General features: G+C 56.7%; 35 protein-coding genes, 1 tRNA gene and 2 pseudogenes. 15 read left to right on the plus strand and 23 right to left on the minus strand.

Features of this window, described 5'->3' with window-relative positions; translation table 11 throughout:
• The first annotated feature begins 64 nt into the window (after positions 1 to 64).
• Positions 65 to 141 (plus strand) — tRNA-Met (locus GOB93_RS16510).
• A gap of 229 nt (positions 142 to 370) precedes the next feature.
• Here the strand turns inward: GOB93_RS16510 and GOB93_RS16515 are convergent.
• Complete coding sequence (locus GOB93_RS16515) at positions 371 to 925, minus strand: TetR/AcrR family transcriptional regulator (protein ID WP_173584598.1); 555 nt, start codon at positions 923 to 925, stop codon at positions 371 to 373.
• 131 nt (positions 926 to 1,056) lie between these two features.
• Between GOB93_RS16515 and GOB93_RS16520 the strand changes: the two genes are divergently transcribed.
• Positions 1,057 to 1,686 (plus strand): glutathione S-transferase family protein, encoded by a 630-nt coding sequence (locus GOB93_RS16520; protein ID WP_173584599.1) that lies wholly within the window; start codon positions 1,057 to 1,059, stop codon positions 1,684 to 1,686.
• 30 nt (positions 1,687 to 1,716) lie between these two features.
• Positions 1,717 to 2,598, plus strand: coding sequence for a LysR family transcriptional regulator (locus GOB93_RS16525; protein WP_173584600.1), 882 nt, complete (start codon positions 1,717 to 1,719; stop codon positions 2,596 to 2,598).
• A gap of 2 nt (positions 2,599 to 2,600) precedes the next feature.
• On the opposite strand, the gene GOB93_RS16530 is transcribed toward GOB93_RS16525, so the two are convergent.
• From GOB93_RS16530 to GOB93_RS16610, 17 genes are all read right to left on the minus strand, one after another.
• Positions 2,601 to 3,050 carry a CopG family transcriptional regulator gene (locus GOB93_RS16530; protein ID WP_173584601.1) on the minus strand — a complete coding sequence of 150 codons (450 nt, stop codon included), beginning with the start codon at positions 3,048 to 3,050 and terminating at the stop codon, positions 2,601 to 2,603.
• 115 nt (positions 3,051 to 3,165) lie between these two features.
• Positions 3,166 to 4,956, minus strand: a complete 1,791-nt coding sequence (locus GOB93_RS16535; RefSeq protein WP_194300103.1) for a relaxase/mobilization nuclease domain-containing protein — start codon at positions 4,954 to 4,956, stop codon at positions 3,166 to 3,168.
• A 244-nt stretch (positions 4,957 to 5,200) separates the two neighbouring features.
• Positions 5,201 to 5,890: a lytic transglycosylase domain-containing protein gene (locus tag GOB93_RS16540; RefSeq protein ID WP_173584603.1), complete on the minus strand. Its 690-nt coding sequence runs from the start codon at positions 5,888 to 5,890 to the stop codon at positions 5,201 to 5,203.
• Entirely contained in the window at positions 5,877 to 6,215 is a 339-nt protein-coding gene (locus GOB93_RS16545) for a DUF736 domain-containing protein (RefSeq protein ID WP_173584604.1), read from the minus strand. Before GOB93_RS16545 ends, GOB93_RS16540 begins: the two co-directional genes overlap by 14 nt.
• Entirely contained in the window at positions 6,212 to 6,751 is a 540-nt protein-coding gene (locus tag GOB93_RS16550) for a S26 family signal peptidase (RefSeq protein WP_173584605.1), read from the minus strand. The genes GOB93_RS16545 and GOB93_RS16550 overlap by 4 nt, the downstream gene beginning before the upstream one ends.
• Positions 6,748 to 7,233: a DUF2840 domain-containing protein gene (locus GOB93_RS16555; RefSeq protein WP_173584629.1), complete on the minus strand. Its 486-nt coding sequence runs from the start codon at positions 7,231 to 7,233 to the stop codon at positions 6,748 to 6,750. The genes GOB93_RS16550 and GOB93_RS16555 overlap by 4 nt, the downstream gene beginning before the upstream one ends.
• A gap of 5 nt (positions 7,234 to 7,238) precedes the next feature.
• On the minus strand, positions 7,239 to 7,565 hold the full coding sequence (locus tag GOB93_RS16560; RefSeq protein WP_173584606.1) for a helix-turn-helix domain-containing protein: 327 nt from the start codon (positions 7,563 to 7,565) through the stop codon (positions 7,239 to 7,241).
• Positions 7,566 to 8,048: 483 nt separating this feature from the next.
• Entirely contained in the window at positions 8,049 to 8,720 is a 672-nt protein-coding gene (locus tag GOB93_RS16565; protein WP_173584607.1) for a DNA methyltransferase, read from the minus strand.
• Positions 8,721 to 9,083: 363 nt separating this feature from the next.
• A complete protein-coding gene (locus GOB93_RS16570) occupies positions 9,084 to 11,042 on the minus strand; it encodes a DUF3732 domain-containing protein (protein ID WP_173584608.1) in 1,959 nt (652 codons plus the stop codon).
• Positions 11,042 to 11,551, minus strand: a complete 510-nt coding sequence (locus GOB93_RS16575) for a three component ABC system middle component (protein WP_173584609.1) — start codon at positions 11,549 to 11,551, stop codon at positions 11,042 to 11,044. Before GOB93_RS16575 ends, GOB93_RS16570 begins: the two co-directional genes overlap by 1 nt.
• A complete protein-coding gene (locus tag GOB93_RS16580) occupies positions 11,548 to 11,778 on the minus strand; it encodes an ABC-three component system protein (RefSeq protein WP_173584610.1) in 231 nt (76 codons plus the stop codon). The genes GOB93_RS16575 and GOB93_RS16580 overlap by 4 nt, the downstream gene beginning before the upstream one ends.
• Positions 11,779 to 11,832: 54 nt before the next feature.
• Complete coding sequence (locus GOB93_RS16585) at positions 11,833 to 12,717, minus strand: hypothetical protein (RefSeq protein ID WP_173584611.1); 885 nt, start codon at positions 12,715 to 12,717, stop codon at positions 11,833 to 11,835.
• A gap of 76 nt (positions 12,718 to 12,793) precedes the next feature.
• Positions 12,794 to 13,201, minus strand: coding sequence for a PIN domain-containing protein (locus tag GOB93_RS16590; protein WP_173584612.1), 408 nt, complete (start codon positions 13,199 to 13,201; stop codon positions 12,794 to 12,796).
• The gene (locus GOB93_RS16595) at positions 13,198 to 13,548 is read right to left on the minus strand and encodes a helix-turn-helix domain-containing protein (protein ID WP_173584613.1); all 351 of its coding nucleotides are present in this window, start codon (positions 13,546 to 13,548) and stop codon (positions 13,198 to 13,200) included. Before GOB93_RS16595 ends, GOB93_RS16590 begins: the two co-directional genes overlap by 4 nt.
• Positions 13,549 to 13,563: 15 nt before the next feature.
• Positions 13,564 to 14,787 (minus strand): site-specific integrase, encoded by a 1,224-nt coding sequence (locus GOB93_RS16600; RefSeq protein WP_242010859.1) that lies wholly within the window; start codon positions 14,785 to 14,787, stop codon positions 13,564 to 13,566.
• Between the two features lie 179 nt (positions 14,788 to 14,966).
• Positions 14,967 to 16,691: a recombinase family protein gene (locus GOB93_RS16605; RefSeq protein ID WP_173584614.1), complete on the minus strand. Its 1,725-nt coding sequence runs from the start codon at positions 16,689 to 16,691 to the stop codon at positions 14,967 to 14,969.
• Positions 16,692 to 16,703: 12 nt separating this feature from the next.
• Positions 16,704 to 16,898 (minus strand): hypothetical protein, encoded by a 195-nt coding sequence (locus GOB93_RS16610; RefSeq protein ID WP_007400124.1) that lies wholly within the window; start codon positions 16,896 to 16,898, stop codon positions 16,704 to 16,706.
• A 391-nt stretch (positions 16,899 to 17,289) separates the two neighbouring features.
• Here GOB93_RS16610 and GOB93_RS16615 point away from each other — a divergent pair, with 391 nt between their 5' ends.
• Positions 17,290 to 19,347 carry a ParB/RepB/Spo0J family partition protein gene (locus tag GOB93_RS16615; RefSeq protein WP_173584615.1) on the plus strand — a complete coding sequence of 686 codons (2,058 nt, stop codon included), beginning with the start codon at positions 17,290 to 17,292 and terminating at the stop codon, positions 19,345 to 19,347.
• 97 nt (positions 19,348 to 19,444) lie between these two features.
• Here GOB93_RS16615 and GOB93_RS16620 read toward each other — a convergent pair whose 3' ends face one another.
• From GOB93_RS16620 to GOB93_RS21205, 3 genes and pseudogenes are all read right to left on the minus strand, one after another.
• Positions 19,445 to 20,167 carry a hypothetical protein gene (locus tag GOB93_RS16620; RefSeq protein ID WP_029604276.1) on the minus strand — a complete coding sequence of 241 codons (723 nt, stop codon included), beginning with the start codon at positions 20,165 to 20,167 and terminating at the stop codon, positions 19,445 to 19,447.
• A gap of 209 nt (positions 20,168 to 20,376) precedes the next feature.
• The gene (locus GOB93_RS16625; protein WP_173584616.1) at positions 20,377 to 22,044 is read right to left on the minus strand and encodes a DUF262 domain-containing protein; all 1,668 of its coding nucleotides are present in this window, start codon (positions 22,042 to 22,044) and stop codon (positions 20,377 to 20,379) included.
• Positions 22,045 to 22,177: 133 nt separating this feature from the next.
• A pseudogene (locus GOB93_RS21205) lies at positions 22,178 to 22,784 on the minus strand (IS3 family transposase); the annotation flags it as partial.
• Positions 22,785 to 22,919: 135 nt separating this feature from the next.
• On the opposite strand from GOB93_RS21205, the gene GOB93_RS16635 reads away from it, so the two are divergent.
• The 10 genes from GOB93_RS16635 (at position 22,920) to GOB93_RS16680 (ending at position 39,006) form a co-directional block, all read left to right on the plus strand.
• Positions 22,920 to 27,785, plus strand: coding sequence for an ATP-binding protein (locus GOB93_RS16635; RefSeq protein WP_194300104.1), 4,866 nt, complete (start codon positions 22,920 to 22,922; stop codon positions 27,783 to 27,785).
• Entirely contained in the window at positions 27,782 to 29,185 is a 1,404-nt protein-coding gene (locus GOB93_RS16640; protein WP_173584618.1) for a hypothetical protein, read from the plus strand. Before GOB93_RS16635 ends, GOB93_RS16640 begins: the two co-directional genes overlap by 4 nt.
• A gap of 472 nt (positions 29,186 to 29,657) precedes the next feature.
• On the plus strand, positions 29,658 to 30,458 hold the full coding sequence (locus GOB93_RS16645; RefSeq protein WP_173584619.1) for a serine protease family protein: 801 nt from the start codon (positions 29,658 to 29,660) through the stop codon (positions 30,456 to 30,458).
• Between the two features lie 250 nt (positions 30,459 to 30,708).
• Entirely contained in the window at positions 30,709 to 31,347 is a 639-nt protein-coding gene (locus GOB93_RS16650) for a tyrosine-type recombinase/integrase (protein ID WP_173584620.1), read from the plus strand.
• Positions 31,348 to 31,396: 49 nt separating this feature from the next.
• A complete protein-coding gene (locus GOB93_RS16655) occupies positions 31,397 to 31,693 on the plus strand; it encodes a type II toxin-antitoxin system Phd/YefM family antitoxin (RefSeq protein WP_173584621.1) in 297 nt (98 codons plus the stop codon).
• A complete protein-coding gene (locus GOB93_RS16660; protein WP_173584622.1) occupies positions 31,690 to 32,073 on the plus strand; it encodes a PIN domain-containing protein in 384 nt (127 codons plus the stop codon). The genes GOB93_RS16655 and GOB93_RS16660 overlap by 4 nt, the downstream gene beginning before the upstream one ends.
• Before the next feature lie 119 nt (positions 32,074 to 32,192).
• Complete coding sequence (locus GOB93_RS16665; RefSeq protein ID WP_173584623.1) at positions 32,193 to 34,478, plus strand: tellurite resistance TerB family protein; 2,286 nt, start codon at positions 32,193 to 32,195, stop codon at positions 34,476 to 34,478.
• Between the two features lie 129 nt (positions 34,479 to 34,607).
• Positions 34,608 to 35,309 carry a tellurite resistance TerB C-terminal domain-containing protein gene (locus tag GOB93_RS22050; protein WP_173584624.1) on the plus strand — a complete coding sequence of 234 codons (702 nt, stop codon included), beginning with the start codon at positions 34,608 to 34,610 and terminating at the stop codon, positions 35,307 to 35,309.
• Positions 35,306 to 36,706: an ATP-binding protein gene (locus GOB93_RS16675; RefSeq protein ID WP_173584625.1), complete on the plus strand. Its 1,401-nt coding sequence runs from the start codon at positions 35,306 to 35,308 to the stop codon at positions 36,704 to 36,706. The genes GOB93_RS22050 and GOB93_RS16675 overlap by 4 nt, the downstream gene beginning before the upstream one ends.
• Entirely contained in the window at positions 36,703 to 39,006 is a 2,304-nt protein-coding gene (locus tag GOB93_RS16680; RefSeq protein ID WP_173584626.1) for a DEAD/DEAH box helicase, read from the plus strand. Before GOB93_RS16675 ends, GOB93_RS16680 begins: the two co-directional genes overlap by 4 nt.
• A 152-nt stretch (positions 39,007 to 39,158) precedes the next feature.
• On the opposite strand, the gene GOB93_RS16685 is transcribed toward GOB93_RS16680, so the two are convergent.
• Positions 39,159 to 40,586, minus strand: coding sequence for a hypothetical protein (locus tag GOB93_RS16685; protein WP_173584627.1), 1,428 nt, complete (start codon positions 40,584 to 40,586; stop codon positions 39,159 to 39,161).
• Between the two features lie 284 nt (positions 40,587 to 40,870).
• Between GOB93_RS16685 and GOB93_RS16690 the strand changes: the two genes are divergently transcribed.
• Positions 40,871 to 43,387 (plus strand): TIR domain-containing protein, encoded by a 2,517-nt coding sequence (locus GOB93_RS16690; RefSeq protein WP_173584628.1) that lies wholly within the window; start codon positions 40,871 to 40,873, stop codon positions 43,385 to 43,387.
• 23 nt (positions 43,388 to 43,410) lie between these two features.
• Here the strand turns inward: GOB93_RS16690 and GOB93_RS16695 are convergent.
• Positions 43,411 to 43,512 (minus strand): annotated as a pseudogene (locus GOB93_RS16695) (IS5-like element ISMex42 family transposase); the annotation flags it as partial.

Genomic DNA, 43,512 nt, shown 5'->3' on the forward strand with positions numbered 1-43,512 from the left:
CCACGGGAAAGTCGGTCGCCGCCAGGTCTTCCAGTCCACCCCTCACACATTACACCATCACCACCGCGGGGTGGAGCAGCCCGGTAGCTCGTCAGGCTCATAACCTGAAGGTCATAGGTTCAAATCCTATCCCCGCAACCATGAATCCCGTTTAAAAACAAACGCTTAGGCCGCCTCACGGGCGGCCTTTTGCGTTTCCACCACACCAACTGGAATCATATAGGAATCATCCGGGGGAGAATTCACGCGTAGCAGGCCGTCGCATGCAGCGCGGCGCTGGTGGGCCGGGAAGGGAAGGAATCGGGGTGACGTCCTTAAGGTCAGTCGTCTGAAATCGGTCTCAGAGCCCCAGTTCACCGTCTCTTTGCGGTCAGATGAAAGCTTCCACAAATTTACGGCACGACTTTAAGAGGTCACGTGAAAGCTCGTCATCGTTGAGTGCGCGAGCAACTGCTACCCCCCCGATCATGAGCGCGCTAATGGCTAGAGCGCTATCTGAATCTTTGATGGTGGGAAGTGCGCTGACTTTGTCGACGATATCTTTATAGACCTGCGTATAAGTTTCTCGTATCTCGCCTTCCTGTTTGGCAACGTCAGTGGCCAGAAATGCCAAAGGGCAAGGGGAACCTTCTTGCCTGACATGCGACATATCGAGATATTTTCTGATTAATTCAGTGAGCGCGGGCTGGTCAATTTTGTCAGAAAGAGTGGCGACAGGGCCATTACTAGCCGCATGTAATATCGCGTCTTTATATAAAGTTTGTTTCGATTTGAAATGTGCATAGAAAGCTCCTCGCGTGAGATCGGCGTCTTGCATAACCTGGTCCAACGTCACGGCGTCATAACCCTGCGCCGCGAAAAGTTTTACGGCACTGTCTAAAATACGACGTCGGCTATTTTCCTTATGAGCCTTTGAATATGGCATAAGCTCGCCCCCTCTAAATATGTCCTTGATCATATATTACGGCTGACTAGGACCGTCAAAGGAGACGGAAGTGCGGGCAAGGAATCGTTCTTTGATTTCCGTGCTCCATCTCGTTGTAGGAAAGGCCGACCATGACAAAATTATACTATTCTCCGGGCGCTTGCTCTTTGGCAGGGCATATTTTGCTCGAAGAGTTGGGAAGACCATATGAATTGAAACTGACCCCCGTTGGAGACGAAGGCACGGGAAGTGAAGAATTTCTAAAAATAAACCCGCGAGGAAGGGTGCCTGTTTTAATTGATGGTGGGGAAATAATTACAGAAAGTCCCGCAATATTATTTTATTTATCGAGTTCATTTTCAGACGGAAATTTCTGGCCAAAATCAGTTTTAGAGCAAGCTCGCTGCTGGGAGTGGTTTAACTGGTTATCGAGCAATGTACACGCGGTTGCCTATGGACAGGTATGGCGACCTGGACGGTTCATTGATGATGAACATCAATGGAAAAATGTTATTTCAAAAGGGAACAACAACCTTCAGGAATTTAGTGGTGTAATAGAAAATAATATTTCCGGGAGAACATGGTGTGTAGGTGAAGCGTATTCATGCGTTGATCCGTATTTGTTTGTTTTTTATTCTTGGGGCAAAGCCATCGGATTGGATATGGAATCCTCTTTTCCGGCGTGGTCGCGTCATGCAGCCCGAATGTTGGAGCGGTCAGCCGTTCAAAGCGCTTTACGGCAAGAAGGTTTGATCCCGTAAATAGCTGTGAGGTACGATGGGTGTCTTTAGATGGCACAAGAATACCCATTTAACCTTCGTGATCTGCGACGTGTCATCGCGGTTGCGGAGCATCGCAGTCTGCGTCGGGCGGCCCTGGCCTTGGAGGTGGACCAGGGGACGCTGACACGTTCTATCCAGGCATTGGAGCACGCGCTTCGTATTCCCCTGTTCGAGCGACTGCGGACGGGTGCGCGGCTCACGGTGGCGGGTGTGGCGTTCACCAGGATCGCCGCCTCCGTGCTGGACGGCATGGACGAGGCCATGCTGCATCTGCGGCTGCGGCATAATGGGATGGTGGGCAGGCTCAGCCTTGGTGTGCAGGTGTCCTTCGCTAGTGGCGTAGTCGCCAACCTGCTCGAACGGTATCAAGCCGAATATCCCGATGTGGACCTTCAAATCATGGATGGCCCGCGTGAGAGACTGCTGCGGGATGTGCTGGGCTCCCGCCTCGACGTCGCGATCGTCATAGCGGGCGAGGGCTGGCACGGCCAAGCCATCCCGTTGGGGAAGGAAAGAGTGCTGGCCGCTGTTGCGCGCGATCACCCGCTTGCGGTGCGTGCAGCGGTGACGTGGTCCGGCCTGTCAGATTGTCTCCTGACACTCCCGCGTCGTGGTGCAGGCATGGAGCTTCGCAAGCTCGCGTTGCGGCATGGCATGCTGCCTGAGCGCATCATGTTTCATGACGCTGCGATTGACCGGTTGCTGGCATTGGTCCGTCATGGGGATAAGATTCTGCTCGTCACGGAAGGCGCTACTGGCATCAGAATGGATGGTGTCGTCTTCCGGTCTATTTTGGATGAAGGCGGCCCGGTGACATTCGATCTTGCCCTGTGCTGGCGGGAGGGGGAATGCGATCCCGTTCTTGCCCGTTTCATCGAATTGGCGCGGTAAACTCATGAGGACGGCGCTTCTTTTTCTGGTGTCGGCGACGTCTGACGCATGGCGGGAATATCGAGCGGGATGTCGTCACGGAAGGATCGTCCCTGAGACAGACGCCGCCCCAGCGTGTCCAGAAACCGGCCGAAGCGTTCCTGCCCCAACGCGTTGGCGACGGCCTGCGCCTCGGCGGGCAGGGGCGGCATCTGGCCCAGCCAGAAGCGGATGAACAGGGCGTGTGTTTCCAGCGCGATCATCAGGTCGCGCTCCTGCCGCTGCATCTGGCGCGTCAGCCGGTCCAGACGCCGTGTGAGCGCGGCTTCCGTTTTCGTGGCGCTGTCGGGTGACAGGAGCGAGGCGACTGCTGCTTCTACCACGGCGGAGCGCGTCACCTTCCGGCGTGTCGCAAGATCGCCGATCTGCGAGATCATGGCGACGGGCAGGGAGACGTTCAGGCGATCACGCATGGAAATCCTCCATGAAAAGCCATGATGTGGCTGAAAGGGTTTTCCAGAAACAAGACTGAAACTGCGTCGAGTGTACCGAGGCGGGCGATAGCGCGAAAAGAACGGGCGGCATGGATCACATGCTGATCCCGAGATCGCGTTTCCGGTCGTGCCGCCAGTCGACTCCTCCATCGTTACGGGCGACGCCATCGACATAGCGGTCGTGCTGTTTTTCCAGAGACGGTGCCCAGGGCACAAGCTGGAAGCCCAGCCCGTTGTCGATCATGGCGAACCGGCCCGAGAACAGGCTGAGGCGTTTTACATACTGGCCGGTGACGAAGTTGCCCGGAACGCTGCGCTCATAGGTCAGCCCGCTTTCCTTCGCGAGTTTCGCGCCGATCTGATCGAGTTCCTGCTGGCGTAGTGTCGTCAGGAGATTGCGCTGATAGCGCGCCGATCCGTCCTGTTGGAACGACGCCAACCCGCGATCCGCGAGATGCCGGGTGCGCTCCTGCATGGCCTGCCGTACCTCGGTCCCGAAGCCGCTGCGGGCGAGGTCCATCGGTTGGCGTTCCACCAGCCGATGATCCAGCCACGTCGCGCCCGGTGCTTTGACCTGGGCGGCCAGGTCCAGATCGGAGCGGGTGGACAGCACCAGATAATCCTTCCCGCTCGTCCTGCCGGTCGCGGTGCGGATTTCCACGATGCCACCATCGGGCGGCGCGTCGCGGAACACCTCCACGCCGGGGAAGCTGACATGATGGACGCGCCCGTCCGTGGCATCGATCACGGCATAGGCTTCGCCGGTCAGTTCATTGTGCAACCCGCGCTCCACCAAGCGCCCGGTCAAGGCGATGGGCTGATCACGTCCGGAGATCACGTAATCGCCGGGAGACATCCCTTGATCCCGGCTTCGTTCCGTTATGGCGCGGTGCATGGTTTTGATGATGTCGCCCCGCGCGCCCATCACGCGCAGCGTGTCTTCCATGCCGGGCGTAAGTGACCATCTTCCCGGCCCATCGGGTTTTGCCAGCCCCATGCGTTCCAGCGTCTGTGCTCTGCCGGTTAGCAGCGCGCGATGCGTCGCGTCCTGGCCGAAGCCGGTAGTGGCGTCAGCCCGCAGGTCCACGATCCCCAGATCGTCGGCATGACGCCGCAACTCGGCATCAAGGCGTGTCCAGCGTTCCGCCGTGACATCCTGGCGCAGCGCCATTTCGATTTCATGTTCCGCGCGCGGTCCGAGTTCCAGTGACACCAGATCCTCCGCCCGTGAGCGCAGCCCGTGGCTGATATAGTCGCGGGCGATCACCAGATCAGCCCCGGCCTGGTCCACACCGCGCACGATCAGATGGACATGCGGATTGTCGGTGTTCCAGTGCGACACGGCAGTCCAGTCCAGCCGCGTGCCGAGATCGACTTCCATCTGCTGCACGAGGTCGCGGGTAAAGCCGTCGAGGTCCGCCATCTCCGGCGTGTCCTCGGGCGAGATGATGAAGCGGAAATGATGCCGGTCATCTTTGCAGCATGCGGCAAAATCCTGTGCATCCACCTCCTGACCATCCGGCCCGAACAGATGCGCTTTTTCACCATCGCGGGTGACGCCATCGCGGCGCAGATAGGCGAGATGATCGGCCAGCGATCCGGGACGCGCGCCGCGCCCAGTCTGTCGCACCACGCGGGCCTTGACGGTGACGCGGCGATGGGCGTCGAAGAGGCGACTTCTGCCAAACCGGGAATGCCCCCGCCCGAAGGTCGAAGGACCAGAGCGGGGACTGCTGCCTTTTCCCTTTCCGGGGTTGCCGCTACTGCCTCCGCCCGCGCGTCGGGAGGCATGAAGCACCTGCGCCAGAAAGCTCCGAGGCCGGGCGCTGCTTCCCTTGCTCCGGATGCGTCCCGGAAGGACGCGGAAATCCTCGTCGTGGGTCATCACAACCCTACTGTGCAGGAAAACCCCGCAGGAAAGCAGCACACAATCAAAAACCCTGCACACGACCGACCCGACATGCACACAAGAAGACGAAGCGCGACAGCGCTTTGTCGCCCGACGTGGCAGGCCGTTTTATCTTGCCCTCTTAATTCTTCACGTTTCCCGATCACCCCAACTTCCGACGCACACCCGAAGCGCTCCCGATAGGATGGCAGTTTTCCCCTCCCGTGACGTAAAACTCTCGTCATGGCGCGCTCCTTTGCGAAACGGAGACGAACAGGTCCTGAGGTGGGGCCACAAATCGCATCACGTGATCAGAAACAGGCATCACTTCCGGTGCATTCTGGACGACGGTTTGGGATGCAAACGGGCCGACGAAAAGCGGACTCCCGGATGGTGTATTATCGGGCAATCTGGAAACAGAATTCGTGCTTCTTCCCGTGTTGGGAATTACACTGCGGATTGACACTTCATGCAGCAGTCGGACGACTCTCGTGACGTATTTCCGCGTCTCGTCGGGCAGCACTTTTCCTGCTGTCAGAAGCTGTTCATAGCGTCCGGGACCGGCATTATAGGCAGCCAGAAAACCAGCATCGCCGTAGCGGTCATGCAGCCACCGGAGATAGGCCGCGCCCGCTGTGATGTTGTCGCGCGGATCGTAGGGATCGGCCCCCAGATTCAACGATGCGCGACGCTCCCGCCATGTGTCGGGCATGATCTGCATGAGGCCCATCGCCCCCTTGGGTGATGCTGCGTGGGCATCGCCCTGACTCTCGGCGCGCATCACCGCCGTGATCCACGCGGGCGGGATGTGTGCCCGCGTGGCCGCCTCGCTGACATAGGCATCGAACGGCGCGGCGCTGGCAGTCTGCACGGGGATGGCAAACCCGCCGCAGACCACCAGCAGACCGAGCGCTTTTTTAACGTGAGGCATGGCGTAGGTCGGGACGGTTCCAGACCAGCCGGAAACTGTCGGAACCGTCGCGGTCGGGCATCAGCCGGGCACGCAACGGAGAAGCAAACAGCGGGGCGTCGATCAGCACGGCAAGCCACAGACCGAAGCGCTCATTCTGTCGTACCCAGGCGCAGCCAACCTGCGCGGCCTCATCCTCCAGACCACGCAGGACACGATAATCGGGGGCGTTTTCCGATGTGCGGTTCTCGTTCGGAACGATGGAGAGATCGTCGGCCATCAGGAAGGTGGTGATCTGGCCGAAAAACCCGTTGGTCGTATGCGTGAATGTGCCAAGATGGATCATGACCGATCTCCTTTTATGTGGGGAACAAGAGAAACGGGAAACCAGAGCGGGACCGCGCGCCCGATCACAGACGCAGCAGGAAGCGGGCCGAAATACCGCCCGTCGAGGCTCCGCGGTTCCGCCGGGTTCATGACGAAAATCTCGCCGGGTGCGAGGCGATGACAGCCCTGCCAGACAGGCAGCGGGCGTCCACGATGATCACTGTCGCGCGCGTCGCCAGCATGTACGCCGTCGATGCTGATGGTGTTTTTTACCCTGCACACGTCTTGCCCCGGCAATGCCGCGACGGGTTTCAGCAAGGGCACGCCGAACGGCAGATAACCCCGCTTTGCCAGCAGCAGCGCCAGCCGGTCGGGCAACCGGATCGCGGCGATATCCCCGACGTGCAGGGCGCTGCCGGGACGCACCCGATACAGCCCGACCGGGACGCTGGCCGTCTCGTTCCACAACAGCCGGGGCGCGACATGGATGACGGCGGACATGCCCACTGTCAGCACGATGAAATACGTGCCGAAGAACCAGGCACGCCGGGTCATGACAGTAACCTCCTGCGCGCCAGCCATGCCTTGTGCATGGCGCGCGTGTAAGGCCGGGAGGCCACGTTGGCGGCGATGCGGCCATTGAGGATGCGCCAGTGATCGGGGCAAATTTCGGCGGGGTGAAACCCCTGTGCCTCGATAGCGTCGATCTCTTCCAGCACGCGGCGGACCTTCGGCCAGCCGGACACGTCCAACAGCAACTCGCCGCCAGGGCGCACGAAGGGCACGGTCTGGAAGGCGGCACCCGGTTCCGCCGCGTGCACGATGTCGAAACAGGACACGACAGTCCCGTAATCATTGGCCGTCCAGCGGATGAAGCCGAACACACTGCCGGGGATGAAGGCGACCAAACGGCGGCGCTTATCCAGCACCTTGTCGGATACCGGCTGACCGAACCTGATCCAGTGTTCGACGCGCTTTTCGATGTAGGTCAGTTCTACGGTGGTCAGGCCGAGGACGGCGGCGTCGGGGGCATCCATGTCGGTCATGACCTGTTCCTCCATGACGCCCGGTTGCGGAGTGCGGCGACAAAATTTTCATCGGAAGTGCTGTTGCAGCGGTGACGTTGCAGCCAGTTCTCGACATCCTGCCGGGCGTAGAGGACACGGGTGCCGATTTTCAGGAACGGTGGCCCGTCGCCAATGCAGCGGTATTTTTCCAGGGTGCGGATGGAGACGCCGATCAGATCAGCGGCTTCGCCACTGCGCAGATAGGGGCGCTGGATACGGGCCGGTGCGGTCAGGGCGCGCGGTGGCGTCTGTGTTGCCGGGACCGGGGGCTGTTCCGGCTTTGGTCCGGGTCTCGTGGTCATGGAAACCTCCCTTGTCGATGCGGTCCGCTTCGGGGGTGAAGCGGTGCCGGTAAGGGGAGGCTGACGGGAAAAATGTTGTCTGGGAGTGGAGGATATGACGTGCGCGAATTTCTCCACCCCAAAAGCGTAGGTGGGTGTAAACAGGCGTTTGCGGGCGTGTGTTCGATTTTTTCCTTATGCACTCGGAATCGGTGGGCAGCCTGTTATGTCGTTATGGGAATGATCTGGAGGGGGCACCGTTCGCCGGAAGCGAAGCGGTGATATGCGGCCTGAAAGGTCGCTTCCGCTCGCGGCGCGGGAGCGTCGCGTTGTCACGGCACAAGAGAGGTCGGGGCAGACCGGTTATTCGGGCCGGTACGGAAGACAGATGCGAGCCGGGCTTGCCCGGCGAGCGCCGCCCGCGCGTCCCCGCCACCGATCTGCCAGAATCGGCGCGCGGTTGTCTCGCAGCGGGAACAGGCCGGAAAGAGAGAAAGCGGGGGCTTACGCCGCCCGTCTCTCGCCCCAGTAAGCCAGCCGCCGGGAGGCTGTGGCGGCGTGGGCTTCGTCCAGTTCCATGCCCAGCCAGTCGCGGCCAAGATACTGCGCCGCCACCAGCGATGAACCGGACCCCGCGAACGGGTCCAGAACCAGCCCGCCGGGTGGGCAGAAGGCATGAACGAGGGGCAGCAACGCCGCAACCGGCTTCTGTGTCGGGTGCATCCTGTTGCCGGAATAGGGCATGTCGATCACGTCCGGGATGGGATGACGGGGCAGTTTCGCGTCGCCCTTGGCCAGCAGATAGGCCGCCTCGTGGGTGTAGCGGACGAACCGCGCCGATGACGCATAGGACTTCCGCAAAATGATGTGCCCAACGGGCCGGAACCCCGCCGCTTTCCATGCCGCCATGAACAGGTCAATACGGTTCCAAGCATAGAAGGATACGGCAAAACCGCCATCTTTCAGAACGCGGTGCATCTGGTTGAACGCGGGGCGAAGCCATGCGACATTGTCGTCATTGCGCACCGTCCACCCGTCCCGGCCCCGGTAGTTCACCAGATAGGGCGGGTCGGTGAGGATGAAATCCACGCTCTCGCGTGGCATCCCCCGCATGAGGGCAACACTGTCGCCCTGAAGGATTGCATTACGGAAGGCCCCTTTTGCATTGTCGGTCATGTCCCTGTTTCCTTTGCCGGTATCATCGCCGGGGGAAGCACCCCTGCGTGCTTCCCGGAGGCGGGTGACCGCGCGGGAGAGTTGGGGACAAATGACGGCGGGAGTGGCCGGGTTGCGCGCCAGCGGGGCAACGCCCTGCGCCGTCGCGCGGTCCTGCTACTCTGTAGGCGACGTTTGGGGGAAGAGAGGCGAAGGGCCTTTCTTTCCCTTCTTTGCTTTGTTTTTAGCCCGTTATCTGACGGTTGTAGCAAAAGAACCGAAGTATCCGCTGTGGGATGGTCACGATTAGAAAAGGCGCCGTCACTATGGTTGACGTTTGCGAATGAAGCCTACTCAATTCTACCTATGTCATGAGTATTAATCTCATGAGAACCATTCATAAGGCACGAGAGCGCGATCACGCCATTGCTCTGCTAATATGACGCTATCGATATCGCCCCAGACATCTTCGTCCGCATGGTCAAGTACGATAACTTGTAAACGCCCGTTCGCAGATGCGACCTGCTCGCCGAGAAGCCTAAATACCTTTCGAACTGCCTCGACATCCTCGTCGCGCCAAGTAATTGGATCGCTTCTTTCGTCGCCCGCCGTCCGCCGGGGAAAATAGACTTGGCTAGGTTGGTCGTAGATCAGCAGGCCAGGGACTGGATGATGGGAGGAAGAGAGGAAGAAAGTCTGCAGCGCCAGAGTCAGCGCAATGTGGTAGGCAAGCCAGTTCGCGCCGCTGCCAATCTCCCAGAGATAATCGTCGCGCGTTCCTCGGATCACCTTTACGGTTAGATCTTCAATCATCAGGCGAACCGGGGCCTCGGGCCATTCCGCGTCAAGACGCGGAATGAGCCGCCCGGTAGTGGCCTCGATACTGTCGAGCGCGTTGCGGAGCTTTCTGGCGATCTCGCTCTCCGAGACTCGCTTCTGCAACTCTGCGATCTGCGCCTTGAGCGCGTCGATCTCTTGGCGAAGACCAGCGGATTGATCGGTCTGGTCATACAGGCTGAGTGCTTGTTCGAGACGCCCTAGGAAGCGCTCCATTCGGTCGAATCGGTCGATCGCCATCTTCGCCTGTTGCGAGTTGCGTTCGAGCAAACCGATTTCGCGCCGGATCTCGTTCAGCCGAACAAGCGACACGTCCACTTCGGCGCGCAGGCGCAGGATTTCCTTGTCGAGTGTGTCCGATATGCTCGGGTGCGTTCGTAACCGTACTTCGATCGCAGCGAGAGCATCACTCAATTGCTCGATCTTCTCGCGTCCGCCATTGCCAAGAGTCGCTATCGCATCCTCGGGTTGGTCCTCCGGCAAGAGCCGCTTCAGCCAGTCGGAGATAGAGAGGCGATCGCGCTGGATGCGCAGTGCGTAGCCATAGGCATCGCTACTTTCAATAAGGCGACGTAGTTCGCTAAGTCGCTGTCGACGTTGGGTGACCTCAACCGCGACCTTGCTCTCATCGTCCCGCAACTCTTGCAATCGCTCCAGTGCCGCATCGATACCCGCAAGAGTTGGATGCGCGGACTCGCTGTTCGCGGCCACGACCTCGCGCAGCAAGTCGACGATATCGGGCCAATTGATGGGTATCGTCATATCGGGTGGCAGCAGTCCGAATTCGATTGCTTGCCTGAGCCAAGACTGGGCCTCGAGTTGCCATGTATTTCCGGCGGATACGAGCGCACGAAGTTCGTTCTCCCGGCGTCGTAGGATCCGGTTTCGTCGCTGGATTTCGTGGCGAGCCTGGAGGACCTCTGCCGTCACTGCGCGCAGGATGTAAGGAAAGATGGTCTTCAGCTTCTCCCGGTGTTCGGTTGTGTCGGCCTTGAAGAACATGACATCGGGATTGGCGACAATATTCTGTGGCTGGAAGGTAAAGGCCATGAGATCGCGAAAACTTGGTCGCGATTGCGAACTCACCTCCGAATCTGGATCGAACCCGAGATTAGTGAGTCCAGCCAAGCGATCCAGCATCTTCTTGACGTTTCCCTGAGTGGTATCCTTGCCTTCGATCCGGTGGGGGACTTCGACTGTCTCCCCTTCGATCAGGACCATGTCGCCAGTGCTTTGCTGACCACCTGGTTCGCGCCTGGCAAGGAGTTTCTGTCCCTCTACAGTATCGATAATAATACCGAACCAGCTGCAATTTTCGCGGATCACTCCGACGGGAATGGCACATTTGTCGGCGGCGAGACAATAATCGATGATCGGGATAACTGCCGACTTGCCCGTTTTTGACGCGCCACTGATGACGTTGACGACACCAGGATGAAAATTAAGTTCGCGCGGCTCTTCGCCAGTGCGCGGCCAGAGGATCAACTTGCGAAGTTGGAAATACATTAGAAGTCGATCCTAAGGGTTGAGGCTATCTGCGGAAGTTCGAGCTTCGAAAACCAGTAGCCGATCTTGTCGGCGGCACTAGGAAATCCCTTCAACCGCTCGGGGATAGAAGGTTTTTTGATGTCGAGGAGATCAAGAGGGTAGCCGTGCAACGTTGCGGCCTGATGATCGATCTGTACGAGCCGGGAGCTAGATGCGATGCCGATCGACTGCAGGCTCAAGGGGCGAAGCAGCAGCGCGCGTCCGTGCAGTTCGATCAGCATCTCGCGCTCCTTATCGAACTTGGCGGCAAATAAGGTCAATCCCGATGCTTTTCGAGTCGATACGACTGCGTCATAGGTCGGCCTGTGAAGCAGCATCGGTAAAAGGAGGAAAGCGAGTAGGAACGGCACGGAATCGGCTCCATCCTCCTGATATCCGAGCGTGAATTGCCATAACAGATAGGCACCGATGGCGGGATTCTGGACAAGCTCGAGTTCACTGAGGTCCGCGTTCGGGAAGACCGTCATTCGGGATCCTTGCCAAGGAGGTTTTCATAATCGGCATGCCACCCGAGACAGCGTCGATCAGCCAGGTCGTTGAAGCTGCCATGGACGAAGTGACCGGGGACGACTCGTCCTTCTAGCGGTACCTGATACTGGGCACATTGGCGATAGATGAGCCGTCCTTGGACGGACACTGGCTTGTCGGGATGAAGATCGGTGATGTCGCCGCGGATCATGCCATAGCGACGCACGAGATTGTCATCCCATATGTCGAGGCTGCCAAGGAAGATGACGCCACGGTCTGCCTAGTCAGCCTTGTCTGCCGAGGTTCGCAGATAATCACTGATGGCGCGTAGCTGGTCATCGTGGCTTGCGTCGACAAGCTCCAACTGCCGGATGAATGTGGGTCTAGCGGAAGCGATGCCGACAACGAGATCATTGCTGGGCACCTCGCCGAGCGAGGTCAATAATCCAGGCATGTTGTTCTGGCGGATGAAGGCGTGAAAGTCCTTCCGGAAGGCGTCCGCATCGAGAATTGCGGGCTTCCCGCGCTGGATGAGCCGATCGAGCGCCTGCTTGGCTTGGCCGATCCCAGACTTAATGAGAATGTCAATCTGATTTTCGGCAATGGTCGGGAGAAGGACTGCACGGATCGCGTCGAGGGGATCGGTGCCATCCGTTTCGAGTTCGAAGCGGCTGATGATTGCGACCTGCTGGTCGGCAGGAGCATCGAGGAATGGTTGCAAGTGTGCAACGCAACCTGGTAATGCTTTCATTTTGCTGAGTTTGATGCGGATCGTCTTCAACAGGGCAGCGACAGCATCGCCGTCACCAGCAGCGGCCATCGCCTCGGCGAAAGTTCCCTTTTTCTGGGGTGTGACATAAAGTCGATAGTACGTCAGGCTAGGCTTGATCTCCCCGGCGATGAGCATAGCGCGCCAGTTCTCGAGGGCTTTCCACAGATCCCCGGCCCAGTCCGAGATGGGGTTCTGCCTGAGTGCACTCTTGGTCTGCTCAAGGTAGACTGTGCCGTCGACATGATGGACTGCGACATCATCCTTGAATTCTAGCGAAACCTTTGCGCCCTTCGGGCTGGTCAGCAAATGGTAGAAGACGCGGACCGGCTGCAGCGCGAAACCGAGATATTGACCTGGCGCACTGTGTTTCGCAGGTTTCGTCTCGGCATTCATCGATTATTTTCTCTTTCCTTTGTGCAATGCTTTGCAGGTTTCGGCTATAGGTCAAGAAATCGTAACGCGATCCATGTCAGCAGATGGAGGCGCAAGCTGCAGCGATGTCGGTTCGGGAGAAATCTGTTCCCTTGAACAGTAGGGGAGCGTTTTGAGTGTGGGACAGCGCATAGCTCGCACAGTCGCCGAAATTCAGAGCTGCCGGATGCCGCCCCTTGCCGAAACGCAGGAAAGCATCACGAGCAATCCTCGCCTGTTCAGCATTCTGTGGCACGATCTCAATGGCTGCGCCTTCGATCAGATCGTCCAAATCCCGCCATGCGGTCTCGTCGCCGGTGCGTCCGGCCAATACCATACTTGTTTCCAGCAGACTGACGGCCGAAAGCAGACAACGATCAGTCCCGACGATCAGACGGAGGAACTCGTCGGCTTCATCCTCCCGGCGCAGGATGGCCACCAGCGCCGAGGTGTCGATGACGATCACGCGGGCAGGCCGTTCTCATCGTAGAGATCGTGGTCCGTCAGGATATCGTGTCCCTGCAATCGTTCGGCGCTGCGTAGGCTGATTGCACGCAGATCCGCGAAAAGCCTCTCCGCCTGGGCGCGTGGGGCGCTTTTGCGGCGCACGCCGTGAGGGATGAACTCCGCTCCGGCTTGCTCCAGCGCCCGGCAAACCCCGTCCAGCACGATCGGCGTCACCTGATGCGCGCTGACTTCGTTCTCTAGACGGCGAATGGTCACGACGGAGACATGGGCGCGGCGTGCCAGTTCGTCCTGTGGCAGATGCAGCAGGGCGCGGGCGGCGCGAATCTGGTCAGGTGTCACGTTCATGGGATGAAATATATCTCAAAGAGCTGTTTCATTCAATGTCGCTGAAAGTGCATCGACTGGGACAGAAGCCCGGTTGATCCTGTTTTCTGGCGCGACATGCCCGAGTGCGCTGGCGATGGCGTCCGCCACCTTGTTGGCGGTGGTGCGGATCGGGTCAGTCTTGAGATGGGCATATCGTGCGGTGGTCTGCACCTGTGTATGGCCCAGCAGCCGCCCGATCATGGTCAGGTCCGCACCAAGCTGGAGCGCGTCCGATGCGAAGGAATGGCGCAAATCGTGGATGCGCAGCGTATCCAGTCCAGCCCGTGCGCGTATCCGCCGCCACGGTTTCTGAATGTCGGTCAGATACTGCCCGTCCACTTTCCCGGTGATGACATAGGGGTTGCCGTCAATCCGGGGGATGCCCGCCAGCACGTCCAGCACCGCCTTGCCGACGGGCACGATTTTGGCCCCGGTCTTAGAATCCGGGAGGCGCAGGACACCGGCCCGAAAATCCACATACTCCCATTTCAGCTTCTGGATTTCCCCAAGGCGACAACCGGTCAGTAGGAGCAGGCGAATGCAGTATGCTGCTTCGGGCTCGCCATCCGCCTCGCGGAGCACTTTGCCCAGCCGGGCCAGTTCGTCCGGTGTCAGGTAACGCTCTCGCTTCATTTCCTTGTAACGCTTGACCTTCCAGCACGGATTGATCCCATCCGTCCGGACGCCCCACGTATCGGCCAGAGTGAACATGATCGACAGGACGCCCAGCACCCGGTTGGCTTGATAGGGCGTCTCTTTCAACCCCTGGTGCAGTTCGACGACATCGGCGCGGGTCACGTCGATGACCTTGAGCATTCCGAGCTTTGGGGTAATGAACAGGTCCATGCAGCGGCGATATTCGTACTGGGTCGAAGGCTTGCAATGCGAGGCGACATGCTCGTCGAGGAAGCGCTTGCCAAACTCCTTCATGGTCGCGGCGGCGCGTATCCGGTCGCGCTGCGCGCCAGGATCACTGCCCAAGCGGACATCGGACAGATGCTTCATCGCTTCGGTGCGGGCCTGATCTGGGGTGATCGGGCCATGCGGCCCGATATTGACGCGGCGGATGCGTCCGCCCGCGCGGAACTGGGCGAGGTAGATTTTCCGGCCCGAGGGATGGACCCTCAGACCGAAGCCCCGAAGCTCGTCATCCCAGAGGAAATATTCCTTGCCGGTTCTGGCGGCGGCTTCGACGGAACGTTTTGTGATCTTGACCAATGGAACGTCCTCTCCCGGTTGGAATCACTGGAATCAAATAGGAATCATTTGGGAGTGAAATCAGGCAATTCCAGTCGTGGAGGAGTGTAGCGGAAACCGAGTAAAAACTTAAGAAAAACCGCCATTTATCGTGAAAAAATCGGCTCTGTGTGGTAATTGTGTAAGTATTATACTAGAACTCATAACCTGAAGGCCGCAGGTTCAAATCCTGCCCCCGCAACCAACGACGCTTGCGAATGACCATTCGCCACATTTCGCCGTGATCGTAGTGTGCGGTTCCCCGCAACCAACGATACTTGCGATACGAACGCATCAAGAACGCCACTGTCCGGATGGACCGTGGCGTTTTTCTTGTGCGCCGCAAACTGCAGGATTGCCGCCAGGTCGCCGCGCAGGATGATCGCCAGTTCGCCGTCGGCCGGCTGGAGCGTGATCTGCGAGACGAGTGTGCGCAGGCGCTCGGCCGCCTCGGTCTTCGTCTCCTCGGCCTGAAGGCTTTCATAGAGAGACGTGATCCGTTGCTGGTAGATCTCCGCCATGTTCGGATGGAGAAGGGGAGGTGGCTCCTCTGCATCTGTCAGCAGATGCGTCAGATCTGCCTTACGAGCCTCGAGGGATTCCATTTCTGCCTTCATGGAGGACTGGTACATGCCGTCCTTGATGGCCGTGATGATGCCCCGGATCTGTTTTTCGACCCTGACGAGTTCGTTGCGACGCGCCGCGAGGTCCGCACCGTGCTCCATGCGCAGTCGGTTCACCTCGCGGGTGAACTCGCTGCAGAATTCCTTGAACAGGTCCGGTTCCATCAGATGCGTGCGTAGTCCGCTCAGGACCGAGGCCTCCAATGCGTCGCGGCGAATGTTGAGGCGGTTGTCGCAGGTGCCCTTGTTGCGTGCCGTCGAGCATCCGAGCAGATCCTTCGAGATCATGCTGTAGCCGCCGCCACAGCGGCCACAGCGGATCAGTCCGGCAAAGAGATGGCGCGGACGGCGCCGCTCGCTGAGGGCCTCGTTTCCCCGTTCCGGTTGGCTGAAGGTTGTTTCGGCCTGGCGTGCCTTCACGGCGTCCCATAGATCCTGCTCGACGATCCGCAGCTCCGGTACGTCCTGGTTTACCCATTCGGATTCAGGATTGAGGCGTGAGACGCGCTTGCCGGTATCGGGATCCTTGAGGTAGCGCAGTCGGTTCCAGACCAGGCGCCCGACATACATCTCGTTGTTGAGAACGCCGGTGCCGCGTTCCCGATTGCCGTGAATGGTGGACGGTCCCCACTCGCGTCCCTGCGGGCCTGGAACGCCATCCCGGTTCAGTTCCATCGCGATCGTGCGCGAGGACTTCCCACGCGTGTAATCGGTGAAAATCCGCCTGACCGTGCGTGCCTCTTCGTCGTTGATGGTCCGGTCGCCACGGATGCGCTCGCCCTGGGCGTCAAACTGGCGTACGACATCGTAGCCATAGGAATTGCCGCCACCGGACTTGCCGTCCTCGATCCGCCCGCGCAGGCCTCGGCGGACTTTCTCTGCCAGATCCTTGAGGAACAGGGCGTTCATGGTGCCCTTGAGCCCGATATGCAAATGCGTGACATCGCCTTCGGAGAGGGTGATGATCCGCACGCCCGCGAACGTCATCCGCTTGAACAGGCCGGCGATATCTTCCTGGTCGCGCGAGAGCCGGTCCATGGCTTCGGCCAGCACGATCGTGAAGCGCCCGCGTGTGGCGTCCTGGATCAGTTCCTGAATGCCGGGGCGGAGCAGGGAGGCGCCCGAGATCGCTCGGTCCGTGTAGCTGTCGACGATTGTCCAGCCCTGCTTTTCGGCGTGAAGCCGGCAGAGGCGTAACTGATCCTCGATCGAGGCATCACGCTGGTTTTCGGACGAATAGCGGGCATAGAGCGCGACTTTCACAATCCCATCTCCCTAATCCTGGAGATCGCGTCGCCTCGCGGCCTCCACTTCAGCGTTGACGAAATCCCGTGCGGCCTGACGGGCCAGAAGCCGGACCAGACTGACCAGCCGCGGATCGGCTCCACTGCGCAATGGGGTCACGTTGGCGTCCGGGGCGTCGAGAACGAGCCGCAGCTTACCAGCTATCGTATCGCGTTGGCGTGCCATCTTCCCCTCCTTTCTGCATGACCTTTGGTTGGTTCTGAAGGCACTGTGGATGTCGAACGGGATGTCAGCGAACAGAAAAATACATGGAAACAAAGAGATGTTTCGTGCGGAGAGGGCTTGAGGATAGGCGCGAACATTCACGGCTATCGCTGTCGGCACTATCACAAATTGGTGATCATGCGACTATAATAGTCGCGATTTATCGTGGTGAGGATCGACTCGCGGGTTGGTTGATACGGACCTGCATTCCGTGAAGCCGTATCTACGCGGTTCCGTGGATACGATCTGGCGCCTGGTGGGGCCGGGAGAGAGGAAGAGGGAAGTGGGGTTTTCTTGACGGATTCAGGGGTGGGAGAGAGGCTTCCGCCCGTCCGTCACGGAGTGTTCCGCCATGGCGAGCGCCATCCAGAAAATCGCCCTCAATGCGTCCCGTGATATCCCTTTCAACAAGCTGGTGCTGTCGCAGTCTAACGTGCGGCGTGTAAAGGCTGGCCTGTCGATCGAGGAACTGGCCCGCGATATCGAACGTCGTGGGCTGCTCCAGAGCCTGAACGTCCGTCCCGTTCTTGACGGCGAAGGGGCCGAGACCGGTACCTACGAAGTGCCGGCCGGTGGCCGCCGCTTCCGCGCTCTCGAACTGCTGGTGAAGCAGAAGAAACTGGCGAAGACGGCCCCGGTGCCCTGTGTCGTGCGCGAGGCCGGATCGGCTATTCTCGCCGAGGATGATTCCCTGGCCGAGAACGTCCAGCGCCTGGCGCTGCATCCGCTGGATCAGTTTCGTGCCTTTCGCGACATGCTGGAGAAGGGCATGTCCGAGGAAGAAATCGCTGCCGCGTTCTTCGTTGTGCCGGCCGTGGTGAAACAGCGTCTGCGGCTGATGACCGTGTCCGACAAACTGCTCGATATCTACGAGCAGGATGGCATGAAGCTCGACCAGCTTATGGCCTTCTCGATCAGTGACGATCCTGTGCGGCAGGAACAGGTCTGGGAGATTATTGCCCAGAGTCATAACCGCGAGCCCTATCTGATCCGCCGCATGCTGACGGAAAAAACCGTGCGCGCATCGGATCGCCGCGTACGCTTCGTCGGGCTGGACGCCTATCTTGCGGCTGGCGGTCCCGTCATGCGTGACCTGTTCGAAGCCGACGATGGCGGCTGGCTGGGCGATCCCACTCTTCTCGACCGGCTAGTCATGGAAAAACTGGCGGCAGCGGCCGAGGATATCCGAGCCGAAGGCTGGAAATGGGTCGAAACGGCTCTGTCCTTCCCCTGGGGACACACACGGCAGTTCGCGGAGATCGACGGGACGACCGTTGAACTTTCCGATGAAGAAGCGGGCCGTCTGACCGCTCTGCACAGCGAGCAGGAAACCATTGAGGCGGAATACGCGCAGGCCGATGAGTTCCCGGAGGACGTCGATACGCGGCTGGGTGAAATCGAGCAGGCTATCGAGGCGCTGGAAGAACGCCCTGTTTCCTTCGATCCGGCGGACATGGTCCGGGCCGGTGTCTTCGTCAGCCTGGATACAGACGGCACGCTGCTGGTCGAACGGGGTTTCGTCCGGCCGGAAGATATGCCGGTCGAACTCGAAGTCGATCAGGACGAATCAGACAGATATGACGACGCCATTGACCACCGCGGCGATGGCGATGATGCCGAAGGGGATGGGAGGGAAGGCGCACCCGATACCGACCCCGAGGAGGAAGACGGACTGAAACCGCTTTCCGATCGCCTGCTGACGGAACTGACGGCCTGGCGCACACTGGCCCTGCGGGATGCGTTTGCCAGCAATCCGCATGTCGCGCTGACCGAACTGCTTCACACGCTGGTACGCGATCTGTACTGGCAGGTCTCGGGCGCAGATTGCCTGGAAGCCTATGTCCGGGAAATCCCGCTGCAGGTCCATTCCCCCGACATGCCCGGCAGCCTGCCGGCCCACGCGCTGCGCCAGCGCAACGAGGGCTGGAAGCACGATTTGCCGGAAGACGAGGCTGCACTCTGGCTGTGGCTCGACCGGCTGGACGACACCAGCCGTCTGGCCCTGCTAGCGCATTGCCTGTCTTTCGGGATCAACGCGCTGCATGAATCGTCTCATGGTCCGTCTCTGGCACGCAGCGTCAGGGAGCGGCTTGCGCGAGCAGGCCGTCTCGCCACTGCGCTCGCGCTCGATCTGGCCGAAGCAGGCTGGCAGCCAACGGTGGAGAACTATCTCGGCCGCGTCACCAAGGCCCGCATCCTCGAAGCCGTGCGCGAGGCGCGGGGAGCCGAGGCGGCAGAGCGTATCGCCCATATGAAGAAGGGTGACATGGCGCAAGCGGCTGAGCGGCTGCTGGAGGGCTCCGGATGGCTGCCCGAGGCATTGCGGACGAGGAACGTGGCGGAGCGAAGTGAAGGGGGAGCAGGGGTAGCTCGTATGCCCGATAGCCCGGACGCGGTGGCGGCCGAGTGATGTCAGCCCGCTGACTGGTATTGGCGCCTTTCGGTCTCCGGAAGGCGCCTTTTATATGGGAACGACGACATCACGCCGGAATGGCTGTCGACGGTGGTCAGTGACGGGTCACCGGCTGCAGGTGTCGATCCGTTTCAAGCCTGAGGGCCGCTGTCCATAAGGGTGTTTTGGTATAGAAATCCCGCCTGTTGAGGCCGGTGCCGGTTCGGTGCTCGTTGAGCAGTCCTGCCCAGCACAGTGGACGCAGGACATGGACGTACAGACTGGCGGTCAGCTTGAAATCCCGGTGACGGATCTCCTCCTCTTCACCCCCGTAGAGAACCGAACATAGTCGCTCTTCGGTGACGGCAGCCTGGGCTTCGATATTGATGACGTTGAGAAAGATATCCCAGTTGCCGAACAGTGGCTCATCGCTTCGGGTGTAAGGACTGTGGTCAACGACAAAGAGGAGATGGGTCGTTAACAGCATCCAGAGCCGGGCAGGCTCCGATCTGAGTTTTCTCGCCAGGTCGGTCAGCCGCAGGGTTCCCTTGAAATGCCGTGCGAGCTTCGCACTGAGCAGAACCTCATGCAGGATCACCAGCGGCGGGAAATCGTGTTCATTGAGGACTTTGTTAACGGCGTAGAGGTCTTCGACCGTATAGGCTGGCCAGTCAAATGCCTCGGCGGCCCACGCGACAAAATAGCGCTTGAGCGCCTTGGTGGGCGTGAGGCCGATCGGGCCGTTTTCCTCAATATAGCCGATCGTCAGCAGCGCGGCCTTCAGGATGAGGGCATGCGACAGGGGGAGGTCGGTGTCGGGCGAACGAAACGGATTCATTATATAAACAATGAACCAGGTAGGTGCGAGTTGCCAGTCTGGCTTTGCGACGCAGAGACGATCTCCATCCCGCGTCCTTCATTGTAATGTCGGTTGTCGCCCTCATGTCGGACATATAAAGACCGTTCTAAGCTTCCCTGAAGCGGACATAATTGGGTCAAAGCCCTGCAATCGCATCGGTCTCAAAGCAATCCGAATATGGCGCTCGTCTACTCAAAGCCAGCCATTTCCTCTTCGAAGTCATCACTGCGCTGCGGTTGTCCGCGCGCATCAACAGCCCGCTCGATCAAACGCTTCTTGAGTTGCGCGCTGATGGCAGCTGCTCGCGCATAGAGAAATTTCTCAAAATCATTGTCCATGATGCCAAAACGCTCAAGATCGCCGATTAAGTGCGATTTCATCGATTTTTCGAGGTTCGGATTGGCTTTCTTAAAGGTCTTCATATAAACAGAAGGTGCCTTCGCACCAATCTCACGCTTGTTTAGATAATCATCAACAATAGTGATGTTGACGATATTGTTGATGCGCCACTCTTCTTCCTCTTTCTTGGCAAGATATGCCCTTGGGAAAAAATGGTGATAGTTTTTGCTGTTCGCCTGCTTCAGCCAGTAATTGCTGATATTGACGACAGCATCGTCGCTAAATGATTTGGGCTGCTGATAGGCGTAAAGGCACAGGATTGCTTTGATCGAGCTGCGTCCAGCGTTGAACCAGCCATTCTCGATCAAGAATTCCGGCGAAATATCAATACTCCAATCATAGTCGGGAGAGCACCCCTTCAGAATCCGATCGATGCGGCGAATATCCTGCGCGAGCTTGCTTTCGACAGATGAGGAATACCGTGCCCCGAGGCTGCAGCGCCAGAAAAAGTCTTCGAGTTGCGCACGCTGATCCGCATCTGGCTTGTCGGGATGATAGTAAAAAAAATACGCAAACGGCACGAGCAGGGTGTTGTAGGGCAGGAGCTTGGAAACCGGAATCCGATAGGTGTGGCGGAAATACTCCACCGCTCGCTCGAAGGCATCAATCACCTTCGGCCATGTTTCGATGAACTCACTCTTCTTCAGTTTGAGGATGGTCTGCTTTTTGCAATCATTGGTGATGATTAAGGAGATAAGCTGGAGCAAAATTGCGTCCGATACCGTCTCATAGTTGACAGCGGTAAGCCGCTCGATCAGCCTTTCATACTCAGCTGAAAGGTCAAAATCCTTTTCTTCATCGAAGGTCTTTGCGACCATGATCTCAAAGACGCTCAGCGCTTTGCCGCCGACGTTGATCCGGGTGAAAATCTCCGTAGCAACATCGATCGCGACGTCTCGAACCTGAATGATCGAGAAATCGTAGCTTTCGATCCGACGGCGGTAGTCAGAGATTTTGCTGTGATATTGCGCAGGGAAGGCCGCCAATTCCGCAAACGAGCCATGTAAGAGGTCTTTCAAGCGGATAAAGGTATTGGCTTCCAAACCTTCAATGTCAGTGGTGACAATCTGATCGTCTTCCTCGGCTTCAAGCTTTACAAACATATCTGAAAAGTCGTCGCGGCGCTCCGAGTTGCGCACGACCGTGATGCCGCGGATAGCGGCGTAGAGACTGGTTAAGCGCTGTTGACCGTCCAGGACAAAGGCTACGCTCTCACCTTGTTTTGGAGTAGGCAGTTGAGCGTTGCCGAGCTCGCGTACGCTCCTCAAACGATCTTTTGTCGACCAGAAAATGAAGGTACCCACCGGATACCCCTTGATGACGCTATCCAGCAGCGCCGCGGACTTTTGGAGCGTCCAAACAAACTCGCGCTGGAATTGAGGGATTTTGACCTGTCCCCGTTCGATGTCGGTCAGCAGCGAAGAGTAGTTCGCATGAGTAGGACTAGGAAGAGACATGGGCCATCCAATCTGTGCTACTGTTTTCTATACCATTGCTCAGTGAAATAGTCGGTAGCCATCCCGGTGGCGGGGCTCTTTTGCATAATTCCCTTTATCGGCGTGAAGAGGCCGTTAAGGGTGTTTTCGGTTATTTTCGATGCTTCGAATGCGGCACGCTCGTGCGTGGCTTCTGGTAGATCGCCGCAAGCCCATGATCGCCATGAACCGTCGGATACGTTTGCGGCCCACTTCATGTCCCAGGAGCAGCAGATGCCGTGACATCTGCTGGGAGCTAATACGGCGTTTCCAGGAACTGGGCGTCTATCAGTCTCATCAATTCCAGATCGGTTTAGCTTTGTGGAACAGGCTGATAGTAGACGCCCGACCGGTTGAACTGCAGCAGCGTGCATAATCGCACGACTGAAAATCGGGGGCGCTTTAGGTCAATCATTTGCAGCCTCTGATCACGCGCAACCGAGCAAAGACATCCTGCAAAAAGTTCCATTCCACCAGCAACTGGCCGATCTTGGCATGAAGCTTTTCAACATCGGCTGGACTAGCCCCAGTCTCCGGCGCCTGCCCGCCGGAAAAAATGCCAGACATCCCCTCGATCGCCTGGCGCTTCAACTGGGCGATCATCGTCTATGCACGCCATGTTTCGACGTTAGCTCCGCCAGCGTCAGTTCTCCACGGATCGCTTCCAAAGCAACAACTGAATTGAACTCACTCGAATATCGTTTCCGCGTAACCTTGCCCATAAAATTCGTCTTTGCTCAGATCGGACTATAGCTTATCGCACTTACTGAAAAACGAGGGCCATCTCTGGTTGCCAATAACGCAGCGAACGCCGATTATTGGTATTCTTCACTCAAGCTTCAAACTGAAAGTAAGCTTTGACCGACACGCCGCCGAACACTCCCCGAAACGATCGCATCGGCGGAGGCGGAGCCGCGACGAGTGCAGGCATTCGCTTTCAGCAACAGCTCGGGGCGCTGATCTCGTCATGGATTCTGGCAGGCGACCGGTTCGACGGGAGCTTTCAGCTTGGCGCCGCGACCCCGGAGTGGGTCCGCTTCGAAACTGAAGCTCCGATTGATGATCTGCTGGTTAAGACGAGTGATGGCGGGTTCGTCGCCATTCAGGCGAAGACGACAGCATCCCTGAGCGACGACGTCGGCTCGCCGCTCGGCAAGACAATCACCCAGTTCGTGCGGCACTGGCATGTGTCAAACCAGGGCGATGGCTCAATGAAGTGGAACCGTCCCCTTGACCCCGCCCGCGACCGCCTCGTTCTCGCCGTAAGCCCGCAGGCCTCGGCCCAAGTCAGACATGACCTGCCGGCGGCCCTGCGCCTCGCCTCGCAGCCAGGCGGCGGCGCGCTGAATCACGCTCAGCAACGGGCCTATGAGGTGTTCGCCTCCCACGTCAAACGGGCCTGGAAAAGCATCACCAAGGACCCCTTCGATAGTGTCCTGCTCGCGGACCTATCCAAATTGATTACGGTCTTTGAGTTCGACGGAGCGCGCGGTCCGGCCTTGGCCGGAGGATCGCTTGTTAAGGCGTTCGGCCTAGACTTCGACGCTGGCGCCGCTTTCACAGCTTTGGCCGATCTTAGCGGCCGGCTGATGAAGGAGCGCGGTGGGGGTGATTTAGTCACCTGGCGGAATCTCTTGGCCGGTAACGGCATCGCCCTTGAAGCAGCTCCGGAATATCGCGACGACATCCAAGCTCTGAAGCGGCACTCCAAACGCGTCTCCGAAGCGCTCGGCGCCTACGAGAAAATCGAGGTCGATAGCGGTGCGCCGCTCACCGTTCAACGCGACTGCCAATCGGCCGTCGAAGCCGCTGTGCGTAGCGGCCCTTTGCTCATCATCGGCGAACCCGGGGCCGGCAAGAGCGGCGTAATGAATGCCCTGGCGAAGGCCCTGAGCGCTTCCGGTGCCGACGTCTTGGAACTCGCCGTTGATCGGTACCCGGTCGAGAGCCTGGACGGCCTTTCGCGTGAGCTGGGACTGAAGCGCCCGCTGCTGGAGGTGCTGGAAGCCTGGGATGGCCCGGAACCGGCCTATCTCGTTATAGACGCCCTGGACGCGACCCGGGGCGGTCGCGGGGAAGGTGTATTCCGATCACTCATCGAGCGGGTGCTGGAGCTGACGGGGCGTTGGAACGTCGTCGCCTCAATCCGCAACTTTGACCTGCGCATGGGACAGCAGTTCCGCGCCCTGTTCAAAGGGGCGCCGCCGGAACGTTTGCTGGCGGACCCGGCTTTTTCTGGCGTTCGGCACATCCAGGTGCCGTCCTGGTCTAAAGCGGAGTTCGACCAGCTCCTCCGCCAGGCGCCTGCGCTGGCTGACTGCCTCGCGCAAGCGCCCGCCCGCCTGCGCGACCTGGCCATGGTGCCATTCAACACCCGCCTGCTCAGCGAGCTAATCACCGGCGGCGCGGTTGGCAGCCTCGGCCAGGTATCATCTCAGGCCGATCTGCTGCACCTCTATTGGGAACATCGCGTCGAACGCCACGGCCTGCCGGCCAGAACCAGCCTGAGCCGCGTGGTGCAGCTAATGGTTCAGGAAAGAGCACTTCGCGCCCCGGAGATTCAAGCGGCGGGCAATGATCCAGCCACGATCGACATCCTTTGTAAGGAAGGTGTCCTCGTCGTTGTTGACGGCGACCGCTGGGTGCAGTTCCGCCACCACCTGCTCTTCGACTATGCGGCGGCGCGACTGGCGTTGGAGCCAGGCGACATCGTCAGTGGAGCCTATCGATTCAGCAAGACTGAAGCCCCCGGCCTGATGCTCTCGCCTGCGCTGGGGTTTGTGCTGCGGGAGATTTGGGAGACCGACCATGCCCGGTTCTGGATCGCACTCGGCCGCCTGATCAATGACGAGGACGGCGACCCAATCATCCGCAGCACGGCAGGTCGACTGGGCGCCGAGTTTCCGGCCGCTGCCGAGGACTGCCTTTGGCTAGGCGACCTGGCGATCTCCGGCGACGCCACCGCCCCGAAAACCCTGTCGCACGTCAGCGGCGCCCTGGTCGTGCGGCTCGAGGACGAGAGGGACGTTCTCGTCGAACCTTGGGTCTGCCTGGTTGCGCGGATGGCGAGGAAGCCTGGGCCAGTCGCCGGAACGCTCCGCTTCCTGCTGCACAATCTCATCGAACGCATCAAGGACGGCCCCCTCACTCCGATGCTCGGCAAAGCAGCCCGCGCGTTGCTGGCCCACGGCCTGGCTCAGCAGGACGCCGGGTTCGCCGTTCGGTCGGAGATCGGCTTCGTAGTCGACACCTACGCCACTGACATTGCGGCTTCGCGGGATCTTCTTGCACAGCTCTTTACCCGTGAGCGGCTCAACCAGTTTGGCCACGAGGAGGTGCCCGCGATCTGTTACAAGATCGCCGCCGTCGGCGCGGCCGATCCCGAGTTCGTCACCGACATCTATCGTGTCGTCTTCGGTTATGAGGTGACTGAGGATCGGCAGACGCGGCTTGGCCAGAGCCAAATCCTCAAGCTGACCTCTAACGCCCGCCAGGACTACGGCATGGCGCGATGGTCGCTCAGCGAATACCTGCCGCAATTCCTCAAAAGCCAGCCCCGCGCCGCTGTGAAAGCGGTCGTCGCCGCCGTCGAAGGCTACGTTGGCCGCAAGCATCCCGCTGGCGATGACGCGCTGGGCGTTCTGCTGGACGTCAGCGGCCGCGCGATCCGCCTAAAGGAGGATCGCAGCTACATTTGGGCGCATGACCCGGACGATCAATATGCTTCGGATGCGGAGAGCTTGGTGTCGAAGTTGCGGACGCGGCTTCGCGACGCGCCAGAGTCCGACGCTGCCATCCTGGTCGACCTTTTGATCGAGGAAGCTGCATCGGCGATCTTCTGGTCCCGGATCTTCCTGTGCGCCGTCGAGCGTGGTGACAGCCTCCTCGACCAGCTCTGGCCGTTCGCGGCGGCCGAGCCGTTCCTTGTCCTTCCCGACAGCCGAAAGGACGCAATAGATGTGGTCGCAGCTGGTTTCGGACGCCGGCCCTTAGCTGAACGGGAGGCCTTTGAGCGCGCAGCCCTAAGCTTCGACTTCGTGCGCTTCATTTATCCTGAGGACGCGCGCCGAGGCTTTTTGGAACGCGTTTTCACCGCCATTGGCCGGGATAATTTGACGACCGGTGACGCTCGCGAGATCGTCGACGCCAAGGCGCAGGATGTTCTCCCCCCCAACAAGCGCCTTTTCGTCACCCAATCCAGTGTGGTCGCTTTGGACGACTTCCATTGGATCCAGAACCTTGATCAGACAGCGCCGGAAAACGCCCCCGTCGTCGCCGCGATTAATGCCGCCAAGACCCGGTTGCATCTGGAGTCCGGTTCTGACGCAATGCCTTCTGTCTCCTTAGCGGAGGCGCTTGAAGGCCTTGTCGCAATCCAGTCGGCCCTGGCGGCAGACGCGCCCCACGCCGGTCTGCGGCAGCATGCTGAGGCGATCATCGGCCAGGGTTGTCATCTCATCGTGTCGCGCAGGCTTCTCGCTGGCGATCCCGCACCAACCCCGGATCAGGACGCCCTGTTTCTCGATCTGTTGACGATAGCCGCCCAATCCGAAAGTCCGGAAGTCAACGACGCCACGGAAGCACGGTTTGAGGAGTCTGCTGTCTGGGGCGGCCCAGCGGCACGGGTGGAAGCTGCCGAGGCTGCGTTCGATCTCGTCTGTCAGCGCCCCGACTGCTACCATGTCATCTATCTATTGGCGGCGCCCCTGCTGACCGACCCACACCCCGCGGTTCGACTGAACGCCGCCGTTCGGATCGGGCGTATCTGGGACATTGACCGTGAGCGTTTCTGGCAGCTCATCGAGCAGGTGTTGAAAAACGAGCAAAATCTGACGATCATTGAGCATGTGCTCGATGACCTGGTTTCGCGATTGATTCATTCGGAGCGGTCGCGGGCAGTGCCACTGCTGCTCGCGCTTCTGCATCGTGAGCCCGCCGGATCAGACCGGGCGCGTCGCGTGCGCAAGGCCATCGCCGACAAACTGAGCGTCCTTTGGATCACCTATCAGTCGCAGGAAGCCAAGGCTGTTCTTGATAGCTGGCTTGCGACGCCCTGGGAGCACCCCGACGAAGCTCGGACGATTCTTACGACTTTGCGCGGGTCGGTCGTGGCCGGGATTGGCGACGACGCCGATAAAAACGCGGGAGTTAGGCAGAGATCCCAGGCATTGGTGTCCACCATCGTAGATGCCGCGAACGGGCGGCTGGCGGTGCATATAACCGCGGCCAAACTGGATGACGACCAGGTAAAGGAGGCGCATGAGTGCGCCCACCTGATCGATGTCGCCGGCAACGAAATGTACTTCGCGACTGACGCAGCGGCCGGCAAGCGCGACAACGACCCTGACCACGGCCATGCTGGTCTCGACGTGTTCTTCCGTGAGAACGCCGATCTCCTGAAGCGGATCGGCACCTACGCGACGCCCCTCACCACCTACTGCCTGCTGCAACTCGTCGAACGGCTGGTGAATGTGGACCCTGCCGGCGCCTTTGATCTCGCGGTCAGCTACGTGCGGGCCGGACGTCAGTGGGGCTATCAGAACGAGACTCTGGGCGTCGATCTGGTCGTCAAACTGGTCGGTGTCTTTCTCGCCGACTACAAGGAAATATTCGCGGACACCGATCGCCGGGCCGCGCTTACCGATTGCCTTGAGACTTTCCTGGAAGCGGGATGGCCGGCGGCGCGCCGTCTGCTCTACCGACTGCCCGAACTCATCCAGTGAACCGGGCCACGCTGCTCAACCTGTTCAAGCAAGACCTTGGCGACCTGCTGGAGACGATCGACCACGCGTTGGCGAAGCCCAACCGCGATCCCTACGCCGAGGTCGATCCCGAGCGACGCCCGCATGAACACGATACGCGGCTGCTCTTCGTTGATGAGTTGCTAGGCCATCTCGGCTGGAAGCGCGGGGCTGGCGGCAATGTATTGGAGGAGGCTCGCCTTCAAGGCGCCACTACGAAGTTCATGGACTACGTCGGCGTCGTCGATATAGCGGGCAAGCCGCTGCTGCTGGTCGAAGCAAAGGCCTGGGACAAGCCGTTTGTCTCGGCGCGCGCTGGGGGCGCATTCGCCAGCGAAGCCGATCTAATCGTGGCCACTATCCAACATGTGCGGGATGGAAAGTCCGAAGATACGTCCCCCGCGATCGCCGAATGGCACAGGTATCTTCGTCAGGTCGAAGGCTATGTTCGCACATTAAAGGAGCAATACGGACACGACTTGCCACGGGCGATGATCGTCAGCGGCGAATGGCTGGTGGTGTTCCAGCAGCCAACCAAGACCTTTCTCGTTACGCCGGTTCCCGACGATATCGCGGTCTACCGACGACAGGAGTTCACGGCTCGGGCGGGGGAGCTCTTTAATCTTCTCCATCGCTCGTTACTGACGCAAGACGCCCCTATTCCCTTACGCCCCGCACAGCTTGGGCAATTCTTAGAGCTGGTCGATGTTGCCGGCGCCTTTCGGGGTGTGCATGTTCATTACGATCACAAGGGGGGTAGCTCCCTATTCACTCCCCGCCCACGCATTTCGATCTATCCAGCTGTATTCGTCGTACGGCATGACGATGTCATCTACACAGTCATGGACAATAACACGCCCTTTAACCTGGATTACGAGCACGACTTGGATGGTGAAACCCTAGCCCCGCACCTACATGCGATCGACGCACGCAGCACTGCGCTTCTTGCCGCTTGCGTCGATGAACTTGGCGGCCCCCTGCCGAGCCCGCCTCTGGGAGCTTTTCCCGGCTTCCCAAGCGACACCATGATGAGGACGCTCGTCGGTAACCTGCCCGAGGCGAATCACTGGTTCGTCGCGACGGGTAATTCTTCCCATTTCCTGCTCGACGAGCCGCGAGTGGCAAATTGCCGCTTCCACACCTGGGCTGACTGCGGCGCGGAGGCGATTGGGCAATCCGCTGTTAGCGTTCGCTCAGTGGAGCTGCGCGTTTTCTTCATCGACAGCCAGCGGCACCACTGCGCGCATCAGGTTGTCCAGGACCGGCGGGCGGGAAAATGCCTGATTAATCCGATCGACAGCCGAACCTGTTGCCAGGTTTGCGCTTTCCTCGACCACTGCTGGACTCCAGCTGAGAAGGCGGACCTACCTTGCGGCCAATGATTCGATGACGGATTAGGTGAAACTCGAACACTTACACTGAATCAGTCGGCTGGCGCTCGGCGGTTTTATGATAAATGTGGGCCTTCAGAAAGTCATATGGGTTATTTCAACGACCGGAATGAGATGAAAACCTTCGCAAGGGTTGTCCATGTGAATGTCCGGGATTGTCGATCGCCCAGCACAAAGCCGACATTCCGCTTTACCCCGCTGACCTGCCTGTCCGCTCAGTAATGCAGGAGCAGACAGGCGGCAGTCGCCTTCATGTCGGCTATACAGCCGTTAAGGTTGTTCGCCTGAAAGCCGACTTTTTTACAAGGGTGACTTTGGGGAACCAAAATTAATCCTTGTGTCCACAGTAATTACGCGTTCGTGTATGATACAAATGCCGAGAAGCTCGTATGTGATGCAAAGTCGTGTGTGCAGGCCAACTTTGCGTTACGCAGGTATAAATTGAGATCGTAAGATTACGATAATGAGTGTTCCTTACATTGCAACATCGGAAGAACGTGCTCTGCATCAAGCAATCAGTAATCTTACGTTGAAAATTGCACGCCCCCTAGTTCGATATAATGACAAAAAATCTTGGCCAAAACTCCTATCAGGAGGATCGTGTTTTATCTTACGCTTTGATCGCGGTTTAATTGGCGTGACAGCGAATCATGTTGTTGAGGCATTTGAGGCGGATAGAGAAGAAGGCGTAAGCAACACATGCCTACTCAGGACTGTTCGTTTCGATCTTCTGAACAAAATTATTCACCGGAATACATCCCTCGATATTGCAACATTTTCCGTCACTGAAAATGAATTGGCTGCAAGTGAAGCGCAGGCGCTGGATTGTCGTGGTGCGAACTGGCCGCCTCCAAAGCCCCTTGAGAGCGCCCCTATCAGTTTTGGCGGCTTTCCAGAAGAATGTGCAATACCGTCACTGCCAACTAACGCTGTGTTTGCCGGATTTGTATCACTTGCCTATGTGCAAGATATAACCCAGCGCGAAATTATTGCGACCTATGACTCGAACCGAGATAGTCGAGTTATAATTGATGAACGCTTACCAGATGTCGGGGCCAATCTTAGTGGTTGCAGCGGTGGTCCGGTAATTGTGCATTATGAACGCAATATGACTCATCACTATTGTCCGGTTGGTATGATAATAGCCGGCGCAAAAGGAGAGGGAACCGGCTTGATGGCAGGATGGGATATGTATCGTTTTCGTCGCATCCATTTTATTCAGCCCGACGGTTCAATCCTCATCCAGCCTAGTGACAGTTTCTGAACCACTCGGATTTCCACGAAACGTCCGCTTTTTTGCCCAACTTACCTGACAGCGGACCGTCCGTTCCCCCCGCATAGCTACTGTCCGCCTCAAGCATTAAGCAGACAGGCTGCAGTCGCCTCATGTCGGTCATAAGCAGAGCCGTTCAAGTTTCCGGAAAGCGGACGGTCTGCAATAGTCCTCGTTATCCGCTGATATCCTCGTCCAAACTTCTGATTGCTGCATTTGCAGCTGATCAGGAGAAAGTATCATGGAGAAGAAAACACGTTTTCCATCACCTACGTTGAAGGCATCCGTGCCCTGGAATGTAGGAAAAATGGTTGGCGCCAAGCGGGCACTCAAAGAAAAGCACGTCTGGGCTATTCGGTTCTGGCTTGGGAGCGAACAGCGTATCAGAGACAAGGCTCTGTTTGATCTTGCTCTCGATAGCAAGCTCAGGGGCTGCGATCTTGTCAGCCTTCGTATCGGCGACATCGTTACCAGCGGTCAGGTGCGTCATCGAGCCATGGTCGTCCAGCAGAAAACCCGGCGACCGGTGCAGTTCGAAATTACAGAAACAACGCGGGAAAGTGTACGGACGTGGCTGGAGCATCGCGGTGGTGGCCTGAATGAGTATGTTTTTCCAAGTCGCCTAAGCGCCAAAGCTCATCTGAGCACAAGGCAATACGCCCGGCTTCTGGATCAATGGGTTCAGGCGGTGGGACTTATCCCCGGGGAATATGGAACTCATTCGCTCCGCCGGACTAAGGTTGCCATGATTTACAAACGAACCGGTAATATCCGAGCCGTGCAGATCCTGCTGGGTCATTCAAAACTGGATAGTACGGTTCGATACCTTGGGGTGGATGTCGAGGACGCTCTGGCTCTGTCGGAAGCCACTGATCTCTGAAATCGAATATGTCTCAGAATTCTCTATCTCCTCCCTGTGTGTACATGCTATGATGACACATAGGGAGGAGACCATGAGTCAGCATCTTTCAGATAACGTATCGCCCCCACAGAAAATCGGTGTTCGGGAGTTCCGGGGAAACCTGACAGCGTATCTGCGTCAGGTCAGGCAGGGCAGTACGATCCTCGTGACGTCTCATGATGAGGTTGTCGCTGAACTGCGGCCGCCGGCTCCTTCCTATCGCCCCCGCCGTCAGCCAGGAGCTCTTCGAGGACGGATCAGGATGAACGAAGATTTTGATGAGACACCACCGGACATTCTTGAGAGCATGGAACGCGACTTGTGAAGGTTCTGCTCGATACGCATGCGTTGCTCTGGTGGCTTTCGGACTCCGACCGGCTGGGTGAGAATGCGCGGGAGATCATCGCAGATCCGGCCCACGATATTCTGGTGAGTATCGTGTCATTATGGGAAATTGCGATCAAAATCCGTGTCGGAAAACTGGATGCGGATATGAACGATATTCTGGCAGCCATTCCTGCGGAAGGTTTCTCTCTACTACAAATACAACCCGAACACTTGCAGATCCTTATGTCTTTGCCTCTGCATCATCGTGATCCGTTTGACCATCTCCTGATAGCGCAGGCGCAAGCTGAACACGCTACGTTCCTTTCAGAAGACGGGAAAATGGATCAGTATTCTATTAAAAGAATCCATTGTTCCTGATTTTGTGAACAGAATAGCCGTGATCTATTTCGATTTCCATTTGCCGCAGGAGATAGTTGCTGCACGGTAAGAATGGTGTTTACTATTTGAAAAATTGACGAACATTCCGTGAGTAGAACATGTTTTCTTGGCTAAAGCGCATTCTCAGTGGATCCAAAATTCCGGACACGACTAATGAAGCGGCTAGAAAAGAGACTATCGCCTCGTCATCTACACACGGACCCTCCTTTCATACCCAACATGTATTTTCCAATGATGAGGAGAAATTAGAACGGTATGGACAACCACGAAGCCCCAAGAAGGACGATGCTCGCTGGGTGCTTCCCGGCGAAAAAGTCACGATCCATGGCTTCGAGATTGCTGATGGCATGGTCTATGTCGGCAACTTTTTGACGGCAGCGCCGGACGGAAGCTGGAATGCCGATACTCCAGCGCCTTGTCTTATCAGACCATCGCTCAAGGTCGCGTCCGGAGCGCCGCAAACGAACCTGGATCTGGGCTATTGGCCCTCCTATACTGATATCACGCCCAATCAACGATTGACTTACCTGCATTGGCTGGCGAGCGGGAAATCCGACACGAGCTACCCTATGGGCTATCCCTTCCTTTACTTCTATGGGCTTGAACGTCGCTTGGTGGCCGATAGTCCTCCGATTGACGAAGAGGCGTTATTGGTAGCCGAACTAGAACGCCTGCGAAGCCTCTTCGGAAACAACGGTTCTTTTGTAAATTACAGCACTGAGCTACTCAATTTCATCGAAATGAAGCATGCTGTGACGGATATACCAAGAGTGGAGGCATGGAAGCCAGATCTCGCGGCTTTGGGAGATCATATGTCTCCATTGCTTCAGGTTAAATTAGGTCTACACGCATTGAGAGGTATGCCGCTTGATGTCGACCTCGCCATAGCAGGTATTCTATCTTTATCTCCTCACTTAACCGGCTTATGGCCGCGCATTGCAACGACACGAGCACGTCCAGAGTTCATTGAACTCATGCGACATCGTTTTACTCAGAAATTTCCAAAAGGTTTCCGAATCAGAGATAAAAAAGAGAGCCTACTTGATCTGAGTTACCGGTCGGCGAGTCAGTATCTTCATACTTCAATAAAGTTTGATGGCTTCGATCGCCTTCCTGATCCAGCGCAATTGACGTGGACCAAAATGATCAAGCTCTGCGAAGGAGCTCGTGAGGATCTGACTGCATTTGCCAAGGTCGTCGGCAAAGAACGTGAACGTGCCTACAGCATGGCCGCTGCCTTGATGCTGCCTGTGGAACTCGGGGAAAGAGAAACTGTTCGTTCTTTCAGAGCCTGGCTGGATGATTTATCTCAACCTCTTGCCGATGTGCCGCTTGAAGAGCTCGGTCTGCGGTGCTTTGGTTCTGGCAAGGCAGCCTCGGGCCTTCGGCAAGCTTGTGACATGTCCGCCATGCTGGCACGAGTAGGTTACGGCATGGAGCCGGATCCAACCTACGGTGGGACCAGACCAGGTGAGAATATAATTCTATTCCGCATTGGTGATACTCAAGGCCAGCTAACACCGGTCGGTGCTGATTTCTGCACAGCCGCCCTGATCATGACCGCCATCGGCTCGGCAGCCAAAGCCCTGACTTTAAGCTCAAAGTTGGTCGAAGATCTCACCACACGCCTGCGGCTCACCCCGCATGAAACGAAACGACTGATAGCCCGTCTGCAGCTGCTTCCGGAACGCTTGCCAACGCTTGGCCGCCTCAAAACCATCGTAGAGAGTGTAGAACCCGAGCAACGGACCGCTATTGCTTCGCTGGCAGCTTCTGTCGCCGTAACGATAGGCGAGACAGATCAAGGCATGATGGTGGCTTTGGAGCGGCTTTACGAAGCCTTTGGTCTCGGCCGACAGGAACTCTACACTGTCTTGCACCAGAGTACTGCTGCTACGGCGTCCTGCGCTTCGGAGCCGATCGTGGTCGAGGATGGTAAATCGCAGAGACGTGGTCACCGGATTCCAGCACCTCCCTCGAAAGCGAAATCCCAGGATGGTATCGTCATTGACATGAGCAAGGTCGACGTCATCCTGCGTGAGACTAAGGAAGTCGATGCAATTCTCGCGCCAATCTATGAGGATGCAGCCTCTGAAATTCCGATTTCGGTAGCCGTTTCTCCCACTTTGGAACAGGAAACGAAGTTCGTCGGACTTGGCCCTAGGCAGGCCCACCTGCTTGAGGCCCTGGTCAACCAACCGGAATGGACACGCTCCGGGTTTGAGGCCAAGGCACGCGAACTCGGGTTGATGCCGGATGGCGCGCTCGAAGCCATCAACGAATGGGCCTATGATACGTTCGATGAAGAACTTATCGTGGACGGTGACCCTTTGATCATAAATACTGGACTGTGTTTGACCAACGGAAGTCATCTAAAAAAATAAAATTCAATCCAAAGCAATCGCACATGTAAAAATTATATCAGCAAATCTGCCTCACATAAAGTATATGTTTAATTTTTTGTAAATAATTGTATCGCATTTTTATGCAGATTTTCATAATGGAGAAGCGTAATGGGGGAAGATAAACGTAGCTTTCTCTACTCAAAAAGAGAAAGTGTACTGATTAAATGCCCCAATTGTGATACGAATTATAATGTTCCGAATATATTACTTAAAAACAAACGTAAATTTAAATGTTCTTTTGTCTGTCAAAATATTTGGATTATACCATCTCTCATTGTGGAATCCTGTATAATATCCAATGAAGAGAATGTCGTTCATAATCATACCCTGTCGAGATCGCAGGCTACCTCAAAGTCACATTCCAGAGCTTCGCAAGTTGGCATCAAAGTTAAAACGCTTACGTCTTCAACATCGAGACCTAATGATGGCATAAGCATTGATATGGCTAAAGTGGACGCTCTCCTGCGCGAGACTAGGAAAGTTGAGGAAATCCTGACGCCAATTTACGAGGACGAAGTTTCCAGCATTCCGATTCCCTCTATTACTGCGAATGTTTCAGAACAAAGCGGGAGGCTTGTCGGATTGAGTGCTGAGCAAAATCGCCTATTTGAGATACTGGTCACTCAGGCGAAGTGGGCGCGCACGGAATTCGAAGCCAAGGCACACGAACTCGGGTTGATGCCGGGTGGCGCGCTCGAAGCCATCAACGAATGGGCCTATGATACGTTCGATGAAGAACTTATCGAGGACGGTGACCCTTTGATCATCAATATGGCGCTCCTTGCTGAGGCGCCGGGAGCATCATCATGACCAACCTCAGTATCGCAGCTTCAGACGGCACGCGCACGGCGGAGAAAATCAAGTCCAAGGACCGTGATGGCGTCATTCAGGCGCTTCGCGCAGGTGTCGTGCCACGTTCAGGCATTCAGTTAGTTCAGGTCGGTCGCGCAGGCGAAGTCAATCAGGTGGTGCAGGACGTCAAACGCATCGCGGACGGAGGTTCTGCGGTTCGTTTCATTATTGGCGACTATGGAGCAGGCAAGACTTTTTTCCTTAACTTGGCCCGCTCCATTGCCATGCAAAGCAAGCTGGTGGTGGCTCACGCAGATTTATCCCCCGATCGTCGCTTGCAGGCCAGCAGGGGCCAGGCCCGCAGCCTTTATGCAGAACTCATGCGTAACATGGCCACCCGCACCAAGCAGGATGGAGGGGCTCTGGCAAGCGTAGTCGAACGTTTCATCATGGAGGCGCAGGCTTCAGCTAAGGCATCAGGTCGCAAGATCGGAGACATCATCCAGGAACGGCTGCTCCCCATTCAGGAACTCGTTTCCGGCTATGATTTTGCTACCGTCATCGAATGCTACTGGCGAGCTTTCGAAGAAGGCAGCGAGAGCGGAAAGGCGGCGGCACTTCGCTGGCTCCGTGGTGAGTACGCGCTCAAAACTGAGGCTCGGGAGGCGCTCGGCGTACGTTCCATCATCGACGATGCCTCGGTTTACGACTACCTGAAGGTCATGAGTCGCTTTGTGACCCTGGCAGGGTATTCCGGTTTTCTGGTCATGCTCGATGAATGCGTGAACCTGTTCAAGCTGGTCAACGCCCAATCACGGAATGCCAACTACGAGCAGATTCTCCGTATCGTAAATGATGTGCTCCAGGGCTCGGCTGAGTCTCTCGGAGTCTACTTCGGTGGGACGCCCGAATTCCTGATGGACAGCCGCCGGGGCCTCTATTCATACGAAGCGTTGCGGTCCCGCCTGGCTGAAAACAGCTTTGCCCGCAATGGTCTGGTCGATCTTTCCGGTCCGGTCATCCGGCTTCAGAGCCTGACCCCCGAAGACCTCTACATTCTGCTTGGCAAATTGCGGCATGTGTTCGCCTATGGCGACCAGAATCGTTACCTGGTGTCGGATGAGGTTTTCAAGGCCTTTATGACTCACTGCAACCAGAAGATCGGTGAGGCTTATTTCCGAACGCCCCGTAACACCATCAAGGCCTTTCTTGATCTGCTCGCGATCCTGGAACAGAACCCCCAGGCTCAGTGGCAGGAACTGGTGGCCCAGTCTGAGGTCGCGCCGGATGCGCCCTTGGCGGGCGGAGATATTGTCGATGACGACAATAAAGATGCGCCTAGTGCGACCGGTCCCTCAACGACCGGCTCCACTCAGACCTCGCCCGACGATGATCTGGCGGACTTCAGGCTTTGAACGACGCGCCGTCCGACCCGTTCGGGCAAGCCTCAGATGACGGCGCATCAACGTCTTTCGATATGCTGCACGAGAAAGTCCGGCGCTGGATCTGGCATCAGGGCTGGACCGAACTTCGTGATATCCAGGAACGATCCATTCCGGTTCTGCTGGAAGGACAGCGGGATCTCATTATCGCGGCCGGGACAGCAAGCGGGAAGACCGAGGCGGCCTTCCTGCCGATTGTTTCGCGACTGGCTACAGATGAACGCAAACCCGGTGCGGGGTTTGAGGCCATTTACATCAGCCCCTTGCGCGCACTTATCAATGACCAGTTCGGTCGAATGGAAACACTTTGCGAAGAAGTGGAGATTCCTGTCTGGAAGTGGCACGGGGATGTGGCCAGCAGCGTCAAGGAAAGAGCACGCAAGCGGCCCCAGGGGATATTGCTGACTACACCAGAAAGTCTGGAAGCCATCCTCGTCCGACGAGGGAATGAAGCAAAGCGTCTGTTCGCTGCGTTAAGTTACATGGTGATCGACGAGATGCATGCTTTTATGGATGCAGAGCGTGGACGCCAACTGCAATCTCTGCTCAATCGTATCGAGATCGCCGCAGGACATCCAGTCGTTCGCGTAGGCCTTTCGGCCACCCTGGCCGACATGAGAACCTCAGCTGCTTTCTTACGGCCGCTTAATCCGGATGGCGTGGAGATATTGGAATCTCAAATGGGTAGCCAACCCCTGAAACTTCAGGTTCGCGGCTATATACAGCCACGCCTGAAGCAACGTGACGCGAATTCAGACAAGGGCGAGGCAACCGAGAGCATAGCAGACATAGAGATCGCGACACACCTCTTCGACACGCTCCGAGGGCATCGGAGTTTGATCTTTGCTGGCTCGCGACGGAATGTTGAACTGTACACTGCAAGATTACGTGGTCTTTGTGAAACATCGGGCGTGCCGGAGGAATTTTTCGCTCATCATGGTAGCTTATCGCGTGAGCACCGTGAGGAAGCCGAACGAAGGCTGAAAGAAGATGATCGACCAGGCTCCATTATCGCAACCACGACCCTCGAACTGGGCATCGATGTTGGCCACATTGATGCTGTGAGCCAGATTGGGCCTGGGCACACTGTTTCAGGCATGCGCCAGCGACTGGGGCGTTCTGGTCGGCGTGCGGGACAATCCTCAGTAATGCGGGTCTACACCACCGAGATGGCGATTGACGAACGCATCCATCCCATTGATGCCATGCGGCCGCGCACGGTGCAGACCATAGCCATGCTCAATCTGATGCTGAGGCGCTGGAATGAACCGCCTCAGATTGGGTGTTTGCATCTTTCCACGCTGATACAGCAAATTCTGGCACTGATTGCTCAACACGGCGGGCTGACAGTCAAACAGGGCTGGAACCGCCTGATCGAGAGTCGGGTATTTCCTGAAATTGATCAGGCTCTCTACATTGGTGTGCTGCGGCGAATGAAGCATCCGGAGGTTCAGCTTATTGAGCAGGCGCCAGACGGAACGCTTTTGCCAGGCGAAGAAGGCGAACGGGTCATCAATGACCGTGGGTTCTACGCCGTATTCATGACGCCTGACGAATTCAAGGTTATTACGGATCGCGGACGGAACCTTGGCACGCTGCCGGTCGATAGCCCGGTAATGCCGGAACAACTCATCATCTTCGCCGGACGTCGGTGGCGGGTGATGGAGATCGACGATCAACGCCGGGAAATTCTGGTCACACGAGCGTATGGTGGCGTGCCGCCCAACTTCGGTGGGGAAGGCTTACCTCCGGCCGATGAAGTCGTGGCGGAAATGCGTCGTGTTTACGAGGGCATCGCCATTCCTCGCTTTCTCGACAAGGTAGCGCTTGAATGTCTTACTGAAGCGAGAGAGACCTTTGACCATCTTGGACTGCGGCATGCGAGTCTGCGGCGACATGAGGACGAACTCCTGCTTTTCCCCTGGGTCGGCAATCGGGCGCAACTGGCCCTGGTGCTGGCGCTCGCCTCTCATGGCGTAAAGGCCAATTCGGAGGGTATCGCGGTCACGGTTCCGGCTAAAGACGGAGGCAAACTGGTTGCCGCCCTGAAAACTCTCGCCGAAAGGCCTGCTCCTGATGCGGAAGTTCTAGCCCGACTAGTCCCCGATATGCAGAGAGCAAAGTATGACGCCTATTTAGGAGAGGAATTGCTGGCGCGTTGTTACGCCAGCGAGCATATCGACGCGGCACGCGTGCCGATCATTGCTGCTGACCTAATCTCTAGATTGCCGGCAGAAGCAACGACAATTTTTGAAACTAAAGTGCCTCTATGATATGTTGGGGGTAGGCTGGTATGATGGATGATTCCAGAACGAAGCAGACAGGCGGCGTTCGCCCTCATCTCGGACATCGAAAGCATCGAAGATCTGACCCAAAAGCGGACAAGAGCATGCCTGCTTTTGGCTTCGGAAAATCGTTGCGGGCTTTAGTGCCGCTTGCTTGCCGAAGCCTTTCGCTTCGCATCTATTACAATGATTTCGGACGCCCGCTCGCCCGCATCTAGACGTGCATTCCGTATGCGTTTGATTTCACTTAGCTTCGTACCAAGATCGCCGTAATCCATGATGACGAACAGGGCGAATTCGGTCTGCGAAGCAGCCTTGTAGAACTCAAGCTGCTTCTCATAGCCATGTACAACCGTGCCACCGGATCGCTTCATTTCAACCAGCACACGAGCCGAATAACCGCTTGAGAATTTGAAGTCGATCGGTCCGCCGCCCATATTCGCCTCAGGCGAAATGTCGAGGTCGTTCGCCTTACAGAAAGCATCAGCGATCGCATAATAGATGAGCTGAGAAGCGCGCTCCTTCTTTGGCTTATCACCTAGCCAAAGCTCTTCCCACAGGTTTCCTGCCTCCACGTGCCGCTTGAACTGCGTAACCGTGTCTTTGACCACTCGCATAATTTCGTTAGGTCCGAGCTTCAGGTCGTAGGCCGATGCCTGCTTCAGCCCTGGAAACCCGTCCGCGATGATGCCCTTTAGCCGGTAATAACCGAGCGCGTCTAAGTTGGGATCGTAGTTGCTGACATTTGCCTTCACGGCTGCCAGGAAGAAGTCGAACTCCTCCGGTGATTCTAGTGCCGCGTTCCGCAGCGCATGCTTACGGTCGACTACTGTCGGCCGGATGATGCCGCCAAGAAATTTATTGACCCGGTCGCGGATGCGTGCATTCTCCATCGCGGCTCGCTCGATATCTGACCAATCATTGGCAATCGGCAGTTCGCGTACAATGTCTTCGGGCACCAGCACGATCGGGATTGTGCGGCCGGACAACGTTTTGAACCGGGGCAGCTTATGGCCCGTGTCGGTTCCGAACAGCGGCACCCCGTTCGCCTGACAGAAAGCTTCCGTGATCGCGGCGAGGTCATCCATGATGACGGTGGTAGTTAGGTCGCTGATAGTGTCTGGCCCGACATCTTCCTCGAAGAATCCCATTAAAGAGATCATCTCGGGGTCTCTTGCGCCAAGCGTGATGATTTCTTTGCTTGTACGCAGGATCGCCTCACAGATGTCCTGAGGGCGTGAACTACCTGAGCGTCCACTTCCCCCATAGCCCAGCCCGTTTTCGGGCGGCTCGCTCAGGTCGAGTTGGCGGCGGGCGCCCTTCCATGCAGCATCGTTCTCGGCCCCTGAGATCGCCAGCATTCGGACCAGCACCTCGAAATGGCGGCGGAAGCGGTTGATGGCCAATGTGGCAATTGTAGTGTTGCTGGATTTTTCGAGCAGCACTGGGTCGATAAAGAGCGGCACATCGACATCGAGGAAAGGATCAATAAGACCGGCAGCCGTGATCGTTTGCGCCGGCACGTTGAAGTAAGTTGAAAATAAGATTGGGTTTCGTACGAGAGCCATTATTTAAGGATAACGTAATTTGCGCCCAATCACCAGCAGCACATCACCAATCGCCTACATGTTCGACATACAGTCGGTCAGGTCGCTTTCCCCATACCGGACATTGTTGGTCATATGTTCAAACTAGATGGCGCGTGGCACCGATAGACAATTACAGATTTGAGAAGCACAATGGAGAAATAACTCACAGTCTTACGCCATGGGTTCAGTGGGCAGGTTGCGGTTCAAATTGAATATGTATCTTGTCTTTACGTAATATATCTCAAATTAATTCCGAGGTTCATATGCGTGCATTTTTATCTCACTCGTCAAAAGATAAAGGCTATGTGCAAGCCGTTAAAGATAATTTGCGCCCTGGAAATTACGAATTTGATTCACAGACCTTTGATGAAGGAGGATTGAACTCCGACGAAATCTTAAAGGCGCTGAACCGCTGCGACTTATTCTGCTTATTTCTGTCGAAAGATGCACTGGATTCTGGATATGTAAATTTCGAAATTGCCTTCAGTAAAGAGCTGATTGCGAGTGGAAAAATAAGTCGTGTCTTGACAATTTGCCTAGACGACGATGTTTTTAATAGTGCTAAAGGATTCATAAAACACTACAACATGGTGCGCCGGCCAAGAAGCCCCGAAAGTGCAGCTAGATTGATTGAAGGTAAACTGATATCTTCGAATTACTCTAAAATAGTAAACTCTCATCCGTTTGTTGGTCGTGAGACAGAGCTAAAGATTCTTGAAAAACAAGCGAACAACCTAGATAAACCTCGAATTAAAGCTTTATACGTCTCAGGAAATTCTGGTTCCGGTCGTCGGACTGTGGCCAAAAAGTTTTTCCAGAATCAGTATCCAGAGATTGGCCCAATACCGCCAAGTATTGATCTTGACAGTTTTGACGGGTTTGATGATATCTACAGGGCCATTATATCATCGCTACGCCCAAGTATTTCAGTTGTAGATCTTAAGAAACTTATCGAAGACTTTCAAAGTGCGGACAATAAACGCAAGGCGCAGACAATCGCTGATGAGATCAACGGAATTGTCCATGATCGAGAAACTTTATACGTATTTGATGGCGGAGGCCTGCTGCGTGAGAATGGTTCTTTTCAACCCGAGATTGAAGCCATCTTGGATGGAGTTGTAGATAAGCCTCACCCTCCTATAGTGTTTATATCACCCAGAATGATCCCAAGGCGACTGCGCAGGAGTGCTGACGATTTAGCATACCTGAGCGTGTCCGCTCTTACTAGAGAGGATTCTGAGCGTTTGATCTCTGGGTTACTCAAAGAGTGTGATGTGAAGGTGAAGGCGGGGCAGCTAGATCAACTGGTCGAGATCGCAGATCAGCATCCATTCAATATATATCAAATGATCGATCGGGTGTCGGAGACATCTGTTGATCTATTCCTCAATAGTCCTCGAGATTTTATCGAATGGAAGCATAAGCAGACTTCAGATTACCTAAGATCGGCCAATTTAAATAACCTTGATTTAAAAATACTATCTGTATTTTCCATTGCTCCAGAGCTTGATTTCTCATCTTTATCTGACGTTCTTTCCGAAAGAGGCTCCTCTGAGATCAGTGAATCAGTTCAAAAAATGCTCGATCTGAATATCGTTCGCGTTGAGGATGAGAGGATTTCGATTTCACCCGCTCTAAGAATCGCTTCTGAGCGCGATCCAAGAACTGAACTCCAAGGTCAGGAGAGGACTCGAATAATGCGTGCCCTTTCGAAATCTTTGGCATTACGCATCGAGGATGGCGAAGCGCCTGTCACGCTTCTCGAATCAGCAATTTTGGTGTCTCTTGAAAATGATGAGCCCACGTCGAAGTTGATGGAAGCTTTTATACTGCCCTCTCATCGTGTTTGGCTTGCTAAACGACACTACGACACACGACGATGGAAAGACGCCATTCGTATGGCGCGAGAAGCAATTGAGGGACGTGATCGCCTATCAAGATCCGGCGCTATCGCCGCTTGCCGTTACCTAAGCTTGGCGGCTGCTCGTATCAATGACCAATCAACGTTCGATTTCGGTATCAAACAGCTGCGAAGTGTAGCAGATGACGATGCGTCTAAGGCTATCATATATTTCCTCAACGGCTTCAACCTTCGCCTGCAAGGCAAGCTGACAGAAGCACGCGATGCACTGATTTCCGCTTATAAACTATCGCAGACCAATCGTGCTACATCGCGCGAACTTGCATCTGTGTGCTTGAGTCTTGGCTTTCCGGAGGAAGCAGAATCTTATGCACGTGAGGCATATGAGGCAGCTCAGGCTAATCCATTCATTATCGACATTTTTATTTCCTGCCTAATCAAGAACAAAAAGAAGCTTTGCATGCGAGATCCAGAGGTGCAGGGACTTCTCGATTCTCTTGAGCAGTTAGATGAGGAGGAAGGACGCTCCTTCCATGCAACAAGATTAGCTGAAATTGAATACCTTTATGGAGATAACCGAAATGCGCTTATATTGGTGCAGAAGGCTCTCAAGAAAACTCCTTCGCTTTTTGCGCCTTTAGAGCTCTGTGCAAAAATATTTCTTAAGGATGGGAACTTCTCTCGGGCGAAGGAGCAAATAAATATTGCTCGCAGAATTGTCATGGACCGATCTGCATTCGATTTAAGAGCAAACTATAGACCACTTCTTCAATTGGAGGCAGAATACTATATCAATATAGGTGAGTTTCATAGTGCAAGAGATATTTATCAGGATGTAAAGTTCTTTACTGATTCAGATCGAGCCGAATTGAATAAAGAGATTGAGACGATTGAGGCCTATAAAAAGGTACAATCTTAATAATCATTGATGACTAGGGCCTGTTAGGGCTTGATCCAGTCTGCTGCGGCAGCGATGTGGATGACCGCGAGGAACGACGTTGCTGTTTTTTCGTATCTGGTTGCGACAGCGCGCCACTCCTTGAG

Source organism: Acetobacter musti (genome assembly GCF_011516835.1).
In the GTDB taxonomy this organism is placed as follows: Bacteria; Pseudomonadota; Alphaproteobacteria; order Acetobacterales; family Acetobacteraceae; genus Acetobacter; species Acetobacter musti.

Bases quoted from the DNA above. Each gene is read 5' to 3' on its own strand.
- GOB93_RS16515 (WP_173584598.1), bottom strand. From the start codon at position 925: ATGCCATATTCAAAGGCTCATAAGGAAAATAGCCGACGTCGTATTTTA.
- GOB93_RS16520 (WP_173584599.1), top strand. From the start codon at position 1,057: ATGACAAAATTATACTATTCTCCGGGCGCTTGCTCTTTGGCAGGGCAT.
- GOB93_RS16525 (WP_173584600.1), top strand. From the start codon at position 1,717: ATGGCACAAGAATACCCATTTAACCTTCGTGATCTGCGACGTGTCATC.
- GOB93_RS16530 (WP_173584601.1), bottom strand. From the start codon at position 3,050: ATGCGTGATCGCCTGAACGTCTCCCTGCCCGTCGCCATGATCTCGCAG.
- GOB93_RS16535 (WP_194300103.1), bottom strand. From the start codon at position 4,956: ATGACCCACGACGAGGATTTCCGCGTCCTTCCGGGACGCATCCGGAGC.
- GOB93_RS16540 (WP_173584603.1), bottom strand. From the start codon at position 5,890: ATGCCTCACGTTAAAAAAGCGCTCGGTCTGCTGGTGGTCTGCGGCGGG.
- GOB93_RS16545 (WP_173584604.1), bottom strand. From the start codon at position 6,215: ATGATCCATCTTGGCACATTCACGCATACGACCAACGGGTTTTTCGGC.
- GOB93_RS16550 (WP_173584605.1), bottom strand. From the start codon at position 6,751: ATGACCCGGCGTGCCTGGTTCTTCGGCACGTATTTCATCGTGCTGACA.
- GOB93_RS16555 (WP_173584629.1), bottom strand. From the start codon at position 7,233: ATGGATGCCCCCGACGCCGCCGTCCTCGGCCTGACCACCGTAGAACTG.
- GOB93_RS16560 (WP_173584606.1), bottom strand. From the start codon at position 7,565: ATGACCACGAGACCCGGACCAAAGCCGGAACAGCCCCCGGTCCCGGCA.
- GOB93_RS16565 (WP_173584607.1), bottom strand. From the start codon at position 8,720: ATGACCGACAATGCAAAAGGGGCCTTCCGTAATGCAATCCTTCAGGGC.
- GOB93_RS16570 (WP_173584608.1), bottom strand. From the start codon at position 11,042: ATGTATTTCCAACTTCGCAAGTTGATCCTCTGGCCGCGCACTGGCGAA.
- GOB93_RS16575 (WP_173584609.1), bottom strand. From the start codon at position 11,551: ATGACGGTCTTCCCGAACGCGGACCTCAGTGAACTCGAGCTTGTCCAG.
- GOB93_RS16585 (WP_173584611.1), bottom strand. From the start codon at position 12,717: ATGAATGCCGAGACGAAACCTGCGAAACACAGTGCGCCAGGTCAATAT.
- GOB93_RS16595 (WP_173584613.1), bottom strand. From the start codon at position 13,548: ATGAACGTGACACCTGACCAGATTCGCGCCGCCCGCGCCCTGCTGCAT.
- GOB93_RS16610 (WP_007400124.1), bottom strand. From the start codon at position 16,898: ATGGCACGCCAACGCGATACGATAGCTGGTAAGCTGCGGCTCGTTCTC.
- GOB93_RS16615 (WP_173584615.1), top strand. From the start codon at position 17,290: ATGGCGAGCGCCATCCAGAAAATCGCCCTCAATGCGTCCCGTGATATC.
- GOB93_RS16620 (WP_029604276.1), bottom strand. From the start codon at position 20,167: ATGAATCCGTTTCGTTCGCCCGACACCGACCTCCCCCTGTCGCATGCC.
- GOB93_RS16625 (WP_173584616.1), bottom strand. From the start codon at position 22,044: ATGTCTCTTCCTAGTCCTACTCATGCGAACTACTCTTCGCTGCTGACC.
- GOB93_RS16645 (WP_173584619.1), top strand. From the start codon at position 29,658: ATGAGTGTTCCTTACATTGCAACATCGGAAGAACGTGCTCTGCATCAA.
- GOB93_RS16650 (WP_173584620.1), top strand. From the start codon at position 30,709: ATGGAGAAGAAAACACGTTTTCCATCACCTACGTTGAAGGCATCCGTG.
- GOB93_RS16655 (WP_173584621.1), top strand. From the start codon at position 31,397: ATGATGACACATAGGGAGGAGACCATGAGTCAGCATCTTTCAGATAAC.
- GOB93_RS16665 (WP_173584623.1), top strand. From the start codon at position 32,193: ATGTTTTCTTGGCTAAAGCGCATTCTCAGTGGATCCAAAATTCCGGAC.
- GOB93_RS22050 (WP_173584624.1), top strand. From the start codon at position 34,608: ATGGGGGAAGATAAACGTAGCTTTCTCTACTCAAAAAGAGAAAGTGTA.
- GOB93_RS16675 (WP_173584625.1), top strand. From the start codon at position 35,306: ATGACCAACCTCAGTATCGCAGCTTCAGACGGCACGCGCACGGCGGAG.
- GOB93_RS16685 (WP_173584627.1), bottom strand. From the start codon at position 40,586: ATGGCTCTCGTACGAAACCCAATCTTATTTTCAACTTACTTCAACGTG.
- GOB93_RS16690 (WP_173584628.1), top strand. From the start codon at position 40,871: ATGCGTGCATTTTTATCTCACTCGTCAAAAGATAAAGGCTATGTGCAA.